Annotated in this window: 53 protein-coding genes and 2 tRNA genes (1 of these 55 running past the window's edge); 28 read left to right on the top strand and 27 right to left on the bottom strand. The window is 62.5% G+C overall.

The window, feature by feature from the left end; genetic code table 11:
- Positions 1-588: 588 nt before the first annotated feature.
- Together putA and ACZ9XP_RS02585 are read left to right on the top strand one after the other, a co-directional pair.
- On the top strand, positions 589-4,200 hold the full coding sequence (gene putA / locus ACZ9XP_RS02580) for a trifunctional transcriptional regulator/proline dehydrogenase/L-glutamate gamma-semialdehyde dehydrogenase (protein WP_147682447.1): 3,612 nt from the start codon (positions 589-591) through the stop codon (positions 4,198-4,200).
- Positions 4,201-4,314: 114 nt separating this feature from the next.
- Positions 4,315-5,544, top strand: coding sequence for a branched-chain amino acid ABC transporter substrate-binding protein (locus tag ACZ9XP_RS02585; protein WP_147682448.1), 1,230 nt, complete (start codon positions 4,315-4,317; stop codon positions 5,542-5,544).
- Between the two features lie 118 nt (positions 5,545-5,662).
- On the opposite strand, the gene ACZ9XP_RS02590 is transcribed toward ACZ9XP_RS02585, so the two are convergent.
- The 9 genes from ACZ9XP_RS02590 to ACZ9XP_RS02630 form a co-directional block, all read right to left on the bottom strand.
- Entirely contained in the window at positions 5,663-6,598 is a 936-nt protein-coding gene (locus ACZ9XP_RS02590) for a carbohydrate kinase family protein (protein WP_465187943.1), read from the bottom strand.
- Positions 6,599-6,632: 34 nt separating this feature from the next.
- The gene (gene xylB / locus ACZ9XP_RS02595; protein WP_147682450.1) at positions 6,633-8,111 is read right to left on the bottom strand and encodes a xylulokinase; all 1,479 of its coding nucleotides are present in this window, start codon (positions 8,109-8,111) and stop codon (positions 6,633-6,635) included.
- A gap of 21 nt (positions 8,112-8,132) precedes the next feature.
- On the bottom strand, positions 8,133-9,527 hold the full coding sequence (gene dalD, locus ACZ9XP_RS02600; RefSeq protein WP_147682451.1) for a D-arabinitol 4-dehydrogenase: 1,395 nt from the start codon (positions 9,525-9,527) through the stop codon (positions 8,133-8,135).
- Between the two features lie 108 nt (positions 9,528-9,635).
- A complete protein-coding gene (locus ACZ9XP_RS02605; protein ID WP_147682452.1) occupies positions 9,636-10,760 on the bottom strand; it encodes a sn-glycerol-3-phosphate ABC transporter ATP-binding protein UgpC in 1,125 nt (374 codons plus the stop codon).
- Positions 10,761-10,802: 42 nt separating this feature from the next.
- Positions 10,803-11,480 (bottom strand): HAD-IA family hydrolase, encoded by a 678-nt coding sequence (locus ACZ9XP_RS02610; protein WP_465187944.1) that lies wholly within the window; start codon positions 11,478-11,480, stop codon positions 10,803-10,805.
- Complete coding sequence (locus ACZ9XP_RS02615) at positions 11,480-12,304, bottom strand: carbohydrate ABC transporter permease (protein ID WP_147682454.1); 825 nt, start codon at positions 12,302-12,304, stop codon at positions 11,480-11,482. Before ACZ9XP_RS02615 ends, ACZ9XP_RS02610 begins: the two co-directional genes overlap by 1 nt.
- A complete protein-coding gene (locus ACZ9XP_RS02620; protein ID WP_465187945.1) occupies positions 12,301-13,245 on the bottom strand; it encodes a carbohydrate ABC transporter permease in 945 nt (314 codons plus the stop codon). The genes ACZ9XP_RS02615 and ACZ9XP_RS02620 overlap by 4 nt, the downstream gene beginning before the upstream one ends.
- 75 nt (positions 13,246-13,320) lie before the next feature.
- Positions 13,321-14,646, bottom strand: a complete 1,326-nt coding sequence (locus ACZ9XP_RS02625) for an ABC transporter substrate-binding protein (RefSeq protein ID WP_465187946.1) — start codon at positions 14,644-14,646, stop codon at positions 13,321-13,323.
- Between the two features lie 79 nt (positions 14,647-14,725).
- Positions 14,726-15,499 (bottom strand): L-iditol 2-dehydrogenase, encoded by a 774-nt coding sequence (locus tag ACZ9XP_RS02630; RefSeq protein ID WP_147682457.1) that lies wholly within the window; start codon positions 15,497-15,499, stop codon positions 14,726-14,728.
- Between the two features lie 234 nt (positions 15,500-15,733).
- On the opposite strand from ACZ9XP_RS02630, the gene ACZ9XP_RS02635 reads away from it, so the two are divergent.
- The gene (locus ACZ9XP_RS02635; RefSeq protein WP_147682458.1) at positions 15,734-16,696 is read left to right on the top strand and encodes a sugar-binding transcriptional regulator; all 963 of its coding nucleotides are present in this window, start codon (positions 15,734-15,736) and stop codon (positions 16,694-16,696) included.
- A 112-nt stretch (positions 16,697-16,808) separates the two neighbouring features.
- Here the strand turns inward: ACZ9XP_RS02635 and ACZ9XP_RS02640 are convergent, their stop codons facing one another.
- The 4 genes from ACZ9XP_RS02640 to ACZ9XP_RS02655 form a co-directional block, all read right to left on the bottom strand.
- A complete protein-coding gene (locus tag ACZ9XP_RS02640) occupies positions 16,809-17,201 on the bottom strand; it encodes a hypothetical protein (protein ID WP_147682459.1) in 393 nt (130 codons plus the stop codon).
- A 2-nt stretch (positions 17,202-17,203) separates the two neighbouring features.
- A complete protein-coding gene (locus ACZ9XP_RS02645; RefSeq protein WP_147682460.1) occupies positions 17,204-18,685 on the bottom strand; it encodes an aldehyde dehydrogenase family protein in 1,482 nt (493 codons plus the stop codon).
- Between the two features lie 45 nt (positions 18,686-18,730).
- On the bottom strand, positions 18,731-19,087 hold the full coding sequence (locus tag ACZ9XP_RS02650) for a cupin domain-containing protein (RefSeq protein WP_147682461.1): 357 nt from the start codon (positions 19,085-19,087) through the stop codon (positions 18,731-18,733).
- 65 nt (positions 19,088-19,152) lie between these two features.
- Positions 19,153-20,553 (bottom strand): FAD-dependent oxidoreductase, encoded by a 1,401-nt coding sequence (locus ACZ9XP_RS02655; protein ID WP_147682462.1) that lies wholly within the window; start codon positions 20,551-20,553, stop codon positions 19,153-19,155.
- A 131-nt stretch (positions 20,554-20,684) separates the two neighbouring features.
- Between ACZ9XP_RS02655 and ACZ9XP_RS02660 the strand changes: the two genes are divergently transcribed.
- Positions 20,685-21,611, top strand: coding sequence for a LysR family transcriptional regulator (locus tag ACZ9XP_RS02660; RefSeq protein WP_465187947.1), 927 nt, complete (start codon positions 20,685-20,687; stop codon positions 21,609-21,611).
- Between the two features lie 21 nt (positions 21,612-21,632).
- Positions 21,633-21,890, top strand: a complete 258-nt coding sequence (locus tag ACZ9XP_RS02665) for a hypothetical protein (protein ID WP_465187948.1) — start codon at positions 21,633-21,635, stop codon at positions 21,888-21,890.
- A 134-nt stretch (positions 21,891-22,024) separates the two neighbouring features.
- Here ACZ9XP_RS02665 and ACZ9XP_RS02670 read toward each other — a convergent pair whose 3' ends face one another.
- On the bottom strand, positions 22,025-22,480 hold the full coding sequence (locus ACZ9XP_RS02670; protein ID WP_017508765.1) for a single-stranded DNA-binding protein: 456 nt from the start codon (positions 22,478-22,480) through the stop codon (positions 22,025-22,027).
- Positions 22,481-22,562: 82 nt separating this feature from the next.
- A complete protein-coding gene (locus ACZ9XP_RS02675) occupies positions 22,563-23,936 on the bottom strand; it encodes an MFS transporter (protein WP_147682465.1) in 1,374 nt (457 codons plus the stop codon).
- A gap of 195 nt (positions 23,937-24,131) precedes the next feature.
- Here ACZ9XP_RS02675 and uvrA point away from each other — a divergent pair, with 195 nt between their 5' ends.
- From uvrA to ACZ9XP_RS02690, 3 genes are all read left to right on the top strand, one after another.
- Complete coding sequence (uvrA, locus tag ACZ9XP_RS02680) at positions 24,132-26,957, top strand: excinuclease ABC subunit UvrA (protein ID WP_465187949.1); 2,826 nt, start codon at positions 24,132-24,134, stop codon at positions 26,955-26,957.
- Positions 26,958-27,032: 75 nt separating this feature from the next.
- On the top strand, positions 27,033-27,476 hold the full coding sequence (locus ACZ9XP_RS02685; protein WP_438696668.1) for a VOC family protein: 444 nt from the start codon (positions 27,033-27,035) through the stop codon (positions 27,474-27,476).
- A 486-nt stretch (positions 27,477-27,962) separates the two neighbouring features.
- Complete coding sequence (locus ACZ9XP_RS02690) at positions 27,963-28,580, top strand: LysE family translocator (RefSeq protein ID WP_465187951.1); 618 nt, start codon at positions 27,963-27,965, stop codon at positions 28,578-28,580.
- A 158-nt stretch (positions 28,581-28,738) separates the two neighbouring features.
- Here the strand turns inward: ACZ9XP_RS02690 and ACZ9XP_RS02695 are convergent, their stop codons facing one another.
- From ACZ9XP_RS02695 to ACZ9XP_RS02710, 4 genes are all read right to left on the bottom strand, one after another.
- Positions 28,739-29,071: a rhodanese-like domain-containing protein gene (locus tag ACZ9XP_RS02695; RefSeq protein ID WP_147682469.1), complete on the bottom strand. Its 333-nt coding sequence runs from the start codon at positions 29,069-29,071 to the stop codon at positions 28,739-28,741.
- An 80-nt stretch (positions 29,072-29,151) separates the two neighbouring features.
- On the bottom strand, positions 29,152-29,376 hold the full coding sequence (locus tag ACZ9XP_RS02700) for a YgaP family membrane protein (protein ID WP_147682470.1): 225 nt from the start codon (positions 29,374-29,376) through the stop codon (positions 29,152-29,154).
- Positions 29,373-32,567, bottom strand: a complete 3,195-nt coding sequence (locus tag ACZ9XP_RS02705) for an efflux RND transporter permease subunit (RefSeq protein WP_465187952.1) — start codon at positions 32,565-32,567, stop codon at positions 29,373-29,375. The genes ACZ9XP_RS02700 and ACZ9XP_RS02705 overlap by 4 nt, the downstream gene beginning before the upstream one ends.
- Positions 32,567-33,586, bottom strand: coding sequence for an efflux RND transporter periplasmic adaptor subunit (locus tag ACZ9XP_RS02710; RefSeq protein WP_170253498.1), 1,020 nt, complete (start codon positions 33,584-33,586; stop codon positions 32,567-32,569). Before ACZ9XP_RS02710 ends, ACZ9XP_RS02705 begins: the two co-directional genes overlap by 1 nt.
- Before the next feature lie 124 nt (positions 33,587-33,710).
- Here ACZ9XP_RS02710 and ACZ9XP_RS02715 point away from each other — a divergent pair, with 124 nt between their 5' ends.
- Positions 33,711-34,100: a rhodanese-like domain-containing protein gene (locus tag ACZ9XP_RS02715; RefSeq protein ID WP_147682473.1), complete on the top strand. Its 390-nt coding sequence runs from the start codon at positions 33,711-33,713 to the stop codon at positions 34,098-34,100.
- Positions 34,101-34,160: 60 nt separating this feature from the next.
- On the opposite strand, the gene ACZ9XP_RS02720 is transcribed toward ACZ9XP_RS02715, so the two are convergent.
- Both ACZ9XP_RS02720 and ACZ9XP_RS02725 read right to left on the bottom strand, forming a co-directional pair.
- Positions 34,161-34,997 carry a hypothetical protein gene (locus ACZ9XP_RS02720; RefSeq protein WP_147682474.1) on the bottom strand — a complete coding sequence of 279 codons (837 nt, stop codon included), beginning with the start codon at positions 34,995-34,997 and terminating at the stop codon, positions 34,161-34,163.
- Between the two features lie 145 nt (positions 34,998-35,142).
- Positions 35,143-36,129, bottom strand: a complete 987-nt coding sequence (locus ACZ9XP_RS02725; protein ID WP_147682475.1) for a recombination-associated protein RdgC — start codon at positions 36,127-36,129, stop codon at positions 35,143-35,145.
- Positions 36,130-36,219: 90 nt separating this feature from the next.
- On the opposite strand from ACZ9XP_RS02725, the gene ACZ9XP_RS02730 reads away from it, so the two are divergent.
- Positions 36,220-36,296, top strand: a tRNA-Pro gene (locus ACZ9XP_RS02730).
- 29 nt (positions 36,297-36,325) lie between these two features.
- A tRNA-Pro gene (locus ACZ9XP_RS02735) sits at positions 36,326-36,402 on the top strand.
- Between the two features lie 33 nt (positions 36,403-36,435).
- On the opposite strand, the gene ACZ9XP_RS02740 is transcribed toward ACZ9XP_RS02735, so the two are convergent.
- The 3 genes from ACZ9XP_RS02740 to ACZ9XP_RS02750 form a co-directional block, all read right to left on the bottom strand.
- The gene (locus ACZ9XP_RS02740) at positions 36,436-37,212 is read right to left on the bottom strand and encodes a transporter substrate-binding domain-containing protein (RefSeq protein WP_147685545.1); all 777 of its coding nucleotides are present in this window, start codon (positions 37,210-37,212) and stop codon (positions 36,436-36,438) included.
- Positions 37,213-37,512: 300 nt separating this feature from the next.
- On the bottom strand, positions 37,513-38,898 hold the full coding sequence (gltX, locus tag ACZ9XP_RS02745) for a glutamate--tRNA ligase (protein WP_147685547.1): 1,386 nt from the start codon (positions 38,896-38,898) through the stop codon (positions 37,513-37,515).
- Positions 38,899-39,016: 118 nt separating this feature from the next.
- Positions 39,017-39,649: a LysE family translocator gene (locus ACZ9XP_RS02750; protein WP_147685830.1), complete on the bottom strand. Its 633-nt coding sequence runs from the start codon at positions 39,647-39,649 to the stop codon at positions 39,017-39,019.
- Positions 39,650-39,804: 155 nt separating this feature from the next.
- Here ACZ9XP_RS02750 and ACZ9XP_RS02755 point away from each other — a divergent pair, with 155 nt between their 5' ends.
- The 12 genes from ACZ9XP_RS02755 (at position 39,805) to ACZ9XP_RS02810 (ending at position 47,814) form a co-directional block, all read left to right on the top strand.
- Complete coding sequence (locus tag ACZ9XP_RS02755) at positions 39,805-41,229, top strand: aminotransferase-like domain-containing protein (RefSeq protein WP_147685549.1); 1,425 nt, start codon at positions 39,805-39,807, stop codon at positions 41,227-41,229.
- A 253-nt stretch (positions 41,230-41,482) separates the two neighbouring features.
- On the top strand, positions 41,483-41,986 hold the full coding sequence (locus ACZ9XP_RS02760; protein ID WP_147685832.1) for a GspH/FimT family pseudopilin: 504 nt from the start codon (positions 41,483-41,485) through the stop codon (positions 41,984-41,986).
- Positions 41,986-42,573, top strand: coding sequence for a type IV pilus modification protein PilV (gene pilV / locus ACZ9XP_RS02765; protein WP_147685551.1), 588 nt, complete (start codon positions 41,986-41,988; stop codon positions 42,571-42,573). The genes ACZ9XP_RS02760 and pilV overlap by 1 nt, the downstream gene beginning before the upstream one ends.
- A gap of 5 nt (positions 42,574-42,578) precedes the next feature.
- Positions 42,579-43,298, top strand: a complete 720-nt coding sequence (locus ACZ9XP_RS02770) for a PilW family protein (RefSeq protein ID WP_465187953.1) — start codon at positions 42,579-42,581, stop codon at positions 43,296-43,298.
- The gene (locus ACZ9XP_RS02775; RefSeq protein ID WP_147685555.1) at positions 43,295-43,708 is read left to right on the top strand and encodes a PilX N-terminal domain-containing pilus assembly protein; all 414 of its coding nucleotides are present in this window, start codon (positions 43,295-43,297) and stop codon (positions 43,706-43,708) included. Before ACZ9XP_RS02770 ends, ACZ9XP_RS02775 begins: the two co-directional genes overlap by 4 nt.
- A gap of 64 nt (positions 43,709-43,772) precedes the next feature.
- Positions 43,773-44,204: a type IV pilin protein gene (locus tag ACZ9XP_RS02780; RefSeq protein WP_147685558.1), complete on the top strand. Its 432-nt coding sequence runs from the start codon at positions 43,773-43,775 to the stop codon at positions 44,202-44,204.
- A 155-nt stretch (positions 44,205-44,359) separates the two neighbouring features.
- Complete coding sequence (locus ACZ9XP_RS02785) at positions 44,360-44,794, top strand: ProQ/FINO family protein (protein WP_147685560.1); 435 nt, start codon at positions 44,360-44,362, stop codon at positions 44,792-44,794.
- Positions 44,795-44,887: 93 nt separating this feature from the next.
- Positions 44,888-45,421: a macro domain-containing protein gene (locus ACZ9XP_RS02790; RefSeq protein ID WP_206211267.1), complete on the top strand. Its 534-nt coding sequence runs from the start codon at positions 44,888-44,890 to the stop codon at positions 45,419-45,421.
- Positions 45,422-45,542: 121 nt separating this feature from the next.
- Complete coding sequence (cysK, locus tag ACZ9XP_RS02795) at positions 45,543-46,478, top strand: cysteine synthase A (protein ID WP_147685564.1); 936 nt, start codon at positions 45,543-45,545, stop codon at positions 46,476-46,478.
- 94 nt (positions 46,479-46,572) lie between these two features.
- Positions 46,573-46,989, top strand: coding sequence for a hypothetical protein (locus ACZ9XP_RS02800; protein ID WP_147685566.1), 417 nt, complete (start codon positions 46,573-46,575; stop codon positions 46,987-46,989).
- Positions 46,986-47,393, top strand: coding sequence for a YchJ family metal-binding protein (locus tag ACZ9XP_RS02805; RefSeq protein ID WP_147685568.1), 408 nt, complete (start codon positions 46,986-46,988; stop codon positions 47,391-47,393). The genes ACZ9XP_RS02800 and ACZ9XP_RS02805 overlap by 4 nt, the downstream gene beginning before the upstream one ends.
- A 112-nt stretch (positions 47,394-47,505) precedes the next feature.
- The gene (locus tag ACZ9XP_RS02810) at positions 47,506-47,814 is read left to right on the top strand and encodes a hypothetical protein (protein WP_147685570.1); all 309 of its coding nucleotides are present in this window, start codon (positions 47,506-47,508) and stop codon (positions 47,812-47,814) included.
- Between the two features lie 6 nt (positions 47,815-47,820).
- Here ACZ9XP_RS02810 and ACZ9XP_RS02815 read toward each other — a convergent pair whose 3' ends face one another.
- The 3 genes from ACZ9XP_RS02815 to dcd all read right to left on the bottom strand — a co-directional run bounded on the left by ACZ9XP_RS02815 (position 47,821) and on the right by dcd (position 49,539).
- Positions 47,821-48,270: a MarR family winged helix-turn-helix transcriptional regulator gene (locus ACZ9XP_RS02815; RefSeq protein WP_465187954.1), complete on the bottom strand. Its 450-nt coding sequence runs from the start codon at positions 48,268-48,270 to the stop codon at positions 47,821-47,823.
- Positions 48,267-48,743 (bottom strand): glutathione peroxidase, encoded by a 477-nt coding sequence (locus tag ACZ9XP_RS02820; RefSeq protein ID WP_147685574.1) that lies wholly within the window; start codon positions 48,741-48,743, stop codon positions 48,267-48,269. Before ACZ9XP_RS02820 ends, ACZ9XP_RS02815 begins: the two co-directional genes overlap by 4 nt.
- A 226-nt stretch (positions 48,744-48,969) precedes the next feature.
- Positions 48,970-49,539, bottom strand: coding sequence for a dCTP deaminase (gene dcd / locus ACZ9XP_RS02825; protein WP_017508794.1), 570 nt, complete (start codon positions 49,537-49,539; stop codon positions 48,970-48,972).
- A 301-nt stretch (positions 49,540-49,840) separates the two neighbouring features.
- Here dcd and bfr point away from each other — a divergent pair, with 301 nt between their 5' ends.
- The 5 genes from bfr to ACZ9XP_RS02850 form a co-directional block, all read left to right on the top strand.
- Positions 49,841-50,329 (top strand): bacterioferritin, encoded by a 489-nt coding sequence (gene bfr, locus ACZ9XP_RS02830; protein ID WP_147685576.1) that lies wholly within the window; start codon positions 49,841-49,843, stop codon positions 50,327-50,329.
- A 150-nt stretch (positions 50,330-50,479) separates the two neighbouring features.
- On the top strand, positions 50,480-51,220 hold the full coding sequence (locus ACZ9XP_RS02835; protein ID WP_147685578.1) for a response regulator transcription factor: 741 nt from the start codon (positions 50,480-50,482) through the stop codon (positions 51,218-51,220).
- Entirely contained in the window at positions 51,217-53,790 is a 2,574-nt protein-coding gene (locus ACZ9XP_RS02840) for an ATP-binding protein (protein ID WP_147685581.1), read from the top strand. The genes ACZ9XP_RS02835 and ACZ9XP_RS02840 overlap by 4 nt, the downstream gene beginning before the upstream one ends.
- Positions 53,791-53,950: 160 nt before the next feature.
- Complete coding sequence (locus tag ACZ9XP_RS02845; protein WP_147685583.1) at positions 53,951-55,222, top strand: ABC transporter substrate-binding protein; 1,272 nt, start codon at positions 53,951-53,953, stop codon at positions 55,220-55,222.
- A 105-nt stretch (positions 55,223-55,327) separates the two neighbouring features.
- Positions 55,328-55,685: the beginning of a carbohydrate ABC transporter permease gene (locus ACZ9XP_RS02850; protein WP_147685585.1), read on the top strand. 581 nt of this gene lie beyond the right edge of the window; the window shows 358 of its 939 coding nt (coding positions 1-358); it begins with the start codon at positions 55,328-55,330; its stop codon lies beyond the right edge, outside the window.

Raw genomic sequence — 55,685 nt, forward strand, 5'->3', positions numbered from 1 at the left:
ATACCTGTGTGAAAGTAGGACACCGCCAGACGCCCGATACCGAAGCCCAGCTCACACGAGCTGGGCTTTGTGCTTTGCAGTGGCGGATGGCCATCGTGAAGATCGCCATGTTGAGGCGAAACCCCCGCCCCGCGGCCACGCTGCCTGCTTCTTAAAACCAGCCCCTGTGGCCAACCTCGTTTCTGCCAGGGCCGGATCCGCTGTATTGCTGGAGCAGCCTGCGGCCAACGTTGGCCGCATGACACCCACCGGACAGACGTCCAAAAGCCCGCGCAAGCGGGCTTTGTTGTTGTATGCCCCTTGTACCGCTGTGCACAGCAGCGCTCTTGCTGACTTGTCCTTCAAGGTTTCTTCGTTTGGCCCTGGCCCACTTGCTTTTGCTGTGCCAGGCAGCACGCCACCGTAGGTACGATTTCCTCGACTGAACTGGCCAAACATAGCTGTTCGTCTAAGCTACTGACGGCACTGTTGCATATTCATTGCACGCCGCCGGGTTTTTATTGCCATGATCTGCCTGAGTCTACTGTTATCCGATATTTTGTATACAATAGTCAGATACCTTATCTGCTGGATTTTGGAAAGATACTCATGCAATTTGTAGAGTTTGCACGCAGCCAGACTGCGCTTCGGGATGCCATTACCGCTGCTTATCGTCGTGATGAGCGTGATTGCGTAGCGTTGATGATGGAGCAGGCCACGATGCCTGATACGCAGGTCGCCAGTATCAAGGCGCTGGCTGCCAAGCTGGTGGCCCAGGTGCGTAAAGAGCGGACAAAGTCCAGCGGTGTGGATGCGCTGATGCACGAGTTCACCCTGTCCAGCCAGGAAGGTATTGCGCTGATGTGTCTGGCCGAGGCGCTGCTGCGTATTCCGGACCGCCTGACCGCCGACAAGCTGATTCGCGACAAGATTTCCGGTGGCGACTGGGCTTCGCACTTGGGCAATAGCGCGTCGCTGTTCGTTAACGCTGCCGCCTGGGGCCTGCTGGTGACGGGCAAACTGGTGTCCTCGCACAGCGAGCAGGGCTTGTCTTCTGCCTTGACTCGCCTGATTGCCAAGGGTGGTGAGCCGCTGATTCGCAAAGGTGTGGACCTGGCCATGCGCATGCTGGGTAAACAGTTTGTGACCGGCGAAACCATCGAAGAAGCACTGGCCAATGGCCGCGAGCGCGAAGCACGCGGCTACCGTTTCAGCTACGACATGCTGGGCGAAGCGGCGATGACCGAAGAAGATGCGCAGCGCTATCTGCGTGACTACGAAGTCGCTATCCACGCGATTGGCAAAGAGTCCAATGGCCGCGGTATCTATAACGGCCCGGGTATCTCTGTAAAACTGTCTGCCATTCACCCGCGCTATGCCCGCATGAAGCACGAGCGCATGATGGCCGAGTTGCTGCCGCGCCTGAAAGGCCTGTTCTTGCTGGCCAAGCAATACAATATCGGTCTGAATATCGATGCCGAAGAAGCCGACCGTCTGGAAATCTCGATGGATCTGGTAGAGGCGCTGGCCAACGATCCGGACCTGAACGGTTTTGAAGGTATCGGTATCGTGGTACAGGCTTACCAGAAGCGCTGTCCGTATGTGATCGACTTCCTGATTGACCTGGCCCGCCGCACTGGCCACCGCTTCATGGTGCGCCTGGTGAAAGGCGCTTACTGGGATGCCGAGATCAAACGCGCCCAGGTGGATGGCCTGGATGGTTACCCGGTTTATACCCGCAAGGTGTACACCGATGTGTCCTACCTGGCGTGCGCCAAGAAACTGTTGGCCGCACAAGACGCTATTTACCCGCAATTTGCCAGCCATAACGCCTACACCCTGTCCGCCGTTTACCACCTGGCCGAAGGCAAGGATTACGAATTCCAGTGCCTGCATGGCATGGGCGAGACGCTGTACGACCAGGTCGTGGGCAAGGGCAAGCTGGACAAGCCGTGCCGCATCTATGCGCCGGTGGGTTCGCATGAAACCCTGCTGGCCTACCTGGTGCGCCGCCTGCTGGAAAACGGTGCCAACAGTTCTTTTGTGAACCGCATCGTGGACGAGAACGTATCCATTGAAGAGCTGGTAGAAGACCCGGTGGCCGAAGCCGCACGCTTCGGTGGCCTGCCACACAACAAGATCGCCTTGCCGGTTGAGCTGTACGGTGCAGGCCGCAAGAACTCTGCCGGCATGGACCTGGCGAACGAGCACGTACTGCAAAAGCTGCAGCAAGCGCTGCAGGCCAGCGAACAGCACACCTGGTTGGCCGCACCGCTGCTGGCCGACGGCAACGAATCTGCCAACCCTGCCCAAGCCGTACGCAATCCGGCCAACCATCAGGACGTGGTAGGCCAGGTGCAGGAAGCCACGCGTGAGGACGTAGAGCTGGCGCTGCAAGCTGCTGTGCGCGCCGCCCCGGTATGGGCCGCCACCGCACCGGCCAAACGTGCCGAAGCGCTGGACCGCATGGCAGACCTGATGGAAGCCAATATGCCGGCGCTGATGGGCCTGGCCGTACGCGAAGCCGGCAAGACCCTGAACAACGCCATTGCCGAAGTGCGCGAAGCGGTGGATTTCTGCCGTTACTACGCCGCCCAGGTGCGCGAGGAGTTCGACAACAGCCGTCACCCGGCACTGGGCCCGGTGGTGTGCATCAGCCCGTGGAACTTCCCGCTGGCCATCTTTATTGGCGAAGTGGTCGCCTCGCTGGCTGCCGGTAACGTGGTGCTGGCCAAGCCGGCCGAACAGACTGCGCTGATTGCCGCCTACGCTGTACGCCTGCTGCACGAAGCCGGCGTGCCGCGCGATGTGCTGCAGTTCCTGCCGGGTCGTGGTGAAGTCGTGGGTGCGGCGCTGACGACCGATGCGCGCATCAAGGGCGTGATCTTTACCGGCTCCACCGAAGTGGCACAAATCATCAACCGTGCGCTGTCTACCCGTGGCGAAGAAGTACCGCTGGTAGCCGAAACCGGTGGCCAGAACGCCATGATCGTGGACAGCTCCGCGCTGCCGGAACAAGTGGTGACCGACGTACTGAGCTCGGCTTTTGATAGCGCAGGCCAGCGCTGCTCGGCCCTGCGCGTGCTGTACCTGCAGCATGACATCGCCGAAAAAGTGGTGAACATGATCAAAGGGGCCATGGACGAGCTGCGTGTCGGCAACCCGGCGAGCTTCAACACCGACATCGGCCCGGTGATCGACGCCGAAGCCCAGCAAGGCCTGCTGCGCCATATCGACGGCCTGAAAGACAAAGCCCGTAGTGTTTACCAGGCCAAGCTCACCGCCGAGTGCGCCAACGGCACCTATGTGGCGCCGACGCTGTTCGAGATCGACCATATCGGCCTGCTGCAGCGCGAAGTGTTCGGCCCGGTACTGCACGTGATCCGTTTCCACGGTGGCGATATCGACAAGGTCATTGCCGAGATCAATAGCACCGGCTACGGCCTGACCCACGGCGTACACAGCCGCATCGATGAAACCATCGAGCGCATTACCGGCAATATCAAGGCGGGCAACGTGTATGTAAACCGCAATATCGTGGGTGCTGTGGTGGGTGTGCAGCCGTTTGGTGGCGAAGGCAAATCCGGCACCGGCCCCAAAGCCGGCGGCCCGTTCTACCTGTACCGCCTGACCCGTGGCCACTGGGATGCGCAGCTGGGCCAGAGCCACAGCCCGCAAGCGCTGGTCAAACTGGATGCCCTGCAGGCGGCGTTGCCACAGCTGGGTCTGGATGATGGCGCACGCCAGCACCTGCAAGACCTGATTGCCCAGGCACGTAGCGAAAGCCCGCTGAACCACGCGCTGGTACTGCCCGGCCCGACAGGCGAAAACAACACCCTGCGTTTTGCGCCGCGTGGCGTGGTAGGCTGCGCTGCCGACAATATGGAAGCCCTGCTGATGCAGCTGGTAGCCGCTTTTGCTGCCGGTAACGATGTACTGCTGGCCGACAGCGTACATGCGCAGAAAGTCGCCGGCGTGCTGCGCGGCGCCGTGACGGTGGTGGCGCAAATCGACAATGCCGATGTGGCAGCCGTACTGTATGCCGGGCCGGACGCCGAAGTGCTGCGCCAGACGCTGGCACGCCGCGACGGTGCGCTGATTCCGCTGCTGCTGGTAGAGCGCGGCGGTTATAACCTGCACCGCCTGGTGGTAGAGCGCGCGCTTAGCGTCAATACCACAGCGGCAGGCGGTAATGCCAGCCTGATGAGCATTGGTGACTGATCAGGCTTGCTAAAGGTGTGGCGGCATTGGAATAATGCCGCCACCGTGTTTTACCGTCGGCCAGACGGTGTCAAAGATGGCAAGAGCAACCCCGAGATAAAGAAGAGAGACAAAATGCAACTGACCAAACTTACCAGCATCACTGTAGCTGTTGCCGCTGCCCTGGCTTTTGCCGGCTGCAGCAAAAAAGAAGAAGCCCCGGCGGCTGATGCCTCCAGCGCTGCTGCTGCCGCTCCGGCAGGTGCAGAAGTCATCAAGATTGGCTTTGCTGCCCCGCTGACCGGCCCGCAGGCTCACTACGGTGAAGAGTACAAAAACGGTGTGACCCTGGCGATCGAAGATGCCAACGCCGAAAAACCGACTATCGACGGCAAGCCGGTTTCGTTTGAACTGGTGGCCGAAGATGACCAGGCCGACCCGAAAACCGCTACCCAGCTTGCACAGAAGTTCGTGGACAACAAAGTGAACGGTATCGTTGGCCACTTCAACTCCGGCACCTCCATCCCGGCTTCCAAGATCTACTCTGACGCCGGCCTGCCGCAAGTGGCCATGGCCACTGCTCCGACCTTCACCCAGCAAGGTTACAAAACCACCTTCCGCTCCATGACTTCCGACACCCAGCAAGGTTCGGTAATGGGCAAGTTCGTGGTAGAGAAACTGGGCGCCAAGAAAGTGGTGATCGTGGATGACCGCACTGCCTACGGCCAAGGCCTGGCAGACGAGTTCGAAAAAGCCGTGAAAGCCGCTGGCGGCACCGTGGTGAAACGCGAATTCACCAACGACAAAGCCACCGACTTTGCCGCGATTCTGACCACCATCAAAGGCGCTGCACCTGACGTGGTGTTCTACGGTGGTGCCGACGCCCAGTCCGCCCCGATGGCCAAGCAGATGAAGCGCCTGGGCCTGAAAGCCCCGCTGATCTCCGGCGAAATGACCAAAACCCCGACCTTCCTGAAACTGGCTGGCAAAGAAGCCGACGGCACCATCGCCTCGCTGGCTGGCCTGCCGCTGGAAAAAATGCCGAAAGGCCCGGACTACGCTACCCGTTACAAGGCACGTTTCAACATGGACGTGGCAACCTACTCCCCGTACGGCTATGACGCTACCCGCGTACTGATCGCCGCCATGAAAGAGGCGAACTCCGCCGAGCCGGCAAAATACCTGCCGGTACTGGCCAAGATCAACTACGCCGGCGTGACCTCGTCCAGCTGGTCGTACGATGAAAAAGGCGACCTGAAAGACGGCGGCATCACCGTGTACAAGGTTGAAGGCGGTGAGTGGAAAGTGATGGAAACCATCGGTGGTGGCGCCCCTGCTGCCGCTGCAGCTTCCGCGGCCCAGTAAGCCTGGCCTGCGCACCCAAGAGGGTGCCGGCAAGAAAAAAGCCCTTCCGCAAGCGGAAGGGCTTTTTTCTTGCCGGCGTCGCTACGGCTTGCGTTGCGGCCAACCCGGACAGGCAGGCTTAGCCTAGCTCGTGGCGGCGTGGCAGGTCCGGCCCACGCCGCGAGCAGGTCAGTGCTGCTGCGCGAGTAGCAAACTGCACCATGGCGTCGATCTGTGCACGGGCCAGGCTGGCCACGCCTTGTGGCGAGGCCATACCATGCTCGGCCAGATAGCACAGCAGCGCTGCCTGGAAGGTATCACCTGCCCCCACGGTATCGACCACGTTGACTTTGGCCGCGGCATGCTGCCACTCACCGTGCTGGCGGCTGAAGATGCTGACACCATCACCGCCACGCGTCATCAGTACCAGCTGGCAGCGCCCGCTCAGCCAGCGCCGTGCGGTGATGGCCGGGTCGGTATCCGGGTACAGCAGCTGCAAGTCTTCATCGCTGACCTTGATCAGGTCGACCAGGCCGGCATGGTGCTCGATGACCTCGCGCCAGCGCGCCAGATCGGGCTCCACGTTCAGGCGGATATTCGGGTCCAGCGTGCACAGGCGATGGCCGCTTTCACGCTGTAACAGCACGCCCAGGGCTTCGGCCGTAGGCGAGCGCACCAAGGCGTAGGAGCCAAAGTGAATACCGATAATCCGGTCATCCAGCGTTGGCAGCTCGGCGGCCGTCAGACTGGCTTCCGGGGCTTTATCGCCATAAAAAGCGTACTGCGGGTGGCCGCTGGCATCCAGGCTGACCAGCGCCAGCGTGGTGGGTAATGCCCGTTGCAGCAGATAGCGGTTAGCCACGTTTTCCTGCTGCAGGACGGCCTGCAGCTGTTGGCCCAGAAAGTCGGTGGACACCGCACCTAACAGTGCCGACGGCTGGCCAAGGCGGGCTACGCCGATGGCTACGTTGAACGGTGAGCCACCGGGGATGGCGCGATAGTCCAGCGCAGGCCAGCTGGCCTGGCCGTTTTGCAGGAATATATCGAATAGTGCTTCGCCACAGATCAGGAACATATGGCAGCCTCCTGGCTAGGATCAGACAGCAGCCTCATGGCTGCTGCCCGGTAAGGGTTAAGGCCGGCGGGCGGTGGCGATAGATATCGCGAAAGCGTTGCAGGCGGGGTTGCAGGGCAGCATGGCGGCTGGCATCCGGCTGATAGACCGCCTTGACGGGTGGGCGGGTACACACGGTGGCCAGCTCGCCACCATCCGCCAGCCAGCCCAGCCGGGCTGCGCCCAGCGCCCCGCCAGACTCGCTGCCGACGTGGGTGACGATATCCAGCTGTAGTGCATCGGCCAGTAGCTGTGCCCAGTACGGGCTGCGGGCGCCGCCGCCAACCAGCGACAGCTTGCTGACCTGACTGCCCGCGGCACGCAGTGCATCCAGCCCGTCCACCATGCCAAAACTCACGCCCTCCAGCACGGCATAGCCCAGCGCGGCACGGTCATGCGCCTGTGTGAGGCCCCAGAACACGCCGGGCGCGAACGGGTCGTTGTGAGGTGTCCGCTCGCCGGACAGATAAGGCAGAAACAGCGGCGCCCCCGCCAGTGCCTGGCTATCCAGTGCCGCGATTTCTTGCAGCAGGCTGGCTTCGTCCACGCTGGTCAGGCGGCAAAACCAGCGCAGGCAGCTGGCTGCGGCCAACATGACGCTCATCTGGTTCCAGCGCCCGGGCAAAGCATGGCAGAAAGTGTGCAATGCCGAGTCGGGGTTGGGGCGGAAGTGGTCGTCTACCACGAACATTACGCCGGACGTGCCTAGCGACAGAAAACCGTCACCCGGGGCAACCGCACCGATACCGATGGCACTGGCAGCACCATCACCGGCACCGCCGGCCACGATGACCTCCGGCGACAGCCCCCATTCGGCGGCCAGGGACGGCAGTAATGTCCCGGCAGCCTGTGGGCCTTCTACCAGCCGGGGCATGTGGCTGCGATCCAGGCCGCAGGCGGCCAGCAAGGTGTCCGACCAGTCCCGCGCGGCCACATCCAGCCACAGGGTGCCGGAGGCATCCGACGTGTCGCCGACCTTGTCGCCGGTCAGGCGCAGGCGCAGGTAGTCTTTGGGCAGCAGGACGCAGCGGGTGGCGGCAAAAATGGCGGGCTCGTGGCGGGCGACCCACAACAGCTTGGGCGCGGTAAAACCGGGCATGGCCAGGTTGCCGGCAACTTGATGCAGCGATGGGGCGGCACGGGTGAGTGCTTCGCACTCTGTCACGCTGCGCAAGTCGTTCCACAAGATAGCCGGCCGCAGTACGCGGTCTTCGGCGTCCAGCAGTACCGCACCGTGCATCTGGCCGGACAAGCCAATGGCGCGGATGGCGGCAAACGCGGCCGGTGCCTGGCTGCGCAAGCGGGCAATGGCGGTGCCGGTAGCATCCCACCAGGCCTGCGGGTCTTGCTCGGACCAGCCCGGCTGTGGCCGTGACACACTCAGTGCCTCGCCAGTCACGGCCGTCAGGTTGCCTTGCCCATCCAGCAGCACGACTTTGACTTCTGACGTGCCAAGATCAATTCCTAGATACATCCCTTCCTCCGCAATCGGGTACTAGTTGGCCGCATCCTGCGTGGCCAGCCAGCGGTCCACCTGTGCCAGTGCACGGTTGAGCAGGCTGTTGAGCACCGGGGTCCCGGCCAGCTCGCCCCACAGCATGGGGTTGGCCGCGTAGGCGGCCACGACATCGTCTGCAGCCAGCATGCGCTGGCAGGCTGCCGGGTCCATGATGCCGTCTTGATAGGTATACGGTAGTGCACTGGCCTGCCAGCGTTGCAGGAAACGCAGGAACAGGGCGGGCAGCACGGCAGTATGAACAGGGTCGGCGCCACGTGCCACTGCCTGTTGCAGGGTGGGGGCAATAAAGCCGGGGATCTTGGAGAAACCATCCGCGGCTACGCGCTGGTTGCTGTCCAGGATATAGGGGTTGCTGAAGCGCTCCAGTACCGTGTCGCGGTAGGCGGCCAGGTCCAGCGGGCTGGGGCTCAGGCAGGGAATGACATCTTGGGTGACGTAGTCGTGCGCCATCTGGCGGATGCTGGCCACCGCGGTACTCTCGTGGATGTACAGCAGGCCGCGCAGGGTACCGGCCCAGGCAATGCAGCTGTGGCTGGCGTTGAGGATGCGGATCTTGGCTTCTTCGTACGGCAGTACCGAATCGACGGTTTCCACGCCCACGGCTTCCAGTGCCGGGCGGCCGGCGATGAAGCGGTCTTCCACCACCCACTGGATAAACGGCTCGGCCATCAGCGCGCACGGGTCGTGCTGGCCGGTGGCCTGCAGTACGCGGGCGCTCACTTCCGGTGTCGGGCGCGGGGTGATGCGGTCCACCATGGTATTGGGGGCGCTGGTGTAGCGGCCTACCCAGTCCAGCAGCGCGTGTTCGCCGCGCAGCGCCAGGAACTGTTGCAGGCCCTGCTGGAAACGCTCGCCATTGTGGCGCAGGTTGTCGCAGTTCAGCAGGGTGACCGGGGCATTGCCGGCGGCTTGGCGCGCACGCAGGATGGCGCTGATGGCACCGTAGATGGTGTAGAGCCCGCCTGCCAGGTCGGCGGCCAGGTCGGCGTTCGTGGTATCCAGCTGTTGTGACTGGTCCAGGTAGTAGCCGCCCTCTGTCACGGTAAACGAGATGACGCGGGTATCGGCAGCCGCACCTTTGCTGATCAGCGGCTGCAGGTCTGGCTGCCACGGCAGGATGGTGTTGATGGCAGCGACGGTTTCGTAGCGGTGTTCGCCTGCCGGCGAAATGGTTTCCAGCGTATAGCGCCCTTGCTGTGCGGCCAGTTGCGTCAGCAGCGGTGCCATGTCGGCGCGGATATTGGCCAGTGCCAGCTCCCAGCGGGTCTGGCCGTGTTTGTCCAGCTGGTCCAGATACCAGGCTTGGTGGGCGCGGTGAAACGAGCCGGCGCCGATGTGCAGCCAGCAGGGGGTGGAAGAGGCGGTAGACATGTTCGGGTTGTCCTGTAATGACGATGAAGACAAGACCTCCCCCTGCCGGGCCGGTGGCAGGCCTGGCATACGGGGCAGGGTTGGCCGCAAGGCGGCCCGGAAACGGTGTTAGTGCGCTGGTGCTACGGCCTGCGTGATGGCCTGTGTGCGCGGCAGCGCCAGGCCATCTTCGCGGAACAGATGGCAGTGGTGCGGCGGTATGCTGAACCCGGCCAGGCTGCCGTTGGCCGCGTGCTCGCCATCCGGCATGCGGCAGACCAGTGGCTCGCCGGCACTGTCCGACTCGGCATACAGGTAGGAGAAATCGCCCAGGCTTTCCACGGTGCTGACCCGGCCATGCACGGTCGGCTGGCTGTCATCGCGGCGCAGGTATTCGGGGCGCACGCCCAGGGTTACTTTGCTGCCTGGCTGTAGCGTGCTGCCGTCCACACACACGGTTTGCACGCCGCCATGGCTGATTTGCACGGTGACGTGTTGTGCGTTGGCGGATACCACCACACCGTCGATAAAGTTCATCTTGGGTGAGCCAATAAAGCCGGCGACGAAGCGGTTTGCCGGGTGGTGGTATAGCGTTTGCGGGCTACCTACCTGCTCGACGCGGCCAGCGGAAAGCACCACGATCTTGTCGGCCAGGGTCATGGCTTCTACCTGGTCGTGGGTGACATAGATCATGGTGGTTTTCAGGTCCTGGTGCAGGCGGGAGAACTCCAGCCGCATTTTTACCCGCAGCGCGGCGTCCAGGTTGGACAGCGGCTCGTCAAACAGGAACACCTTGGGTTCGCGGGTAATGGCGCGGCCAATGGCCACACGCTGGCGCTGGCCGCCGGACAGCGCCTTGGGTTTGCGGTCCAGCAGGTGGTCGATATGCAGGATCTTGGCGGCTTTCTGCACGGCGGCATCGATTTCCGGCTTGGTCTTGCCGGCCAGCTTCAGGCCAAAAGCCATATTGTCGTACAGCGACATGTGCGGGTAGAGCGCATAGCTCTGGAACACCATGGCGATGCCACGTTTGGCGGGCGGGATGTCGTTGACGCGTTCGTCGCCGATGTACATGTCGCCGCCGCTGATATCTTCCAGGCCGGCAATCATGCGCAGCAGGGTGGATTTACCGCAGCCGCTGGGGCCGACAAACACGACGAATTCACCATCCGCGATGTCCAGCTGGATGTCGCGCATTACTTCCGGGCTGTCGCCGTAACGCTTACTGATGTTACGCAGGGTAACGCTAGCCATGATCTGTCTCCTTGGGGGGGCCGTCCGGGCCGCCCGTATCTTTTAGGTGTGTGGCTGGCACAGGCGGGCCACCAGGGCCGGCAGCTGTGCCATGTCATCAAAGGTGTAGCGGGCACCGCAGTCGCGTAGCCGCTGGGCTTGGCCGTCGGCAATATGGCCGGCACCGGTAAAGCCCAGCACTGTCATGCCGGCGGCGCTGGCCGCACGGGTGCCGGTAACGCTGTCTTCTACTACCAGGCAGCGTGCCGGGTTGGCACCCAGCGCGCGTGCCGCATGCAGGAACAGACCAGGGTCCGGCTTGGCGATGCCCACTTCGTCGGCGCAGTACACGTGCGGGCCGAAGTGCGCCAGCAGGCCGGTCTGTGCCAGCACACTGCGCACACGGTTGGCCGCACTGTTGCTGGCGCAGGCCTTGGGTAACGGGATGGCACGCAGGGCGGTGTCTACGCCATGGATGGGGCGGGCCAGGCGGGCGACTTCGTCTTCGATGTGGTGGCGCATGGCGGCGATAGCGTCATCGCCCAGCGGCAGCGGGTGTTGGCGGCCGATGTCGGCCAGCAGGTCGGGCAGGGTCAGACCCAGGCGCGGGCGCACCAGTGCGTCCAGATCCTGCCCCGGCAGCAGCGGCGCCAGCTGTTGCAGCAGCGTGTCGAAGGCGATGGCTTCACTATCCAGCAGTACGCCGTCGCAATCGCTGATCAGGTGGGTGTAGGTCGGCATCACTTCACTGCTCCGAAGGTCAGGCCGCGTACCAGCTGTTTCTGCGTGAGCCAGCCCAGCACCATGATGGGCGCCACGGCCAGCAGCGACGCGGCAGACAGCTTGGCCCAGAACAGGCCTTCCGGGCTGGAGTAGGACGCGATAAACACGGTTAGCGGCGCCGCGTTGGCGCTAGAGAGGTTAATGCTCCAGAACGCCTCGTTCCACGACAGGATCAGCAGCAGTAGCGCCGTAGAGGCCAGGCCGGGCAGCGACATGGGCAGCAGCAGGTAGCATACTTCTTGCCAGGTACTGGCACCGTCGATGCGCGAAGCTTCCAGGATTTCCTTGGGTACTTCGCAGAAGTAGGTGTAGGTCATCCACACTGCAATCGGCAGGTTGATCAGCGTGTAGATGATGATCAGGCCGCTCACGGTATCGAGCAGGCCGATACTTTTCCACAGCAGGTATACCGGCAGCAGCACGCCGACCGACGGCATCATTTTGGTGGACATCATCCACAGCAGGATTTGCTGCGTCTTGCGGGTGGGGAAAAACGCCATGCTGTAGGCCGCCGGTATCGCGATCAGCAGGCTCAGCACGGTGACACCGCCGGAAATAGCGATGGAGTTGGCCGCAAAGCTCATGTAATCGCTGCGCGAAAACACCTCGTGGAAGCTTTCCAGTGTAGGCATAAAGAACAGCGACAGCTGGTAAGCCTGGCTTTCGGTTTTGAACGCCGTCAGCATCATCCACAGAATGGGAAAGAAGATCAGCAGGGCCAGCGACCAGGCCAGCGCCGTGGTGAGCACATATTGCAGCTGGCGGGATGCGGTGCGTTTCATCGTTCGTTCTCCCCCTTCAGGTTATTGGCCAGCATGCGCACCAGGAACACCGACACGATATTGGCCAGGATCACTGCCAGAATGCCGCCGGTAGAGGCCATGCCGACATCGAACTGCTGCAGGCCCAGTTGGTAGATCAGGTAGGACAGCGTGGTGGTCGCGGTGCCGGGGCCGCCTGCCGTAGTGGTATAGATTTCGGCAAAAATGGACAGCAGGAAAATGGTCTCGATCATCACCACTACGCCAATGGCGCGTTTCAGGTGGGGCAGCACAATGTAGAAGAACATGGCGATCGGGCCGGCACCGTCGATTTGCGCGGCTTCTTTTTGCTCCTGGTCCAGTGACTGGATGGCCGTGAGCAAAATCAGGAAGGCAAACGGCAGCCATTGCCAGCTGACAATGATGATGATGGACAGCATCGGGTATTCGCCCAGCCAGTCGATGGGGGGCAGCCCCAGCGCGGTGGTGGCGGCGGCCACCAGGCCGTATACCGGGTGCAGCAGCATGTTTTTCCAGATCAGCGCGCTGACGGTAGGCATCACGAAGAAGGGCGCAATCACCAGCAGGCGGGCAATGCCACGCCCCATGAACGGCTGGTCGTACAGTACGGCCAGCAGCACGCCGCCAACCACGGAGATGACCAGTACCGCCACGGTGAGTAGCAGGGTGTTGAAGACCGCGGGCAGAAACGCCGGGTCACTCCACATGAACTGGTAGTTTTGCAGCCCGACAAAACCGGTATCTTCCGGGCTAAGCAGGTTGTAGCGAATCAGCGAAAACCAGACCGTCATCAGCAGGGGCACGATGGACCACAGCAGCAGGCTGATGACAGCCGGCGATTGCAGCCAGCGCTGCGTCCAGCGGCCGGGGCGTGCACTGGCGGCGTGGCCAGGGCTGCTGTCGGTGCCTTTGCGCAGGGCAGGGTGGGCAGAGGAGTGCATGGGTTATCTCGTTTTGTTATGGTCCTGAAGCCGGGTTGCCGACAAACGGTGGCAACCCGGCGGCGGAGGTAAGGCTTATTTCTGGTAGCCGCCCTGGATCACGGCACGGTTAGCGGTGGCCTGGCCGGCTTTCAGCGCAGCGTCCACGGTCATATTGCCGGCCAACGCGCCGGAAATAGCCTGGCCCACCACGGTGCCGAAGGACTGGAACTCCGGAATGCCGACAAACTGGATGCCGCTATACGGTGCTTTTTTCAGCGTGGCGTCGTTCGGGTTGGCCGACTGGATGGCGTTCAGCACAAACTTGGCAAACGGGGCGGCCTTCACGTATTCCGGCTGGTTGTAGGTGGAAATACGGGTGCCAGGCGGGACGGAAGTCCAGCCCAGATCGTTGGCCACCAGCTTGATGTACTCCTTGGAAGTAGCCCACTGTACGAACTTCTTGGCGGCGTCATTCTGTTTGGACGACTTGGGCACGGCCAGCGACCAGGACCACAGCCAGCTGCTGCCTTTGGCCGTCACGCCGGTCGGGGCCTGGGCAAAGCCCACCTTGTCGGCCACTTTCGACTCTTTCGGGTTGAACAGCATGCCCGCAGCCACGGTGGCATCGATCCACATACCGCACTTGCCGCTGGCAAACAGGGTCAGGTTTTCGTTAAAGCCGTTGGTGCTGGCGCCGGGTGGGCCGTATTTCTTCAGCAGATCGACGTAGAACGTCACCGACTTTTTCCATTCCGGGCTGTCGATGGTGGCTTTCCAGTTTTCGTCGAACCAGCGGCCGCCGTTCGCGTTCACCAGGGTGGTGAGGTAGGCCATGTTTTCGCCCCAGCCCGCCTTGCCGCGCAGGCAGATACCGTAGACACCGCCTTTTTCCTTCAGCACTTTGGCGTAGTCGGCAATCTGGGTGTAGGTCGGCTTCTCCGGCATGGTGAGACCCAGCTTGGCGAACAGGTCCTTGCGGTAGAAGGTCATCGAGCTTTCTACATAAAACGGCAAGGCGTACAGCTTGCCGCCGTAGGACAGGCCGTCACGTGCGGTTTTTACCACGTCGTTCAGGTCGTACTCGGGCGCCAGGTTGTCCATCGGGTTCAGCCAGCCCTTCTTGGCCCACAGCGGGGCTTCGTAGGTGCCGATCATCATCACGTCGAACTTGCCGCTATTGGTGGCGATGTCGGTGGTCACGCGCTGGCGCAGCACGTTTTCTTCCAGCACTACCCAGTTCAGCTTGATGTCCGGGTTCTGCTTTTCAAAGGCAGGGGACAGCTTCTTGAGCTCCACCATATCCGGGTTGTTCAGGGCGGCAATGGTCAGCGTGCTGGCTGCCTGGGCAGACAGGGCTGCCAGGGCCAGGGTGCAGGCGGCGGCCAGACGGCCGGCGTGGCGTGCGGTGAGTCGGGTCATGCTTTATCTCCTCGTTATGTTGTGGTGCTGCACGGGCAGCGTGGCTGGGCAACCGGCCAGCCAGCGGTAAAAAGCGGGCTTAGCTCATCCAGTTGCCGCCATCCACGTTCAGGGTCTGGGCGGTGATGTAATCGGCGTCGGCGCTGGCCAGAAACACGGCCGCACCGGCCAGGTCGTCTGGGCGGCCCATGCGGCCTAGCGGGACGGCTTCGCCTACCAGGCGTTTTTTCTCGCCAGGCGCACGGCCTTCGTAGCGGGCAAACAGGGCATCAACCGCCTGCCACATCGGGGTGTCGACGACACCCGGGGCAATAGCGTTCACGCAGATGTGATGCGGTGCCAGAGCCAGGGCAGCAGACTGGGTATAGCTGATCACCGCTGCTTTGGTGGCGCAGTAGTGTGCAACCAGCGCTTCGCCACGACGGCCAGCCTGCGATGACAGGTTGATGATCTTGCCGCCGTGGCCCTGGGCCACCATTTGTTGCGCCACAGCCTGCATCAGGAAAAACATGCCTTTCACGTTCACGTCGAACAAGCGCTGGTAGCTGTCCAGACCGGCTTCCAGCAACGGGGCCATGTCAAAGATGGCGGCATTGTTGTACAGGATGTCGATACGACCGAAACGCGCTACCGCCTGCTGTACCAGCTGCTGGATATCGCTTGTGCGGGTGATGTCGGCCTGTTGCCACAGCGTGCGTTCCGGGTGGCTGGCCAGCAGTGCGGCCAACTCGTCCGACAACTGCAGGTCGGCCAGCACGCACAGCGCCCCTTCTGCCAGATAACGGCGGCTCACAGCCAGCCCGATACCGTTGGCCGCGCCGGTGAGTACCGCTACTTTGTTATTGAGCTTCACTTGTTGGCTCCTGTATTGTCTTGTTTTGGGCATTTGCCCTTTGTGCGGGCAAATATTCATATCAATGAAATGCAGTGTCAAGCCGCCAGGCTGCAAATCGCAGGATGCTGCTTTGCACCATGATTCCTTTTTGCCACCACATGTCCGCATAAGCCGGTGGCTTGACGCAGCAGGGGCGTTCGGTGGTACAAATCGCCACGCGGTAGCAAAACTGCATTAACAGGGAGGGGTGGCATGCCCAGACAACAAGACAAACTGGATCTGGCAGCGCGGGCAGCCTGGCTGTATTTCGTGGCAGGCAAAACCCAGAACGAGCTGGCCGACCAGCTCAATGTGTCACGGCAGGTAGCGCAGCGCCTGGTAGCCACAGCCGTGGAGCGTGGCCTGGTGAAGGTGACGGTGCATCACCCGGTGGCCGACTGTCTGTCGCTGGCGGAACAGCTGCAGGCACGTTTTGGCCTGGCCATGTGCGAAGTGGTGCCTTACGACCACGACAGCCCGGCCGAGCTGCAGCGCAAGCTGGCGGTGGCCGGGGCGCGGGTGTTCGAGCGCTATCTGGATGTGCCGGAACCGAGGGTGGTAGAGCTGGGCTCCGGCCGTACACTGAAAGCCATCATCGACGAGATGGCCGAGCTCAGTTGCCCGCAGCACCGGCTGGTGTCGCTGATCGGCACCATTGCGCACGACGGGGCGTCCAACCGCTACGACGTTGCCTTGCCCGCGTCAGAAAAGACGCAGAGCCAGTATTACCTGCTGCCGGCACCGCTGTACGCTGATAGCGCAGAAGATCGTGCCCAGTGGTGTCAGCACCGTCTGTACCGCGTGGTGGAGTCGATGAGCCGTCGTGCCGACGTGGCTTTTATCGGTATTGGCACCATCGATGACGGCTGCCCGCTGCAGGCCGATGGTTTTCTGCATGCGGACGAGATTGCGGCCCTGAAGTCACGCCAGGCAGTGGCCGAGCTGATCGGCCGCCCTATCAATGGCCAGGGCGAGCTGGTAGACAGCCCGGTGCAGCAGCGGGTAACCAGCCTGGCGCTAGACCGCCCGCCACGCCGCCCGCTGATTGCCTTTGCGGTTGGCGAGCGCAAGGCGGCAGCCATTCTGGCGGTATTGCGTGGCCACTGGTTAAGCGGCCTGGTGACCGACGAAGCGTGTGCCCGTTATATTCTGGCGCACAGCGACGATCTGGCCTGAACTGGCTATAAGCCGAATGACACAAGGCCCTGTCCGTGATGGACAGGGCCTTGTCGTGCCTGTGCGGCCAACCTTATCCCTTGCCAGGGTTGGCCGCTGCCGCGTGCCAGGCTCACGATGACTGTGCGTCTGGTGACAGTACCGATAGCATGGTCGATCTCATTAGGCCGATAGCCAGCAGGTAGCCCAGCAGCCAGAAGGGGTTAAGCAGCGAGAGCAGCCGTGGCCGTGCCAGCCATGCCGCCACCTGCTGCCGCGCGTCTTCTTCTGGGTAAATCCAGTCCGGTAAGGCCATCCCCGCACTGGTGTACACCGCCAGCGTAAACAAGGCGAACGCCCCGCACACTTCGCGATAGGCAATATGCTGCAGTTGCTGGCTGCCCAGGCCGGTAGCGGCCAGCTGCGCGCGGAATGCGGCCAGCTGCGCGTCGTCGTAGGACGTGTCTACCCATACCTGGGCCAGCACGCCCCACGCTATCTGCCTGCCTGACAGACCATCCTGCATGCTTAGCGGCTGTACCAGCCTACCGGGCCGGGCTGCAGGTTGATGTTCACCTGTTTCACCTGCTGGTATTCCAGCAAGCCGTTGACGCCCAGGTCGCGGCCGTAGCCGCTCATCTTGTAGCCGCCCCACGGCGCTTCGTTGAAGGTGGGGTTGTAGCAGTTGATCCAGGTCACGCCGGCGCGCAGCGCCTTCATCACACGCAGCGCCCGTGCACCATCGGTGGTGAACACGCCGCCCGCCAAGCCGTACGGCGTATCGTTGGCCAGGCGGATGGCTTCGGCTTCATCGCTGAAGGTCTGGATCGCCACCACCGGGCCGAATACTTCCTCGCGGCAGATTTCCATGTCGCTGTGGCAGTTGTCGAAAATGGTGGGGCGCAGGAAGTAGCCGTTGGCGCAGTCGCCGTCGGTATGGCGCTGGCCGCCGCACACCAGCGTGGCGCCCTCGGCCTTGGCGCGTTCGATGAAGCCCAGCACTTTTTCCAGCTGGCCGGCAGACACCAGCGGGCCGATGTCCGGGTCATTCACGCCGGGGCCGATGGTCATGGCGTTGGCACGTTCGGCCAGCCTGGCCACAAAGCGGTCTTTCAGCGAGGCCTCGATCAGGATGCGCGAGCCGGCGGAGCACACCTGGCCCTGGTTGAAGAACACGCCAATCATCGCCCATTCCACCGCGCCTTCCAGGTCGGCGTCGGCAAAAATGATATTGGGCGACTTGCCGCCCAGCTCCAGCCCCACGCGCTTGAGGTTGCCCACCGCGGCGCGGGCGATCAGTTGGCCGGTGCGGGTGCTGCCGGTGAAGGTGATCATGTCCACGTCGTGGCTATCGGCCAGTGGCTGGCCGGCGGCCGGGCCGCTGCCCAGCACCAGGTTGGCCGTACCGGCCGGCAGGCCCACTTCATGGAATATTTCAAACAGCACCACCGACGATAGCGGGGTGAGCTCGCTGGGCTTGAACACCACACAGTTACCTGCCGCCAGCGCGGGGGCCAGCTTCCAGGTGGCCATCAGCAGCGGGTAGTTCCACGGCGTGATCAGGCCGCACACGCCTACCGGCTCGTGCAGGCTGTAGGCGTGCATCGGGCCGAAACCGTCCGGCACCTCGTACACGCCGCCTTGCGGCTTGCCGATCAGCCCGGCGTAGTAGCGGAAACAGGCGGCGGCGTCTTCGATATCGCAGCGGGCTTCGCGCAGCGGCTTGCCGTTGTCCAGACAGTCCAGCAGCGCCAGCTCTTCGGTGCGGGCGCGGATGGCGTCGGCAATGCGGTACAGCATGTCGGCGCGGCGCGGGCCGCTCATGTGGCGCCAGTCGCCTTGCTCATAGAAGGCGTGCTTGGCGGCGGCAATAGCTTGCAGTGTGTCCTCGGCGGTGCTGTCGGCGACCACGCCGATGATGTCGCCGTTGGCCGGGTTGAGGATGTCGCGGGTCTGGCCCAGCACGGCGGGCTGCCACTGGCCGTTGATGTAGTTGAGGCGGGTCTGCATGGTGTCTCCGGTAGCGGGTACGGCAGGCATCGATAAGGCCGCGCTTCAGGCGCGGGCGATGTAGATCTTGCGCAGCGTCTGGCGCACGGCCCAGGTGGTGGCGCTGCCGGCGGTCAGAAAACCGACGGTGCCGGGCTGCAGCTGCAGCGGTGCGCTGCCGTCGTCAAATGTCACGGTGGCGTCGCCAGCGAGCACCACGAAGCATTCGTCTACTTCGATATCGGTGGTGACCGACGGCGACATCTCCCACACGCCGATGGCGACGTCGCCCAGCGTGGCCAGCTCGGCCACGCCGACGGTGGCCGGGCCTTGTACGACTTTGGCCGGGTCTACCGGCTGGTAGGCCAGCTCGGCGGTGGTGGCCAGCAGGGCGTAGTTGTCCAGTAGCGTTTGCGTTGTCATGGCAGGTTTCCCTTGCGGTAACAGTGTTGGTGCCAGCGGCGGCCAGGGTTGGCCGCGGCGGTGTGTCAGGAATCGAAGCCCAGGCCCAGCGCGTCCATGCCGCGCAGGAAGGCGTTGCGCCGGCCGTGGTTGTGGTCGGCACGGTCCAGGCTCCAGCGCATGGCCTGCACCACGGTGTACGTCAGCGGCTCGGGCGGGAAGGGCAGCGGCATCTCGCGCACCATGCGCAGCCGGGTGCGTTCGGTATCCAGGCCTTCTACCTTGTCCAGCAGCACGTTGGCCGCAAAGCGCGTGGCGCCCACGCCCAGGCCGGTAAAGCCGGCGGCCAGCGCCACCTTGCCGCCCAGTGCGTCGGTAAAAAAGGCGCAGAAGCGCGAGGAGGTATCGATCACCCCGGCCCAGCGGTGGCTAAAGCGCAGGCCGGCCAGCTGCGGGAAGGTGGTGAAAAAGTGGCTGGCCAGCCGTTCGAAGCTTTCCGGCCGCTCTTCGTATTCCGGCTTGATCTTGCCGCCCAGGTGGTAGATGGCGTCGTAGCCGCCAAACAGGATGCGGTTATCGCGCGTCAGCCGGTAGTAGTGAAACTGGTTGCCCACGTCGGCAATGCCCTGGCGGTGCTGCCAGCCGATGGCGGCCAACTGGTCGGTGCTCAGCGGCTCGGTCATCAGCACGTAGTCGTACACCGGGATGGTGTGCCAGCGGTAGCGTTTGAGCAGCGAGGGGAAGGCGTTGGTGGCCAGAATCACCCGCTCGGCCAGCACATGGCCCTGTGCGGTATCCACGCGCACCAGCTCGCCCTGGCTGGCAATGCCGGTGGCAGCGCTGTGTTCGAAAAAGCGCACACCCAGCTGGCGTGCCACGCGGGCCAAGCCTGCCACCAGTTTACCGGGGTGGATCATGGCGGTGCCGTCGCGGTCCCAGTGGCCGGCCAGAAAGGTGGGCGAGTTCACTTCGGCGCGGATAGCGGCCTCGTCCAGGCAGCCTTCGCCAGCAAAGCGCGCGGTCTGGTACGGTTCTACCGCCACTTCCAGCACGCCAGTACGTTCAAAGTCGCAGTCTATGCCGTAGCGCGCCAGCGTGGCTTCCAGCTGGTCCAGGTTTTCCAGCCCCAGCGCTTCCAGCCGGGCAAACTCTTCCGGCCAGCGCTTCAGGCCGTTGTCTTCGCCGTGGGTCAGGCTGGCTTCACAAAAACCGCCATTGCGGCCCGACGCCGCCTGGCCGATGCGGCCTGCTTCCAGCAGCACCACGTCGCGCTCGGGCTGGCGCTCCTTGGCCATCAGCGCCGACCACAGCCCCAGGAAACCGCCACCGACAATCAGCAGCGCGCTGCGCACCTCCCCCTGCAAGGCAGGTGCGGCCGGGCCGCGGTCAACGTCATCCAGCCAGAACGGTGCAGCTTTACTGGCGGCGAGGGCATGACGGATGGTGTCCGCACTGGGCGGTAGGCGTTCGTAGACGGTCTGTGCCATAGGGGTGGGTGTGCGTGGTGTAGATGGGTTGTTTATAGCGCTTAGCGGCCAGATGTAGCCATAGCATGACTTGCTAATCGCGCAAGTTAAATACAATATTTGCAAACTTCAGTTTATAAATGGCTCACCCAATGAACAAGCCGGTAGCGCTGGGGCAGGTTAGCGATTTTGACATCCGCCTGCTACGCATTTTCAAGACCGTGGTGGAGTGCGGCAGTTTCTCGGCGGCCGAAAGCGTGCTGGGCATCAGCCGCTCGGCTATCAGCCTGCACATGGGCGATCTGGAAAAACGGTTGGGCGTATGCCTGTGCCGCCGCGGCCGCGCCGGCTTTGCGCTGACGGACGAGGGCCGCGAAGTACTGCGTGCGGCCAACATCTTGCTGTCGGCCATCGAGGACTTTCGCGACGAGGTGAACCAGCTGCACCACCAGCTGCGCGGCGACCTGAACATCGGCATCATCAATAACCTGGTCACGCAGTCGCACATGCACATCACGCAAGCGCTGAAGGCGCTCAGCGCACGCGGCCCCGGCGTGTGCATCAATATTGCCATGATGGTGCCCAGCGACATCGAGCAAGGCGTGCTGGACGGCACCCTGCACGTGGGGGTGATACCGGAAACCCACCCCTTGCCCGGCCTGGCCTATTTGCGGCTGTACGAGGAGCAGTCGTCGCTGTACTGCAGCAGCGAGCACCCGTTTTTTGCCGCCGCCGCGCCAGACGACGCCGCCATCCGCCAGGCACACGCCATCTTCCCCAACTACCGCATTACCGAGCAGGCACACCGCTGGCTGGGCCAGCTGCACTGCACCGCCAAGGCGTCCGACCGCGAGGGCATTGCCTTTTTGATACTGACCGGCCACTACATCGGCTTTCTACCCGACCACTACGCCGCTAGCTGGGTCGCTCGCGGCCAGATGCGTGCCATCCGCCCCGACGAATACCGCTACAGCACGCCGTTAAGCGTGGTGGTGCGCAAGGGGCGGCGCAGCAATATGGTGCTGGACAGCTTTCTGGGCGAGCTGGGGGCGGCGGATACGGGGCGGGAGAGTCATTGAAGCGGGCAAAGGAGAGTGCAAATGAGGGGTGTCGATTGGGCAAGCCTGCTGTCCTGGATAGCGCTGATCTCTTGGATTGTCTGGTTTGTGTGTGTTCAGCTTGACCGCTTGCATAAAGAGACATTTGCGCTGGCAAAGGCCGCGGTTTGGCAGCAATACCAGCAATCTGCTGGTTTTCTCCGCGTATTTGGCATCGTGTTGTATTCGCCGTACCTATGGCCAGTGAGGTCTGTGATGATGTGCTTGCTGATGGCCTGCGGGCTATGGGCAATCTTTTAATCAAGCAGCCCATGCGTGGCAGGAGCCGCGCGGACGCTTTAGTCGCGGCGGTGCAATCGTGTACTGCCAAGAAATACGACATCAAAAAACCCGCCATGTGGCGGGTTTTGCTTTGGCTGGCAGACAGCGCCGGCTTAGAACGGAATATCGTCGTCCATGTCGTCCATGCGGGCGGCAGGCTTGGGTTCCTGGCGGCGCGGGGCGGCTGGCGGGGCAGACGGGGCTTCCTGGCGGGCTGGCGGGGTGGCGCTGTAGCCGTCGTCCATTGGCGGCATGTCGTCGCGGCGGCCACCTTGCAGGCTGATTTCGCTCACGCGTACGTCTGGCGACAGGCGCTTGATGCCTTCCTTGTCTTGCCATTCGCGCAGGGTCAGCTGGCCGTATACGGTCACTTGCTGGCCTTTGTTCAGGTAGTTTTTCAGCGATTCGCCACGCTTGCCCCATACCTGGCAGCTAAACCAGTTGGTGGTTTTGCGCTCGCCAAAACCGATGTCGCTGGCCACGCGGAAGCTCAGCACCGATTCGCCGCTGGGGGTGTAACGCAGCTCTGCGTCTGCGGCCAAGCGGCCGTCAAAAGTAATGCTGTTCATGGAATCCTCCGAAAAATCTGTTCAATGTGTGGGGCGGTAGCGTACCGCCCGAGCAGGGCTGTTTCAGCGTCTGTGCGTGTTCTCAGGCCTGGGCCGGGTTGGTGCTGGCAATCAGGGCGCGGGCACTGGCTTCGTCCCAGCCTTGCTGGGCCACTTTCAGGAAGGCCACGCGCTCGTCCAGCATGATCACTACCTCGCTGACACCCTGTACCGCCAGCAGCTGGCGCGATAGCGTGGCCACGTCGCCTTGCCAGGTGTCGCCAATGGGGAACATTTGCGTTTTCACTGCCTTGGGCGGCGTCATGGTAAACGACAGCCACAGCCAGCTAGCCATCAGCAGGCTGGTAAAACCGAACACGCCACCGGCACCGTGGTGGCTGTACAGCCAGCCACCCAGCGCCGCGCCTAGAAACAGGCCGAGCGATTGGGCCGTATTATACACGCCGATGGCGGTGCCCTTGGCGTCAGCGGGGGCGATTTTCGAGATCAGCGAGGGCAGTGTCGCTTCCAGAATATTGAAGGCAATAAAATACAGCCCCAGCCAGACCACGATCAGCCAGAAGCTGGACAGCGCCAGCGCCATGCCCAGCTGGGCAGCGGTCATCAGCGCCACGGCGGCCACGAACACTTGCTTGAGCTTGGCTTTTTTCTCGCCATAAATAATGGCCGGCACCATCAGGAAGAAGCCGGCTACTACCACTGGCAGGTACACCTGCCAGTGCTCGGACTTATCCAGCCCGCCGGTGCTGGTGAGCGCGAAGGGGAGGGTGACAAACATGGCCATTTGCGCGGCGTGCAGGGCAAAAATGCCGTAGTTCAGCCGTAGCAGCTCGGGGTGGCGCAGCACGGCAGGCAGGCGCGCGGTATTGGTGCCGGTGTCGGAGTGAAAGCGCGATACCACCGGGTCGGGGATGATCTTCCACACGCCTACCAGCGCCATCAGCGACAGCACGCCGGTCAGGGTGAAGATACCGTCTACGCCGATATGCTTGGCTAGCAGCGGGCCCAGCACCAGGCTTACCGCAAAGGTGGTGCCGATGCTCATGCCGATCATGGCCATGGCGCGGGTGCGGTTTTCTTCACGGGTGAGGTCGGCCAGCAGGGCGGTAATGGCGGCCGAGATGGCACCGGCGCCCTGGATGACGCGGCCCAGCATCAGCCAGTAGATGTCGTCGGCTTGGGCGGCTATGAAGCTGCCGGCGGCAAACAGCAGCAGGCCGGCGTAGATCACCTTTTTGCGGCCAACCTTGTCGGACAGCATGCCCAGTGGCAGCTGCAGCAGCGCCTGTACCAGGCCGTAGCTACCCAGCGCAATGCCCACCAGGGTGTGGTTGCTGGCACCGGGCAGGGTGGTGGCGTACAGGGCAAATACCGGCAGGATCAAAAACATGCCCAGCATGCGCAGGGCGTAAACACCGGCCAAACCCAGGCTGGCGCGTAGTTCTAATGCAGTCATGTGTATGCGAGTCAGAGGTGGCGAACGGACAGCTGCCAGTGGGGCAGGCCTGCCGCAGGCCAGTGTAGCGGGGTTTGTCTGCCATGCTGTGACAGTGTGTAAACCCTGTTGGCTGTGTGGCCTGCTCAGGCTGCTGGAGCCTGTTGCAATAAGTCCGGTATAGTAGCAGGTTCCCCGATTCACGGTGAGACAGGCATGGACTCCATCCGCATACGCGGTGCACGCACGCACAACCTCAAGAACGTAAACCTGGATCTGCCCCGCCACCAGCTGGTGGTGATTACCGGCTTGTCCGGCTCCGGCAAGAGCTCGCTGGCGTTTGACACGCTGTACGCCGAGGGCCAGCGCCGCTATGTGGAAAGCCTGTCGGCCTACGCGCGGCAGTTTCTGCAGCTGATGGAAAAGCCCGATGTTGACCTGATCGAAGGCCTGAGCCCGGCGATTTCCATCGAGCAAAAGGCCACCAGCCACAACCCGCGTTCCACCGTGGGCACCGTCACCGAAATCCACGACTACCTGCGCCTCTTGTACGCCCGCGTGGGTGACCCGCATTGCCCCGAGCACGACGTGCCGCTGGCCAGCCAGACGGTAAGCCAGATGGTCGACCACGTGCTGGCGCTGCCGGCCGAGACGCGGGTGATGATCCTGGCGCCGGTGATCGTTGGCCGCAAGGGCGAAAACCTGGACCTGTTTGATGATCTGCGCGCCCAGGGTTTTGTGCGCGTGCGGGTAGACGGCGAGGTGTACGAGCTGGACGCCGTGCCCAAGCTGGACAAGAACAAGAAGCACACGGTCGAGGTGGTGATCGACCGCCTGAAAGTGCGCGACGACATGAAGCAGCGCCTGGCAGAAAGCTTTGAAACCGCGCTGCGCCACGCCGAAGGCCGCGCCATTGCGGTAGAGATGGATAGCGGCCAGGAGCACTGGTTCTCGGCCAAGTTTGCCTGCCCGGTGTGCAGCTACAGCCTGCCCGAGCTGGAGCCACGCCTATTCTCGTTCAACAACCCCATGGGGGCGTGCCCCAAGTGCGACGGCCTGGGCGAGATTACCTTCTTCGACCCCAAGCGCGTGGTGGCCCACCCCGAGCTGACGCTGGCTAGCGGCGCCATCAAAGGCTGGGACAAGCGCAACCAGTTTTACTTCCAGATGCTGCAGGCCCTGGCCGCGCATTACGATTTTTCGCTGGAGCTGGCATTTGAAGACCTGCCGCAGCGCGTGCAGCACGTGGTGTTGCATGGTTCCGGGCGCGAGGAAATCGAGTTTACCTACGTGTCGGAGCGCGGCACCAAGTTCCAGCGTGCGCACGCCTTTGAAGGCATCATCCCCAACCTGGAGCGCCGCTACCGCGAAACCGACTCCAGTGCCGTGCGCGAAGAGCTGGCCAAGTACCAGAACAATCAGTGCTGCCCGTCGTGCAAAGGCTCGCGCCTGCGCCTGGAAGCGCGCCACGTATTTATCGGCCGCAAGACCCTGCACGAAGTGAACCAGCTGGCGCTGAAAGAAGCCGCGGCGTTTTTTGGCGGCCTGCAGTTTTCCGGCCAGAAGCAGGCCGTGGCCGAAAAGATCGTGAAGGAAATCAGCGACCGCGTGTCTTTCCTGAACAACGTGGGCCTGGACTATCTGTGCCTGGCGCGCTCGGCCGACACCCTGTCCGGCGGCGAAGCACAGCGCATCCGCCTGGCCAGCCAGATCGGCAGCGGCCTCACCGGCGTGATGTACGTGCTGGACGAGCCGTCCATCGGCCTGCACCAGCGCGACAACGACCGCCTGTTGGCCACGCTGATGCGCCTGCGCGACCTGGGCAATAGCGTGATTGTGGTGGAGCACGATGAAGACGCCATCCGCGCCGCCGACTACCTGGTGGACATGGGCCCCGGTGCTGGCGAGCACGGCGGAGAGGTGCTGGTAGCCGGTACCCCGGCCGAAGTGGCCGCCTGCGAGCGCTCGGTCACCGGCGATTTCCTGTCCGGTCGCCGTTTGATACCGGTACCAGTCAGCCGCCGCGAGGTGAACCCCGAACGCATGCTGCACATTGAAGGCGCCAGCGGCAACAACCTGAAAGACGTCACGCTGGACCTGCCGCTGGGCATGCTGGTGTGCATTACCGGCGTGTCCGGCTCCGGCAAATCCACGCTGATCAACGACACCCTGTACAAGATCGCCGCGCGCGACCTGAACGGTGCCAGCGAAGAGCCGTCGCCGTACCGTCGTATTCGCGGGCTGAACCACCTGGACAAAGTCATTAACGTAGACCAGAGCCCCATCGGCCGCACCCCGCGTTCCAACCCGGCCACCTACACCGGCCTGTTTACGCCGATTCGCGAGCTGTTTGCCGGCGTGCCGCTGTCGCGCGAGCGCGGCTATGGCCCGGGTCGCTTCAGCTTTAACGTGAAAGGCGGCCGCTGCGAAGCCTGTCAGGGCGATGGTGTGATCAAGGTAGAAATGCACTTCCTGCCTGACGTCTACGTGCCGTGCGACGTGTGCCACGGCAAGCGCTACAACCGCGAAACGCTGGAAGTACAGTACAAGGGCAAGAACATTACCGAAGTGCTGGAAATGACGGTAGAGCAGGCGCTGGAGTTCTTCAGCGCCGTGCCCAGCGTCGCGCGCAAGCTCAAAACGCTGATGGACGTGGGTCTGGGCTATATCCGCCTGGGGCAAAGCGCCACCACGCTGTCCGGCGGCGAGGCGCAGCGCGTGAAGCTGGGGCTGGAGCTGTCCAAGCGCGATACCGGCAAAACGCTGTACATCCTGGACGAGCCCACCACCGGCCTGCACTTCCACGATATCGATCTGCTGCTGCAAGTGCTGCACCGCCTGCGCGAGCACGGCAACACCGTGGTGGTGATCGAGCACAATCTGGACGTGGTCAAAACTGCCGACTGGCTGATAGACCTGGGTCCGGAAGGCGGGGCAGGTGGCGGCCAGATCATTGCCAGCGGCACGCCAGAGCAAGTGGCGGCCAACCCGGCCAGCCATACCGGTCACTATCTGGCACCGTTGCTGCAGCCGCGCAGCTAAGCCACAGATCATCGGCAAAATGCGGTTAGAATCAGCTACCGGGCTGCAATGTGGCAGCCCGCTAAAGGGGAAAGCATGTTAACGCTAGGCAAGATCGACCATATCCATATCCGAGTCAGCGACGGCAGCAAGGCCGTAGAGTGGTACGACCGCGTGCTGGGGCTGGCACCGGATGCGCGCTACAAGCACATGCAGGAAGGCCCGCATAGCGCCATGATGCTGGCCAACCCCAGCGGCACCGTGCGTCTGGCGGTGAGCGAGGAACCAGGTGCCGGCTGCCTGGCCGGCGCGGTGGCTTTTGTGGTGAGCGGGCAAGACTTTCTGGAGTGGATAGACCAGCTTGCCGGCGAGCGTGTGCTGAACCGCGACGGCCAGACCATCGCCCGCGACAGCGTGCACGACCACGGGTTTTTCTGCTCGATCTCGTTTGTGGATCCGTTTGGCAACCCGTTCGAGATTGTCAGCTATGACCACACCTGGCTATCGGGCAAGCTCAAGCTCAAGCGCGCACCGGCTTGATGAAGTGTGTCCGCTATGCGGACGATGCTTGAATGCCGGTTCCGCCCGGCAGACGGGAAAGGGGGCGGATTGCCGCCCCCTTTTCTATCGCTGAGCGAATCATAGATTCGCACGCAGACCCCGCAACCCGGGGCTGCTCGAAACCCCTGCCAAAATGGCACGCCCCAGGCGCCGCCGAACTCGCATCGCTGAGCAAATCAGAGATTTGCACGCAGATCGCTAACGGCGCGGGGCTCAAACAAATCGGCGTCTTGCGCGTGCGAATCTTTGATTCGCTCAGCACAATCCTGGGGCGCACCATTTTGACCGGCTCACGCCAACGGGATGGGGCGCTTCACTCACGCTCTCCTACTTGATGGTCAAGCACACTTACCATAACTAAATGGCATTGGCCTGCCGGCGGGTTTTTCTTGCGTGTTGCAGCGGCATAACGATAAGTTAACGCGTCGCCTTTGCGGCCAACCTTGTTCTTTACCGGAGCCCGCCATGTCACTGGCCACCTTGCTGTTGTTTCTGCCTGCCTGCTTTGCGCTCAACCTGGCCCCCGGCCCCAACAACCTGCTGTCGATCAGCAATGCCACCCGCTACGGCTTTGCTACCGCCTGTCTGGCCGGTGTGGGCCGCTTGCTGGCGTTTGCGGTGATGATTGCGCTGGCATCTACCGGGCTAGCGGTGGTGTTGCAGGGCTCGCTGTGGCTGTTTACCGCGATCAAACTGGCCGGTGCCGGCTATCTGTTCTGGCTGGCGTGGCAGCTGTGGCGTGCTGGCAGCCTGAGCGGCCCGGCCGATAGCCGCCCGTCGCAAGGCCTGCGCGAGCTGATGCGGCAAGAGCTATGGGTGGCCGCTGGCAACCCCAAGGCCATCCTGATCTTTACCGCGTTCTTACCGCAGTTTGTCGATACCGCGCAGCCGGTGGCGCCGCAGTTTTTGCAGCTGGGCGTGGCGTTTTTGCTGCTCGAGTGGGTGGCCATCGGCGTGTACGCCGCGCTGGGCGTGCAGCTGAAGCGCTGGTTTGCCACCCCACGCGGCCAACGTGTGTTCAACCGCAGCTGCAGCGTGCTGCTGGGCGGCGCCGGCTTGGGGCTGCTGTTGGCAAGGCGTTAGGGCGGGGCCGTTATGGGGGAAGGCTCGCTGCGCGACGGCGTTTTTCCCGGATGCAGCAGTGCCTTATCCGGGCAACGGGCTTGGCAGTCGGGCAAGAAAAAGCCTCATCCACGTTTAATGGGTGAGGCTTTTTGTTTGTGCGGCCGCTAGCCGCCAGCTCAGGCCGCCTGGCGTTGGCCGGACAGCATGCTGGCCAAGCGTGCCTGGTTGCCGGCGTTTTGCACATTGGCGAAGCCGGCGCTTTGCAGCTGCTTGCAGGCCATGGCTGAGCGCATGCCGCTGGCGCAGTACAGCAGTACGGCAGGTGGCTTTTGCTGCTTCAGCCAGTCCAGGCGGCTGGCCAGCTGGCCCAGCGGAATATTGATGGCGCCATCCGCGTGGCCGCTGGCGTATTCGCCGTGCTCGCGTACATCGATGATCAGTGCCCCTTGCGGTATGGCCGCAGCCGGTTTGGCTGACTTGCCGAACAGTTTTTTTAACCAGTGGATCATGGCCTGTCCTTGTGTGTCCGGTAGATATTGTTATCGGGTGGCAGCGGGTAACTGCCACCTTTCTTATCGACAGCAATAAGTCATTTCTGAAGGCAGGCTGTCTGTTCGGGCAGGCCGAGTTTTTTCAGCAGCAGCGCCAGCGGGCAGAAGTTGCTGAGCGAGTACTGCAGCAGGTTGGCCCCCACGAAGGCGGTAAGCCACAGCCAGTGCGGGCTGGCAAACAGCGGGCTGGCCTGGGCACCCAGTGCCAGCGAGAGCAGGATCATGCAGCCGGCAAAAAAGCGGATAGCGCGTTCTATGGTCATGGCGAGGTTCTTTCCTGAGGTTGGCCGCGGAAGGCGATGTAATACAGCAGCGGGATCACCACCAGCGTGAGCAGGGTGGACACGAAAATGCCGAAGATCAGCGAGATGGCCAGGCCGTTAAAGATGGGGTCGTCCAGAATGAACAGCGCGCCGATCATGGCGGCCAGGCCAGTCAGTGCGATGGGCTGGGCGCGGGTGGCGGCCGAGCGCACCACGGCGCTGGCCAGCGCACTGCCGGCGGCTACTTCCAGCCGGATGAAGTCCACCAGCAGGATGGAGTTGCGCACGATGATGCCGGCCAGCGCGATCATGCCGATCATGCTGGTGGCGGTAAACGGTGCGCCCAGCAGGGCGTGGCCGGGCATGACGCCTACCAGGGTGAGCGGAATCGGCGCCATGATCACCAGTGGCATCAGGTAGGAGCCAAAGTGGGCGACTACCAGCAGGTAGATCAATACCAGGCCCACGGCGTAGGCCGCCCCCATGTCGCGGAAGGTCTCGTAGGTGATCTGCCACTCGCCATCCCATTTGATGGCGTACTCGCGCTGCGGGTCGGCGGGCTGGTGGATGAAGTACTCGCCCAGCGGCTGCAGGTTGGCGGTGTGGATGCCGGCGAGTTGGCCGCGCAGGGCAAACATGCCGTATAGCGGGCTGTCTGCACCGCCGGCCATGTCGCCGGTAACGTAGTCCACCGCCATGCCGTCTTTGCGCAGGCGCGGGCGTTCTGTGCTGGCAGGGACGGCGCGTACCAGCTCGGACAGCGGCATCACGCTGCCGTCGCCGGCGCGCACCGGCAGCGCCAGCAGGGCATGGGTGTCGGCCTGTAGCGCTTGCGGCAGGCGCAGCTGTACCGGCACCGCGTATTTGCTGAGGTCGTGTAGCCAGGTGGCGTTATCGCCCGACAGCCCGGCAGCCAGCGTGGTGACGATGGCTGCCTGCGGCACACCGCGCTGCATGGCTTTTTCGCGGTCGATCAGCAGCACGGTTTTTGGCCCGGTGGGCTGCACGGTGCTGTCGATGTCCACAAGATGGCTACCGCGCTTGAACACTGCCTCCAGTTGCTGTGCCACGCTGGCGCGCCCGGCGGCGGACGGGCCGTACACCTCGGCCACGATGGGCGCCATCACCGGCGGGCCGGGCGGCACTTCTACCAGCTTGATGCGGGCGCCGTACTGGCGCGCAATCAGCGCCAGCGCCGGCCGGTAGCGCAGTGCCAGGCTATGACTGGATGCGCTGCGCTGGTGTTTGTCTTGCAGGTTGATCAGGATATCGCCGCTTTCAAAGCCGCTACGCAGATAGTACTGGCGCACCAGGCCGTTGAAGTTGATCGGTGCAGTGGTGCCGGCGTAGGCCTGGTAGTCCACCACCTCGGGCTGCTGGCCCAGCCACTGGCCCAGGCTTTGCAGCGCGGCGGCGGTGTCTTCCAGCGGGGTGCCGGCCGGCATGTCTACCACGAGCTGCAGCTCGGATTTGTTATCGAATGGCAGCATTTTCAGCACTACCAGTTGCGCCACCGGCAGTGCCAGCGACAGCACCACCATTCCGGCTACGCCCAGCAGCAGCAAGCTACGGGCCCGGCCGCCGCTGTGCGGGTGCAGGAAAGGGGCGAACAGGCGTGCGGCCAACGGTTGCAGGCGGGCCGACAGGCCATCGTGGTGGCTGTGCTGGCTAGCCAGCCAGCGCTGCGCCAGCCACGGCGTCAGCACAAAGGCGATGGCCAGCGAGATCAGCATGCCCATCGAGGCATTGATGGGGATGGGGCTCATGTACGGGCCCATCAGGCCGCTGACAAACGCCATGGGCAGCAGGGCGGCAATCACGGTGAGCGTGGCCAGGATGGTGGGGCCGCCCACTTCGTCTACCGCGCGCGGAATCAGCTCGCCCAGGCTGGCATCTGGCGTGAGCTGGCGGTGGCGGTGGATGTTTTCCACCACCACGATGGCGTCGTCCACCAGAATGCCGATGGAGAAAATCAGTGCAAACAGCGACACGCGGTTCAGCGTAAAGCCCCAGGCCCAGGACGCAAACAGCGTGGCGGTAAGGGTAAGGATAACGGCCACGCCTACGATGGCGGCTTCGCGGCGGCCCAGCGCCAGCATCACCAGCGCCACCACGGCGGCGGTGGCAAACGCTAGCTTCTGGATCAGCTTTTGCGCTTTGTCGTTGGCGGTGGCGCCGTAGTTGCGCGTCTGTGTCACCTCGACATCGGCGGGGATCACGCTGTTTCTCAGCTGGTCTACACGGGCCGCCAGCGCATTGGCGATATCTACCGCGTTCTGACCCGGCTGTTTGGTGATGCTGAGGGTGACTGCCGGGCGCGTGCCGTGGGCATCGCCGTACCACACGTACTGGCTGGCCTGCTGCGCGCCGGCGCTGACCTCGGCCACGTCACGCAGGTAGACGGGGCGGCCGTTTCGCACCGCCACGATCAGGCTGGCCACCTGGTCGGCGTTTTGCAGGTAGGGGCCAGCTTCCAGCGTAATGGCGCGCTGGTTCACGGTGTGGCCCAGTGGCAGCGCCAGGTTGGCCGCAGACAGCGCCTGGCGCAGGTCGGCTACGGTGAGGCCGGTGGTGTGCAGTTTGTGTGGCTGCAGGCTCACGTTGATGGCCTGGCCAGGGTCGCCGCTGGTGGTGACCTCGCGCGTGCCCGGCACGCGCTTGAGCTCGCCTTCCAGCGCGCGGGCAACGCGGGCCAAGTCCAGGCTGCCCAGGTTTTGCTCGGGGGCGTGCAGGGTAAAGGTAACGATGGGTACGTCATCAATCCCCTTGGGCTTGATTAGCGGCTGGCCTACGCCCAGGCCTTGCGGCAGCCAGTCGGCGTGGCTGTGGATGGTGTCGTACAAGCGTACCAGCGCGTCGATGCGCGGCACGCCCACCTTGAACTGCACGGTAAGGATGGCCATGCCGGGGCGGCTTACTGCGTACAGGTGATCCACACCGTCGATCTGCCCTAGTACTTGCTCGGCAGGTTGTGCCACCAGGCTTTCCACGCTTTCTGCACTGGCACCTGGGAAGGGAATCAGCACATTGGCCATGGTGACGTTGATCTGCGGCTCTTCTTCACGCGGTGTTACCAGCACGGCAAACAGGCCCAGCAGCAGGGCCAGCAGGGCAATCAGCGGGGTAATGCGGGCATGCTGAAAATACGCGGCCAGCCGGCCAGCCACGCCCAGCTTGTGCGGGGTGCTCATTAGCGTGCTCCTGTCTGGCTGGTGCTCAGGACGGCGGCCTGTTCGGCGTTGGCGGCAATGCGCTCACCGGCGCGCAGGCCGGCCAGTACCGGGAAGTAGCCGTTTTCGGCACTACCCAGCCGCACAAAACGCAGGCTGGCGCGGCCGCTGTGGTCTACCACGTAGACGGTATCAAATTCGCGCTGGCGGCTGACGGCGGCGGCCGGTACCCGCAGCTGGCTGTCGCTGCCGCGCAGGCTAAAGCCGGCTTGTACCATCTCGCCTACTGCTACCGCGCTACCGGCTTGCAGGTTGATGCGTACGGTGCGGGTCTGGCTGCCGGCGTCGGTAGACGGAAACCACTCGATGCGGCCAACCTTCAGCGCCTGGCCACGCCAGCTCAGTACCGGGGCTGCTTGCTGGTTGAGGTTGGCGTACACGCTGGCGGGCAGCTGCACCTCTACTCGCAGCGCGCTGCCGTCGTACATCGCCACAATGGCCTGGCCCGGCATGGCCAGCGCGCCCAGGTCGCCGTTAACGCGTGCGATGGTGCCGGCAAACGGGGCGCTGAGCTGGTACAGCCCGGCCTGTGCGCCGCTGGCGCGCGCGGTGGCCATCTGCGCGCGGGCTTGGGCTTCGGCGGTTTTCAGCTGCGCTTGGGCGGCATCCAGTGCCGAAGCGCTGATGAAGTTTTGCGCGGCCAGCTTTTGCGTGCGGGCAAACTCGCGCTGCGCTTGTGCCAGCTGGGCCTGGGCGGCGGCGATCTGCGCCTGGCTGGCGCTGGCGCTCTGCCGCGCCGCTTCGCCATCCACGCGTGCCAGCACGGTACCCGCTTTGACGTTGTCGCCAGCGCGTACCGACAGCTGGGTAATGCGGCCGGATACCGGTACCGACAGCTCGGCGCTGCGCTGAGCCTGCACCACACCCTGGCTGTGGTACAGCGGGCTGTGTTGCTGGCTGCCCAGTAGCAGGGTAGGCAGGGGTGCTGCCAGGGCGGGGCTGGCACAAAGGGCAATCACGCAGGGGCGAAGCAGGTGCACGGTGGGCTCCCGGTAAAATATCTTGCGTGAAACATAATATAAAAATTGATAATGTACAAGCTCAGTATTATCATGGGCTTGTGGTGGCCACCGGGCCTCACGCAGGCCCGATACAGGAGAGATCATGCTGAAACGCAACGCACACGAACTGGTGGCTGCCGCCAAGGCACATATCCATGAATGCACGCTAGAAGAAGCCAAAGCGCAGGTGGCCGCAGGCCAGGTATTGCTGCTGGACGTGCGCGAGCCGGACGAATACCACGCCGGCCACCTGGCCGGTGCCATTAACGTGCCGCGCGGCGTGCTGGAGTTTCGCCTGTCTGGCGATGCCACGCTGGGCGACACCGGCCGGCAGGTGCTGCTGTACTGCAAAACCAGCGGGCGCGCCGCACTGGCAGCGCTGGTGATGCAAGACATGGGCTTTGTGCAGGTACAGTCGCTGGCGGGCGGCTTTGATGCCTGGGTAGCGGCCGGGCTGCCGGTAGACCAGCCGCAGGCGCTGGGCTTCGATTAAGCCTGCCGCTAAAGCAAAAAGGTTGGCCGCGGCCAACCTTTTGCTGTGTGTGCGGTGCGCTTAATACAGGCCGAAGATGCCCATCAGGGTAAACACCAGCACAAAGCAGGTCACGCCGGTGAGCACCAGGTTAGTCTGCTTTTCTTTGCTGAGCGAATCTTCCAGCGAGCGTTCCTGAGTTTTGATGGCATGCACTTGCCGTTGCAGCTCGGCCTTTTCGCCATCCAGCCGCGCGATATTGTCCAGCAGGGCGCTAACTGGGACTTCGGTGATTTTCTCGGTTTCCCAGCTGCTGATCAGGCGCGAGATCTTGTCCTTGAAATAGCGCCCGGAGCGCTGCTCGCTATCCAGAAACTCGATATCAAATCCCTGCGCCGCCAGGCGCGCATTGCGCTTGATGCGCGCTTCTTCGCCTTCGGCCTCGGGGTTGGGCAGGGTGGTGGGCTGCACGCTGTACTCGGAATAATGTGCCTTTAGCCACAAGATAGCCTGGGCGTAGGCATAGCTGGTCAGGCCCAGGCCGGTCAGCTCGGCGCTCAGGTTAAAGCCGGATTTCGGGCCGAACTGCACCATCTGGCGGGGGTGGTCTACCGATACCTGCAGGCAGTTGCGTGTGTTCAGCCATTCGCTGACCTCGCCCTGATACTGCTTCCATTGTCCGCCTTCTACCCGGGCGTAAGCAGCAAACTGGATGCGGAAAAAATCGGACTGCTGGGTTTTGCCAAAGCTGCGCCGTACAAACACGTAAATCGGGCTGCCGCCATCCATCAATGCCAGTAGCTGTTCGCCGTGCGTGGTAGACAAACCGGCCAGAAACACCTCGTTTTCAACGGGCGGTAGCGGTGGCGGCTCTGGCGGGGCTGCGGGGGCGGGTGTTTTGCTGGCTTTGGTATTCATGGTGGTGCAGGCATTAAGAGGTAGCAGCTTTCAGCCTACACGATTTTACAGCAAATGATTATAACTATAGACAGCGCAACTATCGCTTTGTCATCAGTGATGTGGCAAAGCCACACCCCCGCAGGCGGCGGTGTGGCCGCCAGGCTCAGGCCCAGGGTACATCTATGCTGTTGCTGCCAGCATCCGGCACGGTAGCGGTGGGCGCAGGGGCGGCGGTGCTGCTGCTTTGCTGGCTGGCTTCCAGGCCGCCCAATGCGGCCACCAGGTCGTTGACCAGATCGCCCAGCTCTTCTGCCATCAACAGGAAGGTGGCCTCGAACAGGCTGGCCATGTCGTCCCCGGCCTGGCTGGCTTCTTCTTGCAGCACATCCAGGAACTGCAGGCGTTTCAGCTGCAGCTGGTCGGTCAGCACAAAACGGATGCGTTCGCGCCAGATCAGGCCCAGGCGGGTGACTTGCTTGCCGGTGGCAATGTGTTGGCGGATTTCGTCGGCGGTGAGGTCGATGCGGGTGCAGCGTACTACCGCACCGTTTTCGCTGCTGTCTTTCAGCTCGCACTCGGCATCCAGCTCAAAGCCAAAGCCGGCTTCACCAGCGGCCAGCCAGTCGGTCATGACCGCATGCGGTGATAGCGCCGTGCGTGGCAGCGCGGCGGGGAAGGGCGGCAGTGCCTCGCGCAGGGTGGATACCAGGTTTTCTGCTTTGCTGGCGGTGCCGCTGTCTACCATCAGCCAGCCGCGCTGGCTGTCGATATAGGCGGTGGTACGGCCGGAGCGGGTAAAGGCGCGTGGCAGCAGGTCGTCGGTGATCTGTTCTTTCAGCGCCAGCTTTTCCTTGCGGCCAACCTTGCGCAGCTCGGCCGCTTCGATCTCGGCCAGCTTGCTGTCCAGGTGGTCGCGGATCACACCGGCCGGCAGGACTTTGTCTTCGCGGCGCAGGGTCAGCATCTGGTAGCCGCGTGCCTGGTGCAGCGGGCTGTCCAGGTGGCTGGCCGGGGCAACCCAGCCTTCGCTGAACCAGTCCAGGCCGCTACAGCGCTGGAAGGGGCGGCGCGCTAGCTGATCGGCCAGCTTGTCGCTATCGATAAGGAAATTCTCGTCCAGCCGAAAGAAAGACAGTTGCTTAAACCACATAATTGATAGATAATCTTTGTCCTCTGAGATCGGCAGATTGTAACGCAAAACAGCGGCAAACTGTCAGTTTCAGGATGAATGAATGGTTCGCGGGGTGTAGCTTAGCCTGGTAGAGCGCTACGTTCGGGACGTAGAGGCCGGAGGTTCGAATCCTCTCACCCCGACCAGCATTTATCCTGACAGATCCGTCCTTCCTCGGGGTGTAGCTTAGCCTGGTAGAGCGCTACGTTCGGGACGTAGAGGCCGGAGGTTCGAATCCTCTCACCCCGACCACATTGCAAAAGCCTGCTTTCGAGCAGGCTTTTTTCATGGTGCCTGTGCCGGCACGGCAAACTCCTGTAGCTGGTGCGCTAGCACGATCTGGCGGTAGCGCCCGCTCTGGTGCAGTTTCCATAGCCCCTTGTTGAACGCACTGAGCAAGTATGGCTGCATGCTGCTGGTGACAAAGCCGACGGAGAGTGTTTCCTGCGCCAGTACCAGATCACCCCACGCCAGTCTTGGTCTGCTTGGCAGTTTGCCCGAGCGTATCAGGGCATCGCCTACTGCTTTTTCGGTGATGGCCAGCTGTACGCGCTGCTGCTGCAGTTTGCGCAGGTTGGTTTCGTCGTCCCGCGTGCTGTCCAGTACCATGTTCAAGGCCAGCACGCTCGCCGGATAGTGGTAGCCCGCTACGGTGCCGGCAAGCTTGCCGCCTAGCCAGCTGCTGGCCAGGGGGAGTGGTGCGGCCCCCTGTACGACATAAACGCCGATCAGGCTGCGGAACACCGGGTTACCGGCTTTTAGCCGCATGCTTTTCAGGTCTGTTTGCCATACACCGATGACGCCGTCAAAACGGCCATGCTGGCTAAGCGACATCACACGCTGCCATGGCATGACAACTACGTTGACGGGGATGTCTTCCTGGGCAAATGCTTCCCGCACAATGCTCACCAAGGCACCACCGCCCGGTTTCTGGCTGTCGCAAAACGGCGGGTATTCAAGTGTGGCCAGGGTAATGGCGGGATTAACCGTCATGGCTAGCGCCAGGGCGGGTGACAAGCAGACAGGCAGGCCAAGCGCCATGCAGATGCGTGTGATGTTCATGGCTTGCCTCCTTGTCCGTACGTGGTTGCTCTGGTGTGTGGGGGGGCCTTGGCTGGGCTAGGGCAGCTAGCGCAGGGCTCGTCTTGATTGGATTGTGCGTGCTGGCGGTAATCTAGATAAAACAACAACTTCCCACAGGTTGTATTTCAATAAATTAGCCTGTTGGTATTTTGGTACTACGTATCGATTGAATAAGAAACGTAGTGAAATCGAGCGTGTCAGCCAGCGTTGGCCGCATAAAAGAAAACCCCTCTCGCACTGGGCGAAGAGGGGTTTGCCGTATGGGGCAGGGTGTGGCGCTTAGCCGCGGATGCGGCGCAGTACTTCCTGCTGGCCAATCAGTGCCAGCACCGCATCTACCGATGGTGTCTGGGTGGTGCCGCATACCAGTACGCGCAGTGGCATGCCCAGCTGGCCCATCTTGATGCCTTCGTCGGCGCAGAATGGCTTGAACAGACCGTGGATGCTTTCAGCTGTCCAGCTGTCCAGGCCGGCCAGGCGCTCGGCAAAGCGCTGCATGCGTGCCAGGCTGTCGGCGGACAGGTGTTTTTCCACGTCTTCGGCCTGTGGCGTGCGCTTGCTGTAGAAGTAATCCACTTCGCGCGCCAGCGCGTTCAGGTCTTGCACGCGCTCTTTTACCAGGGCAATCACGTCGGCCAGCGCCGGGCCATTGCTGGTGTCTACGTTGGCCGCAGTCAGGCGGTCGGCAATCAGGCCGGCCAGGCGCTGGTTGTCGGCAGCTTTGATGTGCTGTGCGTTCAGCCACAGGAATTTTTCGTTGTTGAAGCGGCTGGCCGACGGGCTGACGGCTTCCAGGCTAAACCATTCTACGAACTGTTCCATATTGAAGAACTCTTCGTCACCATGGCCCCAGCCCAGGCGTGCCAGGTAGTTCAGCAGCGCTTCGGGAAGAATGCCCTTGGCGGCGTAGTCCACCACGCTTACCGCGTCGCGGCGCTTGGACATCTTCTGGCCGTCCTCGTTGAGGATCATCGGCAGATGGCCGTATACCGGCAGCGGAGCACCCAGCGCCAGCAGGATGTTGATCTGGCGAGGGGTGTTGTTCACATGGTCGTCGCCGCGGATAACGTGGGTGATGTTCATGTCCCAGTCGTCTACCACCACGCAGAAGTTGTAGGTGGGGCTTCCGTCCGGGCGGGCGATGATCAGGTCGTCCAGCTCTTCGTTATTGATCTCGATGCGGCCTTTTACCGCGTCTTCCCACGCTACCGAACCGTCCAGCGGGGTTTTGAAACGCACCACGGGCTGCACGTCTGCTGGTGGTTGCGGCAGGGTCTTGCCTGCCTCCGGGCGCCAGCGGCGGTCGTAGCGCGGTTTTTCGCCACGGGCTTCTTGCTCGGCGCGCAGGGTTTCCAGCTCTTCCTTGCTGCAGTAGCAGTAGTAGGCATGACCACTGGCCAGCAGTTGCTGGATCACTTCTTTGTAACGGTCGAAGCGGTGGGTCTGGTAGAACGGGCCTTCGTCGTAGTCCAGGCCGACCCAGTGCATGCCATCCATGATGGCTTTGACCGATTCCGGTGTGGAGCGCTCCAGGTCGGTGTCTTCGATGCGCAGCACAAAAGTGCCGCCTTGCTTGCGGGCAAACGCCCAGGAGAACAGTGCCGTGCGCACGCCGCCGATGTGCAGGAAACCGGTGGGGCTAGGGGCAAAACGGGTGCGGATCATGGTCTACGCCTGCGAAATCGTAAAACCGCCATTGTACGTTGCCAGCGAAAGGGCGGGCAAACCGCCTGTGCGATAAAACCACCCCGTGCCATGTGGCTGTATGGCTTGCCGGCGGGGCTCAGGCGCTAAAGGGCAGGGCCGCCAGGCGGCTGGCGGGCAGGTTGTCCAGCAGCAGCCACAGTGCCGTACCGGCCAGTGTGGTGGCCATGGTGCTGTTGAACCATGCCATGCGGCGTGGCGTATTCAATAGCCGCTGCAGTGCCACGCCGGCGCCAGCCCATACGCTGATGCACGGCATCATGGTGATAAAGACCAGCACAAAAAACAGCACGGCAGCCTGCCCGGCGGGCATGTCTTGCGGCAAAAACACCATGCCCATATTCAGGCTCATCATCCAGCTTTTGGGGTTGAGCCACTGGAACCAGATGCCACCCATGAAGCTCATCGGTTGTACCTCGTCATCGTGGCTGCCCAGTGTGCCAGCCTGTTTCATCTGCCACGCCAGGTACAGCAGATAGGCACAGCCAGCCAGCGTCAGTGCGGGTTTCAGGCTGCTAAGCAGCGGTGCCAGCTCGCTCATGAACAGAATGATGATGGCGGCCTGCAGGGCCAGGCCGGTAGAAATGCCCAGCAGTGAGGGCAGGGTGCGGCCAAAGCCGTGGTTCAGCCCGCTGGCGGCCAGAATCAGGTTATTCGGCCCCGGCGTGAGGGCCATCACGGACAGGTAAATCAGCAAGGCAACGGTATTCATGTGCAGGCGCAGCAAGGGTGGCAAGGATGCGCTGCATGATAGGCGGAAGCCATTTACAATAACAGATTCAGAAAATCACTTTTGAAACCGTAACAGTTTGGTCTTGATGAAACTGTTACTATCAAGCGTGGCGGCAACTGTACTGGTGGAACCCGATGGCACAAGAATTACGTTATATGCAGCTGGTCAACGAATGGACTGCCCTGATGCAGCGTGGCGTGCTGCGCCCTGGCGAAAAAATGCCATCGGTACGCAAGGCCTGCGCCCAGTACCAGCTGAGCCCGGCCACCATTTTGTCGGCCTACCGGCTACTGGAAGAACGTGGCCTGGTGGAGGCGCGGCCGCAGTCCGGTTTTTATGTGCGGGCGCAAACACGCCTGCCCTTACCCCACATGAGCCGGCAAAGCGGTACCGTGGCCACCGGTGACGAGGTGCTGGATAACATCGAACTGGTGTTGGCCGCACAGCAACAGCCGGGCTACCTGGATCTGTCCATGGCCTCGCCACGCGGCAGTGATTTTTATCCCACCACGCGGCTTAAGCACATCCTGCACAAGCTCACGCGCGAGCAGCCGACACTGGCGACCGATTACAGTTACCCGCCCGGTTCGCACCCCCTGCGCGAGCAGGTGGCACGGCGTGCACTGGCCTGGGGGGTGGTGCTGGGGGCAGACGACATCGTTACCACCAATGGCTGTACCGAGGCACTGCAGCTGGCGCTGCGGACAGTGTGCAAGCACGGCGACACCATCGGGCTGGAATCGCCAACCTACTTTTTGCTGCTACCCCTGCTGAAGAGCCTGGGCGTGAATGTGATCGAAATCCCTACCCACCCCACTAGCGGGTTGTCGCTGGACGCGCTGGAATTGCTGCTGGAAGAAAAGCGGCTCAATGCCATTGTGGCCATGCCCACGGTGCACAACCCGCTGGGTGCCACCATGCCGCTGGAGAACAAGCAAAGGTTGGCCGCACTGGTCAACCGCTACCGTGTACCACTGATCGAGGACTGCCCGCATGCCGACCTGTTCTACGGCCAGGTAACGCCGGATGCGGTGAAAGCGTTCGATACCGATGGTTATGTGCTGCTGTGCGGCAGCTTCAATAAAACGCTGGCCCCCGGCTTTCGCGTGGGCTGGATTGCCCCAGGCCGCTACCGGCGCGAGCTGACGCGGCTGAAGTTTGCTTCGTCGCTTTCCCAGCCGCGCCTGCTGGAGGAAACCCTGGGCGTCTACCTGCAAGATGGCGCCTATGACCAGCACCTGCGCTTTTTGCGCCGTCACTACCAGGCGCAGATGTCGCGTTTGCAGGACGTGGTGGCGCAGGTTTTTCCCGCTGGGACGCGTGCCACCTCGCCATCGGGCGGGTGTTTGCTGTGGGTAGAGCTGCCTGGCGAGGTTGACTCACTGGCCTTGTCGCGAGCAGCCTATGCCGAAAAAATGCTGCTGGTACCGGGGGCGTTGTATTCGCCGCGCGGGCGCTACCGCAACTGTGTGCGGCTATCGTGTTGCTACCCGTGGAGCGACGCCTATGAGCGTGGCCTGCACCGTCTGGCCGAGCTGAGCGCACGGCAGCTGTCCTGAAGGCTGCTCAAGGCGCATGCTGCCGTGTCGATAAAACAAAAGCCTGCCTTGCGCGCCAGTAGACTAGCCTGGTTTAAAATAGGGCTTGGCTTTTAACAGCTATAAGCAAACACGAGAAATATGTTTGTATCGATAGAGTGCGCTGCGGTACGCTTGCTTTTGTTGCAAGGTTTTTCTGTAAAAGTGCGCGCCGAGTCAGGGGTCTGATGGGCTATTTTGAAGGTAGTGTCGTGCAGTGTCGGGTAAGGCAGCCATGAGGCAGGAACGGGGTTTTACGCTGGTAGAGCTAGTCATCACGGTAGCGATCATCGCCATCGTGATGGCGTACGCCGTGCCGGCGTATTCGCGCTTTGTGGCGCAGAACAAAGTACAGTCGTTTGCTTATGCGCTGGCGGCCGACCTCAATAATGCCCGCTCGGAGGCGATACGGCGCGGTTTTGATGTCAGCGTGTGCGCCGCGTCTTCCAGTACGGCTACGGCTTGTGGCGCCGCCTCTGACTGGAATAAAAACTGGATCACCATCGTGCAGGGTGGCGCGTCTAACGGCACCGTGCTGAAAGTGCATCAGGCCGAGGCGGGCGCCAATGCCTCCAGCGGCTTGGCTGGTCTGCGCTTTGCGCCCAGCGGCCAGGTAAAAAGTACCGCAACTAACGCCCGCGTGCCGAACAACCAGCTCATCACCTTCAGTAATAGCGATAATACGGTGTCTGCCAGCGTCACGGTGGCACCCTACGGTACCATCAGGGTGACGAATTAATGAACAAACCTCTTCGCATGCACGGTTTTGCCTTTGTCGAACTGCTGGTGTCAGTGGTCATCATCGGTTTTGGCCTGCTGGCTATTTCGGCATTGCAGACCAATGCCTTGCAAGCGACCAACGCCGCGTATTTGCGTACCGCAGCCAGCGAGTTTGCTGTGGCTTTTTCTGAGCGCATGCGTACCAATACCGGGGACAGCATCTACCGTTACGACGAAGACAATAGCGTGTATATCCTGGCGCCGGTGGTGGCCTGCTATCTGCAGCAAGCATCCAATACCGCGCTGACCGACCGGGCGGCCGAGTGCGCCAAGGTGACCAATGCCAGCCAGACTGCCATCGTGAATGCTGACGTGGCTTCGATGACGCAGTGGGTAACCGATGCATCCGGCACGCTGCCGCAGGGTACCTGGGCACTGAATTTGCTACGCAATGGCGCGGTGGCCAGCGGCATCACGGCGGCCAACTGCAATTTTTCGCTGGCTGCTGGTGCGGCCAGCCAGCCCTGTTCCTTGCAGGTATCGCTAACATGGCAAGAGCTGCGTGCCTCGGCGACGGTTGCCAGCATCAGTTACACATTCCGGTGAGTATCATGAAACACAAACAAGCCGGTCTGACTATTATCGAGCTGATGCTGTCGCTGGCACTGTCGCTCTTTCTGATTCTGGTGGCAGCGCAGTTTTTTGTGGCCAACAAGATGACTTACCGTACCCAGCAAGCGCAGGCTGATATTCAGGAGCGTGGCCGTTTTGCTACCTCCTGGCTGGCGCAGCAGCTGCGCCAGGCGGGGTATATTGGCGCGGTGGATGTGGCCACTAAGGATTTCAATAGCGTGTTTGTTCCGCAAAACGCCAGTGGTACGGATCTGGCGATGGCGGCGGGGCAAGTATTGCTGGGAACGTCTGCTGTGGTGCAAGTGCGTTACAGCGGTGCTGATGATGGCAGCCTGGTGGATTGCCAGGGCCGAGGTATTGCTGCTAACGCTTCTTCTACTGCCCGGATTCATGCCAGCGGTACCAGCCTGTGGTGCCAGGGTGGAGAAGTGGTGCCTGGCGTGGTGCAGTTTCGCCTGGCGTACGGGCAAGATAGCGTGAACCCGCTGGACCGCATTGCTGACCAGTATGTACAGAATGCACCGGCTTCCGCGGTATACGCTGTCAGATTCTGTCTGCTGGTGCAATCGCTGGAGAACAATGTCAGCCCGGTAAGCCAGACGATTGCAGCAGACTGCGACGGGAATGCCTATACCCCGCCCAACCGGGCAATTGCGAAAGTGTTCCGGTCTTCGGTTTATCTGAGGAATATCCCATGAGCAGGGTAGCAATGCAGCAGGGCTTTTCCCTGCTGGTGGTGATGGTGTTCCTGCTGGTGCTGGGCCTGCTGGGCTTTGCCGTGACTAAAAGCGCCATTGTGCAAGAAAAGATTTCGGGCAACCTGCGCGAAAAGAACGTCTCGTTTCTGGCGGCTGAAGCCGCGCTGCGGGAAGGCGAAATTTATCTGACCACGGTGGATGATCTGGCTAGCATTACCGCGTCCAACTCGCTGCCGGCACGTGGTGTGGTGTCATCGCTGGCGGGGGCTTCTGCCAGCTATACCATCGGCTGCGTCAACAACTGTACGGCATCGGCAGGCCGGGTGTATTACCGCATTGTGGCTAGTGGTACGGGCGTACGAAACGACTCGGTCACCGCACTGGAAGCCGTTGTTTCGGTAGAAGAGTAGCGGGCCACAAGCTGCTTTCAGCATGCAAAGGCAGGCCGTTGTGGCCGTGCCTGATGGAGAGAAAATGAAGAACAACCAGGGTTTTACCTTGATCGAGCTGGTGATTGTGGTGGCCATTGTCGGCATTCTGTCCGCTATTGCCATGCCGATGTACCGTGATTATGTTGTGCGTTCCAACCGTACCGAGGCCAAAACCGCGCTGGCTGCGGTCGCCCTGGCGCAGGAGCGCTTCTATTCGGTCAATAACCGGTACAGCACCACCATTGCCTCGTTGGGGACAGTGATGGGGCTGAGCGGCAGCGGTGTCACCGAAAACGGCTTTTACAGCATCAGCATTACGGCGCCCAATCCTGCCGCCAGCTATACCCTGAACGCCACCCCGCAAAGCAAAGCGGGGCAGAATACCGACAAGTGCAATATCCTCACGCTCAGCAGCACGGGCAGTAAAGGTGTCAGCACCACGTACAGCGGGTATAGTGCGGCCAACTGCTGGTAAAACGGCAGCCGGGTGTATTGTTGCTGGCATCTGTGCCGCAGCTGCATTAAGATAGCCCCCTTTTTGCCGGATGGCGTCGCTGTCCTAGTGTCTTGTTTTTGAAAGGACTGCGCGCAAACGTGTTTTGCCCAGTGACTTGAACCATGAAAAATGCAATGAAATCCAATAATGAAACGGCACTGGGTGCCGCACTGAAGACGGCAGTACAGAGTCTGAGCAAAAAAAGCCAGACCGAGATGATTGCCGCTCACGTTTACGCCAAATACGACGTATTCAAGCGTTTCCTGCCGCTGGCATTGGGCATTCACGAGGCGCTGATTGCCGCGCTGCCGCAGTTTGATGCGCAGCTGGTCGCCCGCGTGCTGGCCAACCACTGCCGCCGTCAGCGCTATATCAAGTCGCTGGCGCGGGGTGGCAAGCGCTTTGACCTCGCCATGAAGCCGGTAGGCGTGGTGAGCCCGGAAGAAAAAGCCGCCGCCGAGCGCATGGCCCAGCCACGCCCGGCCAAGGCTGACGCTGCTGCCCTTGCAGCCGCCCCCGAGGCAGTTGCCCAGGTAGACACCCCGGCCGCAGAATCTGCCGCGGAATAAACCCCGCGCCTGTTTACCCAACCCCTCCAGCCTGTGCTTGAGGGGTTTTGTTTTTGTGTTTGCTGCCGCTTGGGCAGCCAGGAAAGGATGCGTATGCTCACCCGGCAACACGGTGTCACCATCGAGCTGTGGCGTGGGGATATCACCCGGCTGCAGGTAGACGCCATTGTCAATGCGGCCAACCCTGGCCTGCGTGGCGCCGGTGGTGGCGTGGATGGTGCCATCCACCGCGCAGCCGGCCCCGGCCTGCTGCAGGCTTGCCTGGCGCTGGGCTTTTGCCCGGCAGGGCAGGTGCGGGTCACACCCGGCTTTCAGTTGCCGGCGCGTTTTGTGCTGCATACGGTTGGCCCGGTATGGCGTGGCGGCGACGAGGGCGAGGACGAGGTACTGGCGTCGTGCTATCGCCACTGTCTGGACGAGGCCGCCGCACGCGGCGTGAGCTCGTTGGGCTTCCCCGCGATTAGCGGTGGCAGCTATCCGGCGCTGGCCGCCATGCACGTTGCCTGGCAGGCCATCAGCCAATGGTTGGCCGCCGCACCTGCGCATAGCCTGCAGCGCATTGTACTGGTGGCGTTTGACGATAGTGTCTGGCAGGCTGGCTGCCGCGTGATGCCCGGTATCTCGTAACGGTCTGATATAGACAAGCGTGCGAAACTTAGCAAAAAACGGTATTAGTCAGCCCGGCTGGGGCTGTATAGAATTGCCCAGCATAACGGCCTGCGCCGTGCGCTCAACAGGAGAATAAACAATGCGTATTGCCTCTTCCGTCACCGACCTTATCGGTAACACCCCGCTGGTGCGCCTGAACCGCGTTACCGAGGGCGCTGGCGCCACTGTGGTGGCCAAGCTGGAGTTCTTCAACCCGGGCCACAGCGTAAAAGACCGTATTGCCGTGGCGATGATCGAGGCGGCAGAGCGGGATGGCAAGATCGGCCCTGGTACAGTGATTGTCGAGCCTACCTCGGGTAATACCGGCATCGGCCTGGCCATGGTGTGCGCTGCACGCGGCTACAAGCTGATCATCACCATGCCGGAAACCATGAGCCGCGAACGCCGCCAGCTGCTGCGCGCCTATGGTGCCGAGCTGGTGCTTACCCCCGGCCCGGACGGCATGGGTGGTGCCATTGCCAAGGCGCGCGAGATCGTGGCGGCCAACCCGGATACCCACTTCCTGCCGCAGCAGTTTGAAAACCCGGCCAACCCCGAGATCCACCGCAACACCACCGCCGAAGAAATCTGGCGCGATACCGACGGCCAGATCGATATCCTGGTGGCCGGCGTGGGCACCGGCGGTACCATTACCGGTGTGGGCGAGGTGCTGAAAGAACGCAAACCCGGCGTGCAGGTCGTGGCGGTAGAGCCGGATGCCTCACCGGTGCTGTCTGGCGGTGCCAAAGGCCCGCACCCGATTCAGGGGATTGGTGCCGGCTTTGTGCCCCCCATCCTGAACACCGGCATCTACGACGAAATCATCCGCGTCGCCAACGACGACGCCTTTGAAACCGCGCGCAATGTGGCCACACAAGAAGGCGTACTGGTGGGTATTTCGTCCGGTGCTGCCGTTTGGGCCGCCTTGCAGCTGGCCAAGCGCCCGGAAAACGCCGGCAAACTGATCGTGGTGGTGATTCCATCGTTTGGCGAGCGTTACCTGTCCACCCCGCTGTTCCAGCATCTGGCCGACTGATTGCCCACTTGGCATTCACCCGCAACCCCGCCCGTGTGGCGGGGTTTTGCATTTATCGACAGCTTAGGGCCTTGCCGGTATTACAATCACCGCCATGAAAAAACTGATTCTTTTCCTGTCACTGGTGTGGCTGGCCGGCTGCGCCGCCCTGCCGGAGCTGGGTACGTCCCGCGCGGCGGATAGCCTGATGCGCGAAGCACAGCAGCTGGCACCGCGTGTGGCAAAAGGCGAGCTGACACGCGTGCAGGTGGCCGACCGGCTGGATGCGCTGCGCCAGCAGCAAGTGGGCCGCAACGCGGTAGACGACGACCTGTTTCGTACCTATCGCCGTATCGCCCAGCAGCGCGATGCCGGCCAGATCGACAGCGCCCGTGCGCAAAAGCTGATGGAAGACCGCCTGCAGCTGTGGCAGCGGCGCTGGCCTGCCTTGCTGGACAAGCCCGCCCAGCCTGCCTTTGCCCATTTCTTGTTCAAGCTTTACGGCCTGCCGCCACTGGGGGCAACACCATGAAAAAAAACCGCACTGTCAGCGGCTGCCACTGCGGCCAACCTTTACCTTACGAGCAGTGCTGCGGCCGCTACCACGCCGGTGCGCTACCTGCCGAGGCGGTGCAGCTGATGCGTTCGCGCTATAGCGCCTTCGTACTGCGGCTGGAACCTTATCTGCTGCAAACCTGGGCACAAGGCACCCGGCCGGCCAGCCTGGACCTGTCCGGTGACGACGGGGTGAAATGGCTGGGCCTGCAAGTGTTGGCCGCAGCGGCTGGCCAGGCGGGTGATGAGGCGGGGACGGTGGAATTTGTGGCGCGCTACAAGGTGGGCGGGCGGGCCTACCGCCTGCACGAAACCAGCCGCTTTTGCCGTGAAGACGGTGCCTGGCGTTATGTGGATGGCGACCTGCACGAAGGCAGCTAGTGCTTGAGCTAAGCACTTGATGGCGATCATTTTTTATCGCTATTGCACTGGGAATGCGCAACGTGTGTGCCATGCTGAAATGGGTATTCCACCCGTAAAGCAGAGGTGACACATGAACGATACGCTGCACGACTTTATCGCCCAGCTGGAGCGCCACCAGGCCGAAGGCCGCGACCTGGGCCAGCTACTGTCGGTAGACCCGGTACGCCAGCTGGTTCTGCCGCTGAACCACCAGACCTGCAGCCAGCTGCGCGCCATGGCCCAGGTATTCCAGTGTGACGAAGCCTTGCTGGCCTCCGCGATTCTGGCTGGCGCCCTGCGCCATATGCAGCAGCATCTGGACGAAGATCTGGATGCGCTGGCCAGGCTGGCGCGCGAGGCACTGGACAGCCCGTGCCAGGCGGCCAGCGAAGCCATCTAGTCTCATCTAGTCTTGATCCTGCTTGCCCTGCAGTAGCTTGGTCAGTTGCTGCAGGGTTTGCCGCAGCATGGCCGACTCGGCCTCGCGCCCCTCGGCGCCGTACCGGCAGCGCATGGCCTGGGGCACGGCGGCGGCCTGGGTTTCCAGCGCCTTGCCGGCTGGGCTGAGCCACACCTCTACCCGCCGTTCGTCTTCGCTGGCACGCTGGCGTACCAGCAGGCCAGCCGTCTCCAGCCGTTTCAGCAGCGGCGTGAGCGTGCCCGAATCCAGCAGCAAGCGCTCGCCCAGCCGTTTTACCGTGACACCGTCTTCCTCCCACAGCACCAGCATGACCAGATATTGCGGGTAGGTTAGCCCCAGCTCGCCCAGCAGCGGCTGGTAGGCCTGGGTCATGCTGCGGCTGGCGGTATACAGCGCAAAGCACAGCTGGCTGTCCAGCAGCAGAGCCGGGTTCACAGCAGCGCCTCGATCTGCGCGCGCAGGGCTTCGGGCTTGGTGCGCGGGCCAAAGCGGCCCACGACCTGGCCTTGGCGATTGACCAGAAACTTGGTGAAGTTCCATTTAATGCCACGGGTGCCCAGGATGCCGGCTTTCTGCTGTTTCAGGTGCTGCCATAGCGGGTGGGCTTGCGCGCCATTTACGTCGATCTTGGCTGCCATGGTAAAGCTCACGCCGTAGTTTTTCTGGCAAAAGCTGCCGATGGCTTCGGCGCCGCCGGGTTCCTGCTGGCCAAACTGGTTGCAGGGGAAACCGATCACCGCCAGGCCTTTGTCACCCAGCTCGCGGTGTAGCGCTTCCAGCCCTTCGTATTGATAGGTAAAGCCGCACGCGCTGGCGGTATTCACCAGCAGCATGACCTGGCCTTGGTAGTTGGCCAGATTGATTTCACCGCCCAGCAGGGCGGGTACGCGGTATTGATAGATAGACATGGCGATATTTGATTGCGAAAAATTTAATTGTACACAACTAAAATGGACAAAAAAAGAGCGAAGCGGCAAGGGGGAACCACAACGCTCATAAGAAACGGCTTGCTGTGCCCAGGGTGGCTGTATCAGCACACCCTGATTTCATCCTAGACCAGTCGCGACAAAATGCGAGCTTTGATCCAAAACAAAAACGCGGCCAGAGCCGCGTTGTGTGAGCGCAGCTTGCCGCTCAAGGGCGGGGCAGGGTAACGCCTACCTGGCCCATGTATTTGCCGGCACGGTCTTTGTAGGACACATCGCAGATCTCGTCCGATTCGAAAAACAGTACCTGCGCCACGCCTTCGTTGGCGTAGATTTTGGCGGGCAGCGGGGTGGTGTTGGAAAACTCCAGCGTGACGTAGCCTTCCCATTCCGGCTCGAACGGGGTCACGTTCACGATAATGCCGCAGCGGGCATAGGTGGATTTGCCCAGGCACACGGTCAGCACCGAGCGCGGGATGCGGAAGTACTCCACCGTGCGTGCCAGTGCAAAGCTGTTGGGCGGAATAATGCAGTAGCCCTTGCCGGACACTTCTACAAACGAATCCGGGTCGAAGTTTTTCGGGTCAACAATAGTGCTGTTGATATTGGTAAACACCTTGAATTCATCCGCGCAGCGGATATCGTAGCCGTAGCTGGAGGTGCCGAACGAGATCACCTTTTCGCCGTTGACGTTCTTGATCTGGTCGTGAACAAACGGCTCGATCATGCCGTGTTGTTCTGCCATGCGGCGAATCCATTTGTCGGATTTGATGGTCATCGTACTGTTCTCTTTCAGGCTGGCTTTCAGTTGGCAGGATTTTACTGGTACACAGGCGCAGGCGCTACTTTGCCATGGCGTGGCCTGGCTGTGGCCGGATTCGGTGCAGCTATGCTATGTATCTTGTTTTAAGTGCATGATTTGTGTGTTTTTTGATATTTAATGCCCGATTGCGGCATATTGATGGTGCTAAAAATAATATTATTGCGAATTATTCGCAAAAATGTACCATGACAGCCCCGCTGGCCTGTACTAGAATCCGGCTGTTAACGTCATTACCAGCATTACAGGGGCACACACCATGCAAGGCCATCCAAAAATCATTGCGCTGCTTAACGACCTGCTGGCAGAAGAACTGTCCGCCGCCGACCAGTATTTTGTACACGCCGAAATGTATAAAGACTGGGGCCTGAACAAGCTGTTTGCCCGTATCGACCACGAGCGCGAAGACGAGCTGGAACACGCCCGCACGCTGATTGCCCGTATCCTGTTCCTGGGTGGCAAGCCCAACGTGGCCAAGCGCGTGCCGATTGTTATCGGTGACGACGTGCCGTCCATGCTGCAAAGCGACCTGGACGTAGAATACCGTGTCGCCGCTGCGCTGAAAGACGTGATCGCCGTCTGTGAGCAAGAGCGCGACTACATCACCCGCGAGCAGCTGATGGTGCTGCTGGAAGAAACCGAAAACGACCACGCCCACTGGCTGGAACAGCAGATCAAGCTGATCGGTCTGGTCGGCCTGGCCAACTACCAGCAGTCGCAAATCGCCGGCGACGCCAGCGCCAGCTAAACCGGGTTGGCCGCCGCGTGCGGCCAACCTTGCCCATGACCCTGCCTGCCACTGCACGCGGGGTTTTTTATTGCCTTCGATTTGAAATAATTGAAACACACGCCACACAGCTTTCTGTTAAACCTGATGGTAAAAAACAGGGAGACAATAATGGACGACAAGCATGCCGTGCTGATCGTGGATGACGAGGCCGATATCCGCGACTGGCTGGCCGCGCTGCTGCAGGACTGTGGCTACGCGGTAGTGGGCGCTGCCAATGGCCGCGAGATGCAGGCCGCGCTGCAGCAGCAGGCTTTTGCGCTGGTGGTGCTGGACCTGCGGCTAAAAGGCGAAGACGGCCTGCAGCTGGCGCGCACCCTGCGTGCGCAGTCGGCTGTGCCCATCATCATGATGAGCGGCAAGGGCGACGAAACCGACCGTGTGCTGGGGCTGGAGCTGGCCGCCGACGACTACCTGACCAAACCGTTTTCCGGCCGCGAGTTCCTGGCCCGCGTGCGCGCCGCGTTGCGCCGTGCCACCGAGCTGTCACTGCCGATGCTGCGCAAGCCGGGCGAGTCGCACGAATGCTACTGCTTTCACGGCTGGGTGCTAGACGCCACCGCGCGCGAGTTGCGCCATAGCCGTGGCGGCGAGCCGTGCCAGCTCACGCAAGGCGAATACGCATTGTTGGCCGCATTGGTGCGCCACCCAGGCCGGGTGTGGAGCCGCGAGCAGCTGCTGGAACAAACCCGTGGCCTGGACACCGAGGTATACGACCGCACCATCGATGTGCTGATACTGCGCTTGCGTCGCAAGATCGAACCCAACCCGCGCCTGCCCGAGCTTATCTGCACCGAGCGCGGTGCCGGTTATGTGTTTCGCGCCAGCGTCAGTAAAACCCAGGCCGCATGATTCCCGCCCTGCTGCAACAGCTGCGTGCCCAGCCGATACGCGCCCGGCTGCAGGCAGCCTTTGTGCTGCTGTTTGTGCTGATGCTGGTGGTGATCGTGGTCAGTATCAGCGCCATGCGCAACACGCTGGACACCCTCACCGGCTTTCGCGAGCAGGTCATGCCGGAGCTGGCCCGTGTGCTGGAGCTGGCCGAAAAGGTATCGCAGATCGCCGCCATTGCCCCGTCGCTGGCCGATAGTTACGCGCCGGAAACCCTGTCGCGCGACATCAACCGCTTGCAGGCGCTCACCCGCGAAATCCGCCTGCTCTCGCTCAACCTGCCGCCCGAGGCCGACCGTCAACTGGCGGTGAGCAGCATGCTGGAAGGCGCCGAGCGCGACCTGTCACAGCTCTTGCTGCTGTCGGCCCAGCGCCGGCGCAGCCAGCAGATCCTGAATGCCTACATGGCGCGGCTGGACGAGCTGGGCAGCAGGTTGGCTGCCCAGCACGCCGCCCAGGCACGGCGTGCACCCACGCTGATTCCGCTGTGGCAAACCCTGCTGGCCGTGCCGCTATCGCGCGACCGCGCCCGCCTGGGCGAGCTGGAGGCCAGCGCCGAAGCGCTGATGCTGGCCATGGCGCGCCGTGGCGAAACCGCCCAGCTGCCAGACTGGCTGGTGGTGGAGCTGGAGGTGATGGCGCAGGCACCACAAAACCTGTTCGAGCAGCAACGCCAGCTGACCGAAAGTGGCGAGCGCATTGCCGTGCTGCTGCAGCTGTACCGCAGCAATGCCGAGCACCTGAGCCGCCGTACGGCCAACTATGTGCAGGCTATACGCCAGCAGGCCGATGACCGCAGTGGCCAGATGGCTACCGAGATCCGCTCCGGCAGCAGTAGCGCCTTGCTGCTGGCCGCCATCGGCGTGGCGGTTGCCATGTTGGCCGCAGCCTATGTGCGGCGCGTGGCGCAGCGCATGCAGGCGATTTCCAGCGTGATGAGCCGCCTGGCTGGTGGCGATACCGAGCAGCTTACCCCTGCTACCGAGCAAGCCGACGAAATTGGCGACCTGGCGCGGGCCTTTCAGGTGTTTCGCGACAACCTGCTGGAAAAACAGCGCCTGTCGCACGGCATTGAAGCGCAGCGCCGCCTGCTGCAAACCGTGTTCCGCAGTATGCACGACGGCCTGTCGGTATACGACGAGGACGGCAAACTGATGGTATGGAACCCGCAATTCCCCGCGCAGCTGGGCATGGCGGCAGATAGCCTGCACAGCGGCATGCCCTACACCGCCCTGCGCGCGGCCATGCCGGCGGGTACCCGCTGGGAGGCGGTCGCCGGCGACACCGTGGCGCAGCCGGACGATAGCCACCGCATAGCCAGCCATGCCGAGCTGCACCTGCCCGGCGGGCGCGTGCTGGAGTTCATGAGCCACGCCATGCCGGAAGGCGGCTGGGTAGCGGTATGCCGCGATGTGTCGGCGCGCCGCGCCGCCGAAGCGCAGCTGCAACAAATGCAAAAGATGGAAGTGCTGGGCCAGCTCACCGGCGGTGTGGCGCACGACTTCAACAATATCCTGATTGCCATCCTGGGCAACCTGGAGCTGCTGGAGCTGCGCCCCGACCTGCCAGCCGACGCACGGCAGCGGCTGGAGCGCGCCCACGCGGCGGCCAACAAGGCGGCGGCGCTCACCCGGCGCCTGCTGGCCTTTGCCCGCCGTCAGCCTTTGTGCACCGAGCCGGTAGACGTGGGCGACATGCTGTACGAAATGCTGGATCTGGTGGAATACAGCGTGAGCGACGGTATCCGCGTCAGCGTAGATGCACCGGAAGGCCAGGTGGTGCAGGTAGACCGTGGCCAGCTGGAAAACGCCATCCTCAACCTGGCGCTGAACGCAGCGCAGGCCATGGGCGAGCGCGGCAGCCTGCAGCTGCGGGTTGGCCGCATAGCGCGCGATGGCCGCGACTGGGTGGCCATCAATGTGCAAGACGATGGGCCGGGCATCCCGCCCGAGGTATTGCCGCACGTACTGGAGCCGTTCTTTACCACCAAGGCGCAGGGCAAGGGCAGCGGCCTGGGCTTGTCCATCGTGTATGGTTTTGTGAAGCAAAGCGGCGGCGAGCTGGCCATCCACAGCCAGCAGGGCGAAGGCACGACCGTGTGCATCGAGCTGCCAGCCAGCACTAGCCAGTGCAGCCCGCTAGCCTGCGCCACGGCTTTGCCCGCCGTGTTGCCGGCCAGGCACGTGCTGCTGGTAGAAGACGACGCCGACGTACGCGACACCGCACAACAACAGTTGGCCGCACTGGGCGCACGCGTCAGTACCTTTGCCAGCGAGGCGGCGCTGCTGGGCTGGCTGGCCGCCGGTGGCCAGGCCGATGTGGTGCTGTCCGACATCATGCTGGGCGAAGGCGGCGACGGTGTGCGGCTGTACCGCACGCTGCAGGCCGCCTACCCGGCGCTGCGCGTGGTACTGACATCCGGCCTGCCGCCCGAGCACCACGCCCGCCGCAGTGACTGGCCCGCCGGGGTGGCCTTTCTGGCCAAGCCCTACCGCCGCGACGACCTGGCGCGGCTGCTGGCCAAGGCATAAGGGCAGGGCGCATGGCCGGGTATATTGCAATTGTTAATGGCATCGGCATGTTGGTGAAATGCCGCATTAACGTTTCCGCGTTTAGATGGCAGGGCGACGGCACGCTACCAGCCAGCAGGCTGGCAGTGGTGCGGCCAACAACACAACGAGGAGACGCATGATGAAACACAGCCTGATGAGCGCTGCCGTACTGATGACTCTGGCGGCCACCGCCCACGCCGCCCCGCTGAAGATTTCCTGCGGCGCGGTAGGCCAGGAGCTGGAACTGTGCAAGCAGTCGGTAGCCGAGTGGAGCAAGAAAACCGGCAACGACGTGCAAGTCGTATCCACCCCGAACGATTCCAACGAGCGCCTGGCGCTGTACCAGCAGATTCTGGGCAGCGGCTCGGACAAGATCGACGTGTTCCAGATCGACGTGGTGTGGCCCGGTATTCTGGCCAACCACCTGCTGGACCTGAAACCGTACACCAATGGTGCCGAAAAGCAGCACTTTGCCGGCATCATCAGCAATAACACCATCGGTGGCCGCCTGCTGGCCATGCCGTGGTTTACCGACGCCGGCGTGCTGTACTACCGCAAAGACCTGCTGGAAAAACACAAACAGCCGGTACCCAAAACCTGGGAAGAGCTCACTGCCAGCGCCAAAAAAATCCAGGACGCCGAGCGTGCAGCCGGTAACGACAAAATGTGGGGCTACGTCTGGCAGGGCCGCGCCTACGAAGGCCTGACCTGCGACGCGCTGGAGTGGGTGGTGAGCTACAAGGGCGGTACCATCATTGACGCGGCCAGCGGCAAGCCTACTATCAATAACCCGCAGGCGGTGAAGGCACTGACCACCGCCGCCGGCTGGGTAGGCACCATCACCCCGAAAGCCGTACTGAACTACGGCGAAGAAGAAGCACGTGGCGTATTCCAGGCGGGTAACGCCGTGTTCATGCGTAACTGGCCCTACGCCTGGGCGCTGGCACAAAAACCGGACAGCGTGGTGAAAGACAAGGTAGGTGTGGTGGCGCTGCCTAAAGGCGGTACCGATGGCCGCAATGCCGCCACCCTGGGCGGCTGGCAGCTGGCGGTATCGAAATACTCCAAGAACCAGAAGCTGGCTGCCGAGCTGGTGGCCTACCTGACCAGCAGCAGCGTGCAGAAAATGCGCGCCATCAACGGTTCTTACAACCCCACCATCGCCGCGCTGTACCGCGACCCGGACGTGCTGAAGGCCAACCCGTTCTTTGGCGAGCTGTACAACACCTTCACCAGCGCCGTGGGCCGCCCGTCCTCGGTATCGGCCGCCCGCTACAACCAGGTGAGCAACCAGTTCTGGAATGCCACCCACGACGTGCTGTCCGGCAAGAGCGATGCCAAAACCTCGCTGGCCCAGCTGGATGCACAGCTCAAACGCCTGGCACCACAAGGCTTTAGCGGCGCCAAGTAAGCCCCCGGCGGCTACCCGGCGGTAGCCGCTGCCTGTCCTGTACGGGGTGGCGGGTGCCTGCGGCCAACCTTGGCCGCAGCCCATGCCCGCCCCGCGGAGAACCCTATGTCTAGCTCTACCCTCACTGCGCCCATGCCGGCAGCGGGTGCCTTGTCGTCGCTGCAGCGCAGCCGGCAGCGCATGGCCTGGCTGCTGGTGCTGCCGTCGGTTCTGGTGCTGTTTGCCATTGCCGGGCTGCCGCTGGCGCGTACTTTCTTCATGAGCTTCACCGATGCCCAGCTGTCGGATTTGTCGGCGCGGCAGTTTGTCGGCCTGGCCAACTACCTGGGCGACACCGGCGTGCTGAACGACCCGCAATGGTGGGGCGCCGTGCGCAATACGCTGTGGTTCGCGCTGCTGTCGGTTTCGCTGGAAACGCTGTTCGGCCTGGGCATCGCGCTGATGCTGAACCACCCGTCGCCGC

The sequence above is a fragment of the Vogesella perlucida genome (assembly GCF_979366545.1).

Coding starts and splice junctions, on each gene's coding strand:
- putA (WP_147682447.1), top strand. CDS start 589: ATGCAATTTGTAGAGTTTGCACGCAGCCAGACTGCGCTTCGGGATGCC.
- ACZ9XP_RS02585 (WP_147682448.1), top strand. CDS start 4,315: ATGCAACTGACCAAACTTACCAGCATCACTGTAGCTGTTGCCGCTGCC.
- ACZ9XP_RS02590 (WP_465187943.1), bottom strand. CDS start 6,598: ATGTTCCTGATCTGTGGCGAAGCACTATTCGATATATTCCTGCAAAAC.
- xylB (WP_147682450.1), bottom strand. CDS start 8,111: ATGTATCTAGGAATTGATCTTGGCACGTCAGAAGTCAAAGTCGTGCTG.
- dalD (WP_147682451.1), bottom strand. CDS start 9,527: ATGTCTACCGCCTCTTCCACCCCCTGCTGGCTGCACATCGGCGCCGGC.
- ACZ9XP_RS02605 (WP_147682452.1), bottom strand. CDS start 10,760: ATGGCTAGCGTTACCCTGCGTAACATCAGTAAGCGTTACGGCGACAGC.
- ACZ9XP_RS02610 (WP_465187944.1), bottom strand. CDS start 11,480: ATGCCGACCTACACCCACCTGATCAGCGATTGCGACGGCGTACTGCTG.
- ACZ9XP_RS02615 (WP_147682454.1), bottom strand. CDS start 12,304: ATGAAACGCACCGCATCCCGCCAGCTGCAATATGTGCTCACCACGGCG.
- ACZ9XP_RS02620 (WP_465187945.1), bottom strand. CDS start 13,245: ATGCACTCCTCTGCCCACCCTGCCCTGCGCAAAGGCACCGACAGCAGC.
- ACZ9XP_RS02625 (WP_465187946.1), bottom strand. CDS start 14,646: ATGACCCGACTCACCGCACGCCACGCCGGCCGTCTGGCCGCCGCCTGC.
- ACZ9XP_RS02635 (WP_147682458.1), top strand. CDS start 15,734: ATGCCCAGACAACAAGACAAACTGGATCTGGCAGCGCGGGCAGCCTGG.
- ACZ9XP_RS02640 (WP_147682459.1), bottom strand. CDS start 17,201: ATGCAGGATGGTCTGTCAGGCAGGCAGATAGCGTGGGGCGTGCTGGCC.
- ACZ9XP_RS02645 (WP_147682460.1), bottom strand. CDS start 18,685: ATGCAGACCCGCCTCAACTACATCAACGGCCAGTGGCAGCCCGCCGTG.
- ACZ9XP_RS02650 (WP_147682461.1), bottom strand. CDS start 19,087: ATGACAACGCAAACGCTACTGGACAACTACGCCCTGCTGGCCACCACC.
- ACZ9XP_RS02655 (WP_147682462.1), bottom strand. CDS start 20,553: ATGGCACAGACCGTCTACGAACGCCTACCGCCCAGTGCGGACACCATC.
- ACZ9XP_RS02660 (WP_465187947.1), top strand. CDS start 20,685: ATGAACAAGCCGGTAGCGCTGGGGCAGGTTAGCGATTTTGACATCCGC.
- ACZ9XP_RS02665 (WP_465187948.1), top strand. CDS start 21,633: ATGAGGGGTGTCGATTGGGCAAGCCTGCTGTCCTGGATAGCGCTGATC.
- ACZ9XP_RS02670 (WP_017508765.1), bottom strand. CDS start 22,480: ATGAACAGCATTACTTTTGACGGCCGCTTGGCCGCAGACGCAGAGCTG.
- ACZ9XP_RS02675 (WP_147682465.1), bottom strand. CDS start 23,936: ATGACTGCATTAGAACTACGCGCCAGCCTGGGTTTGGCCGGTGTTTAC.
- uvrA (WP_465187949.1), top strand. CDS start 24,132: ATGGACTCCATCCGCATACGCGGTGCACGCACGCACAACCTCAAGAAC.
- ACZ9XP_RS02685 (WP_438696668.1), top strand. CDS start 27,033: ATGTTAACGCTAGGCAAGATCGACCATATCCATATCCGAGTCAGCGAC.
- ACZ9XP_RS02690 (WP_465187951.1), top strand. CDS start 27,963: ATGTCACTGGCCACCTTGCTGTTGTTTCTGCCTGCCTGCTTTGCGCTC.
- ACZ9XP_RS02695 (WP_147682469.1), bottom strand. CDS start 29,071: ATGATCCACTGGTTAAAAAAACTGTTCGGCAAGTCAGCCAAACCGGCT.
- ACZ9XP_RS02700 (WP_147682470.1), bottom strand. CDS start 29,376: ATGACCATAGAACGCGCTATCCGCTTTTTTGCCGGCTGCATGATCCTG.
- ACZ9XP_RS02705 (WP_465187952.1), bottom strand. CDS start 32,567: ATGAGCACCCCGCACAAGCTGGGCGTGGCTGGCCGGCTGGCCGCGTAT.
- ACZ9XP_RS02715 (WP_147682473.1), top strand. CDS start 33,711: ATGCTGAAACGCAACGCACACGAACTGGTGGCTGCCGCCAAGGCACAT.
- ACZ9XP_RS02720 (WP_147682474.1), bottom strand. CDS start 34,997: ATGAATACCAAAGCCAGCAAAACACCCGCCCCCGCAGCCCCGCCAGAG.
- ACZ9XP_RS02725 (WP_147682475.1), bottom strand. CDS start 36,129: ATGTGGTTTAAGCAACTGTCTTTCTTTCGGCTGGACGAGAATTTCCTT.
- ACZ9XP_RS02740 (WP_147685545.1), bottom strand. CDS start 37,212: ATGAACATCACACGCATCTGCATGGCGCTTGGCCTGCCTGTCTGCTTG.
- gltX (WP_147685547.1), bottom strand. CDS start 38,898: ATGATCCGCACCCGTTTTGCCCCTAGCCCCACCGGTTTCCTGCACATC.
- ACZ9XP_RS02750 (WP_147685830.1), bottom strand. CDS start 39,649: ATGAATACCGTTGCCTTGCTGATTTACCTGTCCGTGATGGCCCTCACG.
- ACZ9XP_RS02755 (WP_147685549.1), top strand. CDS start 39,805: ATGGCACAAGAATTACGTTATATGCAGCTGGTCAACGAATGGACTGCC.
- ACZ9XP_RS02760 (WP_147685832.1), top strand. CDS start 41,483: ATGAGGCAGGAACGGGGTTTTACGCTGGTAGAGCTAGTCATCACGGTA.
- pilV (WP_147685551.1), top strand. CDS start 41,986: ATGAACAAACCTCTTCGCATGCACGGTTTTGCCTTTGTCGAACTGCTG.
- ACZ9XP_RS02770 (WP_465187953.1), top strand. CDS start 42,579: ATGAAACACAAACAAGCCGGTCTGACTATTATCGAGCTGATGCTGTCG.
- ACZ9XP_RS02775 (WP_147685555.1), top strand. CDS start 43,295: ATGAGCAGGGTAGCAATGCAGCAGGGCTTTTCCCTGCTGGTGGTGATG.
- ACZ9XP_RS02780 (WP_147685558.1), top strand. CDS start 43,773: ATGAAGAACAACCAGGGTTTTACCTTGATCGAGCTGGTGATTGTGGTG.
- ACZ9XP_RS02785 (WP_147685560.1), top strand. CDS start 44,360: ATGAAATCCAATAATGAAACGGCACTGGGTGCCGCACTGAAGACGGCA.
- ACZ9XP_RS02790 (WP_206211267.1), top strand. CDS start 44,888: ATGCTCACCCGGCAACACGGTGTCACCATCGAGCTGTGGCGTGGGGAT.
- cysK (WP_147685564.1), top strand. CDS start 45,543: ATGCGTATTGCCTCTTCCGTCACCGACCTTATCGGTAACACCCCGCTG.
- ACZ9XP_RS02800 (WP_147685566.1), top strand. CDS start 46,573: ATGAAAAAACTGATTCTTTTCCTGTCACTGGTGTGGCTGGCCGGCTGC.
- ACZ9XP_RS02805 (WP_147685568.1), top strand. CDS start 46,986: ATGAAAAAAAACCGCACTGTCAGCGGCTGCCACTGCGGCCAACCTTTA.
- ACZ9XP_RS02810 (WP_147685570.1), top strand. CDS start 47,506: ATGAACGATACGCTGCACGACTTTATCGCCCAGCTGGAGCGCCACCAG.
- ACZ9XP_RS02820 (WP_147685574.1), bottom strand. CDS start 48,743: ATGTCTATCTATCAATACCGCGTACCCGCCCTGCTGGGCGGTGAAATC.
- dcd (WP_017508794.1), bottom strand. CDS start 49,539: ATGACCATCAAATCCGACAAATGGATTCGCCGCATGGCAGAACAACAC.
- bfr (WP_147685576.1), top strand. CDS start 49,841: ATGCAAGGCCATCCAAAAATCATTGCGCTGCTTAACGACCTGCTGGCA.
- ACZ9XP_RS02835 (WP_147685578.1), top strand. CDS start 50,480: ATGGACGACAAGCATGCCGTGCTGATCGTGGATGACGAGGCCGATATC.
- ACZ9XP_RS02840 (WP_147685581.1), top strand. CDS start 51,217: ATGATTCCCGCCCTGCTGCAACAGCTGCGTGCCCAGCCGATACGCGCC.
- ACZ9XP_RS02845 (WP_147685583.1), top strand. CDS start 53,951: ATGAAACACAGCCTGATGAGCGCTGCCGTACTGATGACTCTGGCGGCC.